General features: G+C 59.3%; 55 protein-coding genes, 1 tRNA gene and 2 pseudogenes (1 of these 58 cut by a window edge). 23 read left to right on the top strand and 35 right to left on the bottom strand.

The genetic code is table 11. The features are described 5' to 3' along the window. Both gcvT and AMS69_RS15325 read right to left on the bottom strand, forming a co-directional pair. On the bottom strand, positions 1-189 hold the start of the coding sequence (gcvT, locus tag AMS69_RS15330) for a glycine cleavage system aminomethyltransferase GcvT (protein ID WP_053968953.1). 903 nt of this gene lie to the left of the window's left edge; 189 of the gene's 1092 nt are visible here — the first part of the coding sequence; the start codon lies at positions 187-189; its stop codon lies beyond the left edge, outside the window. A gap of 144 nt (positions 190-333) precedes the next feature. Continuing rightward, positions 334-2130 (bottom strand): sensor histidine kinase, encoded by a 1797-nt coding sequence (locus AMS69_RS15325; RefSeq protein WP_053968952.1) that lies wholly within the window; start codon positions 2128-2130, stop codon positions 334-336. Between the two features lie 162 nt (positions 2131-2292). Between AMS69_RS15325 and AMS69_RS15320 the strand changes: the two genes are divergently transcribed. Both AMS69_RS15320 and AMS69_RS15315 read left to right on the top strand, forming a co-directional pair. Continuing rightward, entirely contained in the window at positions 2293-2739 is a 447-nt protein-coding gene (locus tag AMS69_RS15320) for an NYN domain-containing protein (RefSeq protein ID WP_053968951.1), read from the top strand. Between the two features lie 53 nt (positions 2740-2792). Beyond that, positions 2793-3638: a TatD family hydrolase gene (locus AMS69_RS15315; protein ID WP_053968950.1), complete on the top strand. Its 846-nt coding sequence runs from the start codon at positions 2793-2795 to the stop codon at positions 3636-3638. Between the two features lie 34 nt (positions 3639-3672). Here AMS69_RS15315 and pstB read toward each other — a convergent pair whose 3' ends face one another. The 4 genes from pstB to AMS69_RS15295 form a co-directional block, all read right to left on the bottom strand. Further along, on the bottom strand, positions 3673-4551 hold the full coding sequence (gene pstB / locus AMS69_RS15310) for a phosphate ABC transporter ATP-binding protein PstB (protein WP_053968949.1): 879 nt from the start codon (positions 4549-4551) through the stop codon (positions 3673-3675). Next, entirely contained in the window at positions 4551-6194 is a 1644-nt protein-coding gene (gene pstA / locus AMS69_RS15305; RefSeq protein WP_053968948.1) for a phosphate ABC transporter permease PstA, read from the bottom strand. Before pstA ends, pstB begins: the two co-directional genes overlap by 1 nt. 1 nt (position 6195) lies before the next feature. Then, positions 6196-7206 carry a phosphate ABC transporter permease subunit PstC gene (gene pstC, locus AMS69_RS15300; protein ID WP_053968947.1) on the bottom strand — a complete coding sequence of 337 codons (1011 nt, stop codon included), beginning with the start codon at positions 7204-7206 and terminating at the stop codon, positions 6196-6198. Between the two features lie 83 nt (positions 7207-7289). After that, entirely contained in the window at positions 7290-8315 is a 1026-nt protein-coding gene (locus tag AMS69_RS15295) for a phosphate ABC transporter substrate-binding protein PstS family protein (RefSeq protein ID WP_202904565.1), read from the bottom strand. A 310-nt stretch (positions 8316-8625) separates the two neighbouring features. Between AMS69_RS15295 and AMS69_RS15290 the strand changes: the two genes are divergently transcribed. After that, positions 8626-9624: a phosphate uptake regulator PhoU gene (locus AMS69_RS15290; RefSeq protein WP_053968945.1), complete on the top strand. Its 999-nt coding sequence runs from the start codon at positions 8626-8628 to the stop codon at positions 9622-9624. Between the two features lie 49 nt (positions 9625-9673). Here the strand turns inward: AMS69_RS15290 and AMS69_RS15285 are convergent, their stop codons facing one another. Then, the gene (locus tag AMS69_RS15285) at positions 9674-10045 is read right to left on the bottom strand and encodes a 30S ribosomal protein S8e (protein ID WP_053968944.1); all 372 of its coding nucleotides are present in this window, start codon (positions 10043-10045) and stop codon (positions 9674-9676) included. A gap of 90 nt (positions 10046-10135) precedes the next feature. Between AMS69_RS15285 and AMS69_RS15280 the strand changes: the two genes are divergently transcribed. Continuing rightward, a complete protein-coding gene (locus AMS69_RS15280; protein WP_053968943.1) occupies positions 10136-10576 on the top strand; it encodes a DUF2240 family protein in 441 nt (146 codons plus the stop codon). Then, complete coding sequence (locus AMS69_RS15275) at positions 10576-10920, top strand: hypothetical protein (protein WP_053968942.1); 345 nt, start codon at positions 10576-10578, stop codon at positions 10918-10920. Before AMS69_RS15280 ends, AMS69_RS15275 begins: the two co-directional genes overlap by 1 nt. Positions 10921-10968: 48 nt before the next feature. Here the strand turns inward: AMS69_RS15275 and AMS69_RS15270 are convergent, their stop codons facing one another. Beyond that, positions 10969-11451, bottom strand: coding sequence for a hypothetical protein (locus AMS69_RS15270; protein ID WP_053968941.1), 483 nt, complete (start codon positions 11449-11451; stop codon positions 10969-10971). Positions 11452-11573: 122 nt separating this feature from the next. Between AMS69_RS15270 and pyrF the strand changes: the two genes are divergently transcribed. Further along, positions 11574-12407, top strand: a complete 834-nt coding sequence (pyrF, locus tag AMS69_RS15265; protein ID WP_053968940.1) for an orotidine-5'-phosphate decarboxylase — start codon at positions 11574-11576, stop codon at positions 12405-12407. On the opposite strand, the gene AMS69_RS15260 is transcribed toward pyrF, so the two are convergent. Then, positions 12408-12608, bottom strand: coding sequence for a hypothetical protein (locus tag AMS69_RS15260; RefSeq protein WP_053968939.1), 201 nt, complete (start codon positions 12606-12608; stop codon positions 12408-12410). It lies immediately after the preceding gene. Positions 12609-12691: 83 nt separating this feature from the next. On the opposite strand from AMS69_RS15260, the gene AMS69_RS15255 reads away from it, so the two are divergent. Then, positions 12692-12877 (top strand): hypothetical protein, encoded by a 186-nt coding sequence (locus tag AMS69_RS15255; protein WP_053968938.1) that lies wholly within the window; start codon positions 12692-12694, stop codon positions 12875-12877. Here the strand turns inward: AMS69_RS15255 and trpG are convergent. From trpG to trpD, 4 genes are read right to left on the bottom strand one after another with little or no spacing between them, the layout of a single operon-like run. Continuing rightward, entirely contained in the window at positions 12874-13497 is a 624-nt protein-coding gene (trpG, locus tag AMS69_RS15250) for an anthranilate synthase component II (RefSeq protein WP_053968937.1), read from the bottom strand. The genes AMS69_RS15255 and trpG overlap by 4 nt on opposite strands. Then, entirely contained in the window at positions 13494-15101 is a 1608-nt protein-coding gene (trpE, locus tag AMS69_RS15245) for an anthranilate synthase component I (protein WP_053968936.1), read from the bottom strand. Before trpE ends, trpG begins: the two co-directional genes overlap by 4 nt. Then, complete coding sequence (locus tag AMS69_RS15240; RefSeq protein ID WP_053968935.1) at positions 15098-15742, bottom strand: phosphoribosylanthranilate isomerase; 645 nt, start codon at positions 15740-15742, stop codon at positions 15098-15100. The genes trpE and AMS69_RS15240 overlap by 4 nt, the downstream gene beginning before the upstream one ends. Further along, positions 15739-16734 carry an anthranilate phosphoribosyltransferase gene (trpD, locus tag AMS69_RS15235; protein WP_053968934.1) on the bottom strand — a complete coding sequence of 332 codons (996 nt, stop codon included), beginning with the start codon at positions 16732-16734 and terminating at the stop codon, positions 15739-15741. The genes AMS69_RS15240 and trpD overlap by 4 nt, the downstream gene beginning before the upstream one ends. Before the next feature lie 178 nt (positions 16735-16912). Here trpD and AMS69_RS15230 point away from each other — a divergent pair. The 3 genes from AMS69_RS15230 to AMS69_RS15215 all read left to right on the top strand — a co-directional run bounded on the left by AMS69_RS15230 (position 16913) and on the right by AMS69_RS15215 (position 19532). Continuing rightward, positions 16913-16987, top strand: a tRNA-Val gene (locus AMS69_RS15230). Between the two features lie 373 nt (positions 16988-17360). Beyond that, entirely contained in the window at positions 17361-17825 is a 465-nt protein-coding gene (locus AMS69_RS15225) for a hypothetical protein (protein WP_053968933.1), read from the top strand. 1353 nt (positions 17826-19178) lie between these two features. Next, positions 19179-19532, top strand: a complete 354-nt coding sequence (locus AMS69_RS15215) for a hypothetical protein (protein ID WP_053968931.1) — start codon at positions 19179-19181, stop codon at positions 19530-19532. 8 nt (positions 19533-19540) lie between these two features. Here the strand turns inward: AMS69_RS15215 and AMS69_RS15210 are convergent, their stop codons facing one another. Both AMS69_RS15210 and AMS69_RS15205 read right to left on the bottom strand, forming a co-directional pair. Next, positions 19541-20032, bottom strand: coding sequence for an HTH domain-containing protein (locus tag AMS69_RS15210; protein ID WP_053968930.1), 492 nt, complete (start codon positions 20030-20032; stop codon positions 19541-19543). A 181-nt stretch (positions 20033-20213) separates the two neighbouring features. Then, on the bottom strand, positions 20214-20534 hold the full coding sequence (locus tag AMS69_RS15205; RefSeq protein ID WP_053968929.1) for a lycopene cyclase domain-containing protein: 321 nt from the start codon (positions 20532-20534) through the stop codon (positions 20214-20216). A gap of 108 nt (positions 20535-20642) precedes the next feature. Here AMS69_RS15205 and AMS69_RS15200 point away from each other — a divergent pair, with 108 nt between their 5' ends. Beyond that, positions 20643-21785, top strand: a complete 1143-nt coding sequence (locus tag AMS69_RS15200; RefSeq protein WP_053968928.1) for a CBS domain-containing protein — start codon at positions 20643-20645, stop codon at positions 21783-21785. Positions 21786-21803: 18 nt separating this feature from the next. Here AMS69_RS15200 and AMS69_RS15195 read toward each other — a convergent pair whose 3' ends face one another. Together AMS69_RS15195 and AMS69_RS15190 are read right to left on the bottom strand one after the other, a co-directional pair. Continuing rightward, positions 21804-22817 carry an NADP-dependent oxidoreductase gene (locus tag AMS69_RS15195; RefSeq protein ID WP_053968927.1) on the bottom strand — a complete coding sequence of 338 codons (1014 nt, stop codon included), beginning with the start codon at positions 22815-22817 and terminating at the stop codon, positions 21804-21806. A gap of 185 nt (positions 22818-23002) precedes the next feature. After that, positions 23003-25228, bottom strand: coding sequence for a CDC48 family AAA ATPase (locus AMS69_RS15190; RefSeq protein WP_053968926.1), 2226 nt, complete (start codon positions 25226-25228; stop codon positions 23003-23005). Between the two features lie 200 nt (positions 25229-25428). Between AMS69_RS15190 and AMS69_RS15185 the strand changes: the two genes are divergently transcribed. Together AMS69_RS15185 and larC are read left to right on the top strand one after the other, a co-directional pair. After that, positions 25429-25845, top strand: a complete 417-nt coding sequence (locus AMS69_RS15185) for a universal stress protein (protein WP_053968925.1) — start codon at positions 25429-25431, stop codon at positions 25843-25845. Between the two features lie 46 nt (positions 25846-25891). Beyond that, positions 25892-27217, top strand: a complete 1326-nt coding sequence (larC, locus tag AMS69_RS15180) for a nickel pincer cofactor biosynthesis protein LarC (RefSeq protein ID WP_053968924.1) — start codon at positions 25892-25894, stop codon at positions 27215-27217. A 2-nt stretch (positions 27218-27219) separates the two neighbouring features. On the opposite strand, the gene AMS69_RS15175 is transcribed toward larC, so the two are convergent. Further along, positions 27220-27987, bottom strand: coding sequence for a hypothetical protein (locus tag AMS69_RS15175; protein ID WP_053969139.1), 768 nt, complete (start codon positions 27985-27987; stop codon positions 27220-27222). 162 nt (positions 27988-28149) lie between these two features. Here AMS69_RS15175 and AMS69_RS15170 point away from each other — a divergent pair, with 162 nt between their 5' ends. Next, positions 28150-28980 (top strand): hypothetical protein, encoded by an 831-nt coding sequence (locus tag AMS69_RS15170; RefSeq protein WP_053968923.1) that lies wholly within the window; start codon positions 28150-28152, stop codon positions 28978-28980. 54 nt (positions 28981-29034) lie between these two features. Continuing rightward, positions 29035-29745, top strand: a complete 711-nt coding sequence (gene radB, locus AMS69_RS15165) for a DNA repair and recombination protein RadB (protein WP_053968922.1) — start codon at positions 29035-29037, stop codon at positions 29743-29745. Positions 29746-30050: 305 nt separating this feature from the next. Here the strand turns inward: radB and phoU are convergent, their stop codons facing one another. The 7 genes from phoU to AMS69_RS15130 form a co-directional block, all read right to left on the bottom strand. Beyond that, positions 30051-30731 carry a phosphate signaling complex protein PhoU gene (gene phoU, locus AMS69_RS15160; protein WP_053968921.1) on the bottom strand — a complete coding sequence of 227 codons (681 nt, stop codon included), beginning with the start codon at positions 30729-30731 and terminating at the stop codon, positions 30051-30053. Positions 30732-30855: 124 nt separating this feature from the next. After that, entirely contained in the window at positions 30856-31167 is a 312-nt protein-coding gene (locus AMS69_RS15155; RefSeq protein WP_053968920.1) for a hypothetical protein, read from the bottom strand. A 51-nt stretch (positions 31168-31218) separates the two neighbouring features. After that, positions 31219-32550: a Trk system potassium transporter TrkA gene (gene trkA, locus AMS69_RS15150; RefSeq protein ID WP_053968919.1), complete on the bottom strand. Its 1332-nt coding sequence runs from the start codon at positions 32548-32550 to the stop codon at positions 31219-31221. A gap of 533 nt (positions 32551-33083) precedes the next feature. After that, positions 33084-33644 carry a DUF7344 domain-containing protein gene (locus AMS69_RS15145; RefSeq protein ID WP_053969138.1) on the bottom strand — a complete coding sequence of 187 codons (561 nt, stop codon included), beginning with the start codon at positions 33642-33644 and terminating at the stop codon, positions 33084-33086. Between the two features lie 55 nt (positions 33645-33699). Beyond that, positions 33700-34413: a DUF7344 domain-containing protein gene (locus tag AMS69_RS15140; protein WP_053968918.1), complete on the bottom strand. Its 714-nt coding sequence runs from the start codon at positions 34411-34413 to the stop codon at positions 33700-33702. Between the two features lie 470 nt (positions 34414-34883). Beyond that, positions 34884-36587, bottom strand: coding sequence for a helix-turn-helix transcriptional regulator (locus tag AMS69_RS15135; RefSeq protein ID WP_053968917.1), 1704 nt, complete (start codon positions 36585-36587; stop codon positions 34884-34886). 107 nt (positions 36588-36694) lie between these two features. Continuing rightward, positions 36695-37453 (bottom strand): helix-turn-helix domain-containing protein, encoded by a 759-nt coding sequence (locus tag AMS69_RS15130; RefSeq protein WP_053968916.1) that lies wholly within the window; start codon positions 37451-37453, stop codon positions 36695-36697. Positions 37454-37560: 107 nt separating this feature from the next. Between AMS69_RS15130 and AMS69_RS15125 the strand changes: the two genes are divergently transcribed. Continuing rightward, positions 37561-38214, top strand: coding sequence for a hypothetical protein (locus AMS69_RS15125; protein WP_238378541.1), 654 nt, complete (start codon positions 37561-37563; stop codon positions 38212-38214). A gap of 224 nt (positions 38215-38438) precedes the next feature. Here the strand turns inward: AMS69_RS15125 and AMS69_RS15120 are convergent, their stop codons facing one another. The 6 genes from AMS69_RS15120 to neuB form a co-directional block, all read right to left on the bottom strand. Next, on the bottom strand, positions 38439-39470 hold the full coding sequence (locus AMS69_RS15120) for a GDP-mannose 4,6-dehydratase (protein WP_053968915.1): 1032 nt from the start codon (positions 39468-39470) through the stop codon (positions 38439-38441). Between the two features lie 50 nt (positions 39471-39520). Beyond that, complete coding sequence (locus AMS69_RS15115) at positions 39521-40603, bottom strand: DegT/DnrJ/EryC1/StrS family aminotransferase (protein WP_053968914.1); 1083 nt, start codon at positions 40601-40603, stop codon at positions 39521-39523. Positions 40604-40664: 61 nt separating this feature from the next. Further along, complete coding sequence (locus tag AMS69_RS15110) at positions 40665-41369, bottom strand: acylneuraminate cytidylyltransferase family protein (RefSeq protein ID WP_053968913.1); 705 nt, start codon at positions 41367-41369, stop codon at positions 40665-40667. Beyond that, the gene (locus AMS69_RS15105; protein ID WP_053968912.1) at positions 41366-42145 is read right to left on the bottom strand and encodes a methionyl-tRNA formyltransferase; all 780 of its coding nucleotides are present in this window, start codon (positions 42143-42145) and stop codon (positions 41366-41368) included. The genes AMS69_RS15110 and AMS69_RS15105 overlap by 4 nt, the downstream gene beginning before the upstream one ends. Then, the gene (locus AMS69_RS15100) at positions 42145-42939 is read right to left on the bottom strand and encodes a sugar phosphate isomerase/epimerase family protein (protein ID WP_053968911.1); all 795 of its coding nucleotides are present in this window, start codon (positions 42937-42939) and stop codon (positions 42145-42147) included. The genes AMS69_RS15105 and AMS69_RS15100 overlap by 1 nt, the downstream gene beginning before the upstream one ends. Positions 42940-42974: 35 nt before the next feature. After that, positions 42975-44003: an N-acetylneuraminate synthase gene (neuB, locus tag AMS69_RS15095; RefSeq protein WP_053968910.1), complete on the bottom strand. Its 1029-nt coding sequence runs from the start codon at positions 44001-44003 to the stop codon at positions 42975-42977. 332 nt (positions 44004-44335) lie between these two features. On the opposite strand from neuB, the gene AMS69_RS15090 reads away from it, so the two are divergent. Together AMS69_RS15090 and AMS69_RS15085 are read left to right on the top strand one after the other, a co-directional pair. Then, positions 44336-46126, top strand: coding sequence for an ABC transporter ATP-binding protein (locus AMS69_RS15090; RefSeq protein WP_053968909.1), 1791 nt, complete (start codon positions 44336-44338; stop codon positions 46124-46126). Positions 46127-46670: 544 nt separating this feature from the next. Then, positions 46671-47777: a hypothetical protein gene (locus AMS69_RS15085; RefSeq protein ID WP_053968908.1), complete on the top strand. Its 1107-nt coding sequence runs from the start codon at positions 46671-46673 to the stop codon at positions 47775-47777. Between the two features lie 10 nt (positions 47778-47787). On the opposite strand, the gene AMS69_RS15080 is transcribed toward AMS69_RS15085, so the two are convergent. Beyond that, on the bottom strand, positions 47788-49170 hold the full coding sequence (locus AMS69_RS15080) for a sulfatase (RefSeq protein WP_053968907.1): 1383 nt from the start codon (positions 49168-49170) through the stop codon (positions 47788-47790). A 165-nt stretch (positions 49171-49335) separates the two neighbouring features. Here AMS69_RS15080 and AMS69_RS15075 point away from each other — a divergent pair, with 165 nt between their 5' ends. The 3 genes from AMS69_RS15075 to AMS69_RS15065 are packed head-to-tail and all read left to right on the top strand — an operon-like array spanning position 49336 to position 52979. After that, positions 49336-50505: a glycosyltransferase gene (locus AMS69_RS15075; protein ID WP_053968906.1), complete on the top strand. Its 1170-nt coding sequence runs from the start codon at positions 49336-49338 to the stop codon at positions 50503-50505. Next, positions 50506-51411 carry a polysaccharide deacetylase family protein gene (locus tag AMS69_RS15070; RefSeq protein ID WP_053968905.1) on the top strand — a complete coding sequence of 302 codons (906 nt, stop codon included), beginning with the start codon at positions 50506-50508 and terminating at the stop codon, positions 51409-51411. Positions 51412-51443: 32 nt separating this feature from the next. Next, positions 51444-52979 (top strand): alkaline phosphatase family protein, encoded by a 1536-nt coding sequence (locus tag AMS69_RS15065; RefSeq protein ID WP_053968904.1) that lies wholly within the window; start codon positions 51444-51446, stop codon positions 52977-52979. On the opposite strand, the gene AMS69_RS15060 is transcribed toward AMS69_RS15065, so the two are convergent. Then, complete coding sequence (locus AMS69_RS15060; protein WP_053968903.1) at positions 52976-53158, bottom strand: hypothetical protein; 183 nt, start codon at positions 53156-53158, stop codon at positions 52976-52978. The two genes, AMS69_RS15065 and AMS69_RS15060, sit on opposite strands and share 4 nt — an antisense overlap. A 21-nt stretch (positions 53159-53179) precedes the next feature. Next, positions 53180-54481, bottom strand: coding sequence for an O-antigen ligase family protein (locus AMS69_RS15055; RefSeq protein ID WP_053968902.1), 1302 nt, complete (start codon positions 54479-54481; stop codon positions 53180-53182). A gap of 120 nt (positions 54482-54601) precedes the next feature. On the opposite strand from AMS69_RS15055, the pseudogene AMS69_RS19825 reads away from it, so the two are divergent. Further along, positions 54602-55271: pseudogene (locus tag AMS69_RS19825) on the top strand (IS6 family transposase). 325 nt (positions 55272-55596) lie between these two features. On the opposite strand, the gene AMS69_RS19820 reads toward AMS69_RS19825, so the two are convergent. Continuing rightward, complete coding sequence (locus AMS69_RS19820; RefSeq protein ID WP_077067822.1) at positions 55597-56400, bottom strand: class I SAM-dependent methyltransferase; 804 nt, start codon at positions 56398-56400, stop codon at positions 55597-55599. A gap of 105 nt (positions 56401-56505) precedes the next feature. Between AMS69_RS19820 and AMS69_RS15050 the strand changes: the two are divergent. Then, positions 56506-56983: pseudogene (locus AMS69_RS15050) on the top strand (IS5/IS1182 family transposase); the annotation flags it as partial.

The following is a 56983-nucleotide window of genomic DNA, read 5'->3' as shown; positions in this document are numbered from 1 at the left end:
GGCGTCCGGGCCGGCCACAGTTATCTGTCCCATGTGTGAGACGTCGAACTTCCCGGCCTCGCTCCGAACTGCTTCGTGTTCTGTGCGGATTGACTCGAACTCGACCGGCATCTCCCACCCGCCGAAATCGGTGAACGAAGCGTCGGCTCGCTGGTGAACCGCAGAAAGCGGTGGTGCCCGCAGTGTCATACGCGGACCTCTCGTACCGCGTGGTCTTACCGTTTGGCCCTCACCGTCTTCAGCCCGCTGATAAATGATATACGACGATATCAAATCGGCAATCGCGTCAGGCAAGACGATGGGGCCGGGCGGCAAAGTAAGGAGTCGTCTTGGTTACTCGTTTCGCGCCTGCGGGAACACGAGTTCAACTCGGGTTCCGTCGTCGTGATCTTCGTCCATCGTCACGGACCCGCCGAGGCGTCGGACAAGCCACATGACTGCCCACGGTCCGAGCCCGCGGCTGTGGGCCACTGGCCCCTCGGTCTCCAAAGCCAGGACATCGCGCTCCATATCGGGGATCGCGGAGCCATCGGCCTCAATCTTGACTGTCACCTGTCCCGGCGGTGTCTCTTCGGCGGTAAGGTTAATTGTCGGGTTTGACAGGTCGCTGTATTCCAGCACGTTCTCGACAAGAATCTCCAGTATCAGGTCGATAGCCATCCTGTCACCTTGTACCTCCGCGTCAGTCAGCGCGACCTCACTAGTCACCTCGGGATGTTGTTCCGTGAGGTCATCCCGGACATCAGTGAGCGCCTGCTGAAGGTGAAACGTCCCACCCCGGAGGTCGCGCTCGATGGCTCGGTCGAACGTCCGTGCGCGCTCGGCCAGCGAGTCAAGCTCTTTCGAGGCGCTTTCGATTCTGTTGATATGTCCGCTAGCAGCGTCAACAGTGAAATCAGGCGAGTCGAGTTCTTCCTTGAGAAGTCTCGAATTACCCCGTATCACGGTCAGCTTGTTCCGGATGTTGTGCCGGAGAATCCGACTCATGACCATGAGCCGCTGCTCTCGCTCTTTGTCTTGTGTGATATCGCGAACGATGCCCCGCAGTTTCGGCGTCCCGTCCTGAACAGTTTTTTCGGCCCGGAGCCGGAACCAGCGCTCGGTTTCGGACGCAGTCTGGCGGCGTGCCTCTAGTTCCATCGGTTCGCCAGTCTCACAACAGGTTTCGATGGCGTCGCGGACGGCCGCTCTATCGTCGGGATGGTACTGCTCGATGGCCTCCTCAAGCGTCGGATTGTACGCTGACGTTCCGTAGAGTCGCTTCATTCCGGTCGTTCCCTCTATCGTGCCCGTCTCTAGATCGAGTTCCCACCCGCCAACGTCGGCCAGGGTTTCGGTCCCGACAAGCCACTCTAGGTGTTCCTCCCGCTGTTTCAATCCCGTGGCGTCGTCCAGACCTACGACGACGCGCTCAACAGTCCCGTCCTCATCCAGTATCGGCGCGGCATTGCTCGAAAGCCACCGCTCGCTGCCGTCTGCAAGTTCTATCCAGTGCTCGAATCCGAACACTGGTTCGCCCGATTCGAGCACCTGCGTAACCGGGTGTTCCGAATTGGGGATTGGCGTCCCGTCTTCGTAGTAGATGGTCCACTCTGGTTGGGTGTACCGTCTCTGAGTGATCCTCTCGCGATCGAGACCCAGCAGCTCCTCGGCGCGCTCGTTAGCTAGCGAAATTTTGCCAGACCGTTCTACGACGACAATGCCGACCGGACTGACCTCGAACACCCGTTCGATGAGGGCTTGCTTTTTCTGCCGCTGTTTACGCTGTGTGATATCCTCCGCCAGCCATAGCACGCGCCCCATGTTATCACCGCCGACCGGCGTGACACGAGCCTCGAAGTATCGCTCTCCGTGATCAAGCGATAGCTGGTACTCGATATCCTGCTGGTCACCCGTTTGTAAAACATCCTCAATAATTGCGTAGAACTGGTCAGCCTGTGCCGTAGGGAAAATGTCCCAGAGATCCGTCCCCAGTAGTGTTTCCGGATCTCTGAAAAATAATGCCCCGTTGTGGGCGTTGTGGATGACATCGACAAAGACGCCGCTGGCGTCGATGACCATAGCTGGATCAGAAATTATCTCACAGAGCCCGTTTAGTACGTCTTGGTCGTGAAGCGCTCCATCACTCATATGTCATATCCTACGCATTGTTGCTGCCGGCTCCGGACGGAAATGCGTCCATAATGTGAGGGAGGTAACATCCTAAACTTTGTGCCGTATATTCTATATAGCGGAAAACAGTTTACCGACCGAAGCGGCACGCATAAGCAGGCCGGGCAGGGAAAGAGGCGCATGAAGCTGTTCCGTCGAATATTCAGGGAGAACGACTCATCACAGCGCGTCGGACTATTTGTCGACGGCCCGAACGTGCTCAGGTCCGAGTTCGATGTCGATCTAGATGAAGTTCGGGATATCGCAGCCGAATACGGCCCGCTGGCGGTCACTCGTCTCTACGTCGACCAGAACGCCTCGCCGGGGCTTATTCAGGCCGCTGAGGCCCGCGGCTTCGAGGTTCGGACCACCAGTGGTGACGTCGATGTCCGACTGGCTGTTGACGCGACAGACGCCGCCGTTGCTGGACAGATCGACGTACTGGCCGTTGCCTCGCGGGATACAGATTTCAAGCCGGCGCTGGAGGTGGCTGCACGAGAAGGAGTCCGAACGGTCGCCATCGCGCCGGGAGAGTATGGCCGCTCTGATGCGTTACGCAACGCGGCTGAGGACGCAGTGACGCTCTAAGATTCGAAGCGCATGACGCCAACTGTTTTTTCGGCCAGTGCTAGTGGGCACATATGAATATCGACGACACACCGGTACTGGACAACCACCTCCATCTCGATCCGGTCAACGGTCGGAACGTCGCGGCAGCCGAGGAGTTCGCAGCACAGGGCGGCACACATCTGCTGGTGCTCAACAAGCCGTCCTGGCACCTCGTCGAGACGGCCACCGACGAGGCCATCTTCCGGGAAGTGTTCGACCTGACTGTCGAAGCGGCCGACGACGCGTCGGATGTACTCGACGGCCGGACCTGGCCCGTCCTCGGTGTTCACCCAGCGTTGATTTCGAAGCTCGTCGACGACGGCTACACGCCGCCGGAAGCACGGGACATCATGCAGACCGGCCTCGACGTGGCGGCGGAGTACGTCGCCGAGGGGCGGGCGCTCGGGATAAAGTCCGGCCGCCCCCACTACGACGTGGACGACGCGGTCTGGGAGGCTTCGAACGAAGTGCTGTGCCACGGCTTCGAACGCGCCGCCGACGTGGGCTGTGCGATACAGCTCCACACAGAGGGTGGCGAGGACTTCGAGACGGTCGCAGAGTGGGCGGAGGAACGCGGCCTCGACCGGACGCAGGTCGTGAAACACTACTCCGGGGGCCGACTTCAGGGGCCGGTCAAGTCGGTGCTGGCGGACAAGGATGAACTGGAGGTGGCGGTCGAGACGGACGAGCCGTTCCTGATGGAGACCGACTACATCGACGACCCGGACCGTCCTGGCGCGGTACTTGGACCGAAGACCGTCCCGCGGCGCGTCCGCTGGCTACTCGAAAACGGACACGAGGACGCGGTCAGAACGGCACACGTCGAGACACCAAAGGCGGTGTACGGTATTGACACCGAAGCGACGCTGGAGCAGTAAGAGGCGACAAAAACGGCCGGTCCGCAGACGGCGGCTATCCGAACTTCCCAGTGATGTAGTCCTCGACGCGCTGGCTGTCCGGGTTCTCGAAGATCTTGTCGGTGTCGTCGAACTCGACGAGTTCGCCGCCGGTGAGGAAGACGGCCGTCTTATCGGAGATGCGGGCCGCCTGCTGCATGTTGTGCGTCACGATGACGACCGTGTACTCCTCGGCCAGTTCCTCGATGAGGTCCTCGATCTGTGAGGTGGCGATGGGGTCCAGTGCCGACGCCGGCTCGTCCATCAGGATGACCTCGGGGTCGACGGCGATTGCGCGGGCGATGCACAGTCGCTGCTGTTGCCCCCCAGAGAGGTCGAGGGCCGACTCGTCGAGCCGGTCCTTGACCTCGTCCCACAGCGCCGCTTTCTTCAAAGACTGCTCCACCACATCGTCTATATTGTCGGTCTTGTCCTGAATGCGGAGGCCGTAGGCGACGTTGTCGTAGATGCTCTTTGGGAACGGGTTCGGGTGCTGGAACACCATTCCGATTCGGCGTCGGAGAGCCACCGGATCCACGTCAGTGTCGTAGACGTTTTTCCCCTTGAACGTGAGGTCCCCATCGACGCGGGCGATGTCAATGAGGTCGTTCATGCGGTTGATACACCGCAGGAACGTCGACTTGCCACAGCCGGAGGGGCCGATCATCGCCGTCACCTGATTCTCCGGGATGGCCAGGTCGATGTCCTGGAGCGCCTGAGTCTCGCCGTAGAACACGTCGAGACTGCGGGACTCGATGACAGTCCCCGCCCCGCTTTGTCCAACCGAGCCTCGGTCGGCGTTCTCGTCTAAGCCGCCCTTGCCGGGGTCGGTCGTCACGAGGGAGTCGTCGTCGGTCTCAACGTCGGTGTCGCTGGCCATGTCCTGTGAAGTCATTAGTTTGCCTCCTGTTGATATTTGTTCCGTACGAGAATCGCAACTGAGTTCATCGTCAGCATGACGATGAGCAGCGTCACGACGCCGGCCGCGACGACGCCGTACCGGAATTCGTCGCTCGGTTCGAACGCCCAGGCGAAGATCTGCATCGGCATCGCCGTGAGCTTGCCGAACAGCCCACTCGGCGGGGAGAACTTCGTCGTCGCCGCGCCGACCATGATGAGCGGCGCGGTCTCCCCGATAGCCCGCCCGAGCGCGAGAATTGTCCCGGTCAGAATGCCCGGCAGCGAGCGGGGCAGGACGACGTTCCGAATCGTCTGCCACCGGGTCGCGCCCATCCCGTAGGACGCCTGCCGCAGCGAGTCCGGCACGGACCGAATCGCCTCCTGTGCCGAGATGATGACGATGGGCAGGATGAGCAGGGACAGGGTCATCGCGGCGGTCAGCACCGTCCCGACGCCGAAGCCGGCGTAGGTGAACGGACCGAGCTGGGACTCGATGTTCACGAAGATGCCCAGCCCCAGCAGGCCATACACCACCGACGGGACGCCGGCGAGGTTCGAGATGTTGACCTTGATAATCCGCGTGACGGCGGCCAGCGGGCCGCTACCGGGCGCGTACTCTTCGAGGTAGATGGCCGCGCCGACGCCGAAGACGAAGGTGAACACGCTCACCAGCACGATGAGGAATATCGAGCCGATGATGGCCGGGTACAGTCCTGCCTCCGCCGCGGTCTGGGACGGACCGCTGGTGACGTACTGCCAGTCGAGCCACGGCGTCGGCGGCGTCGCCCCGATGGCCGAGACGACGGCCTCACCGGCAAGGAATCCGAGAGCGATGATTGCGGGGAACGCAAACGCGGGCCACCGGTCCCGGATTCGGGCAGTGTTTGCGACCGCGAACCCGACCGGGAGGCCGAACAGTACGAGGCCGATGAGCCAGACCGACCGCGAGATCGCCGGCACGGTGTCGACGAGCGGGACGGCGGCGATAGCGAGAACGGGGAGGCCGACGCCGATACCGATGCTCCGTCGCCGGGAGAAATCCAACCGCTCCGCCGACAGATACGCGGCGACGGCGGCCGCGGGGACCACGAGCGAGAGGAAGTAGATGCCGGGCGAGCCGAGCAACGCCCCGATTGTTGTCAACACGCTCAGTCCGAGCGTCCCGACCACCGGGCCGACGAGCAACACCACGAGCATCGCCAGACCGACCCAGGTCGCCTTGCGGTCGTACTGGCCGTAGACGTACAGGCCGACGATTGGGCCGACGACGGTGAGGAAGTACGTGAACCATACCCCCGGACTGGCGATAATCGAGAGGATGATGACGCCCGCGCCGGTCAACAGGACGCCGGCCAGCGTCATGCTGAACAGTTCGAACGTCCCCGCGACGACGGCGGGCCGTGTCCGGGCGTAGACGAAGAACGCGAGCAGCGGGACGAGCAGCGTGGCCGTGTACGCGAGGTACCAGCTGGTGCCGGCGCTCTCCAGGCCCAGCGCGTCCCAGAACACGTAGGCGAGCAACACGCCGAGCGCGAGGATACCGACGATAGATGCGGCAAACGAAATGTACTTGAAGACGATGCCTTTGATTCGGCTGACCTCGCCGAACTCGGTCTCGGTCGGTGATGTCGTGGCCATTTTACTCGTAAACCTCCCGGTAGCGACTCGCCACGAGGTCGCTGACAACGTTCATCACCAGCGTGATGACGAACAGCGTGAGCCCGATAGCGAACAGTGACTGGTACGCGGTCGACCCGCCGGAGATATCCCCCTGTGCGATGTTGACCATCGCGACGGTCATTGTCGCAGAGCTCTCGGTAAAGAGCCCGATCACGTCAGCCGGTGCCACGTACGGGATGCCAAAGGCCTGCTGGACGGGCGGTATATCCGGCGGCTGCGACCCCGCGGCCAGTACGACGGCCATTGTCTCGCCGATAGCCCGCGAGATAGCAAGGATGAACGACGAGGCGATACCGGAGACCGCCGCTGGCACCACGATAGTAAGCGAGACGTTAAACTTCGTCGCGCCGAGGCCGTAGCCGGCCTGGCGAAGCGAGTCCGGGACCGAACTCATCGCATCTTCGCTGATAGAGGAGACCATCGGGATAATCATGATGCCGACGACGATAGAGGCTGAGAGCCCGTTGAACAGGCCAAGCTCCTCGAACCCTGTCCCGAACGCGCCGTTGAACCACGTGATCGCGGTGTTCAGCGCGGGCGTGACGTAGACGATGGCGAAGTAGCCGTAGACGACCGTGGGGACGCCGGCGAGTACTTCGAGCATCGGTTTGAGTATCGACCGCGTGCGGTCGCTCGCGTACTCGCTCAGGTATATCGCGGTTAATACGCCGGTCGGGAGCGCGAGCGCGCCCGCGCCGATGGTGATGAGAATTGTCCCGAGGACGAGGGGCAACACGCCGAACGAGACCGGTTCGAGGTTCGGACTGAACGTCGTTCCGGTCAGGAACGCCAGGACTGGCACCTCGGCGAAAAACTCCGCGGCGTCCAGGACGAGTACCCCGATGATACTCACCGTCGTCAGGACGGACAGGACGGCACAGCCCGCCAGCGCGTATTTGTATGCCGACTCACGGACCGACCTGAACCCTCGATCCCCTGCTAGGTCTGGCGTCTGTCCTTCGTTGCTCATCGGTGTTGTTCACTCATTCTATGTATCTCGGGAAAAGTGTGTTATTGTCTCTGTAGTTCTCTATTGTCTATATATCTGACTCGTTACTGGACCTCGTCGATAACTTCGTTGAGGGCGTCGAGTTCCTCCTGCATCGCTTCCTCGGTCCGTGGGACGTAGCCGATCTCCTCGGCGACGAGTTCAGTGTTGGCGCTCTGCTCGATGAAGTACCGAGCGAACTCGGCGACGTGCTCCTCGGCGAGTGCGCCCTTCTGCGGATAGGTGAACAGGGGGCGCGAAAGGGGCTGGTAATCGCCGGCCTTGGCTGTCTCCAGCGACGGCTCGACACAGCCGTCGCCGTTGTCAATGCTGAGTGCCGTGACTGCGTCCGTGTTGCTCTGGTAGTAAGCGAAGCCGAAGTAGCCGATGGCGTACTGGTCCTGCTGGACGCCCTGCAGGATGAGATTATCCTGTTCGGTCGCTTCGTAGTTGCTGGTGTGGTCTGCTTCCTCGCCGAGAATCGCCTCGTTGAAGTAATCGAACGTCCCGGACGTGTCGGCGGCACCGAACCGGTTGATCGGCTCGTCGGGCCAGTCCGAATTCACGTCTGCCCAGGTCGACGCACCGTCTGCGCGCCACATCTGTCTGAGCTGTTCCGGCGTCACGCAGTCAACCCAGTCGTTCTCCGTGTTGACGATAACGGTCACCGCGTCCGTGGCGACCTGAATCTCGTGGAACTCAATGTCGTTATCGGCACAGAGCTGCTCCTCTTCGCTAGAAATCGGCCGTGAGGCGTTGTTGAACTCAGCGTTTCCGACACAGAAGTGGTTGCTGAAGCCGCCACCGGACCCTGTAGAGGAGAGACTGATGTTGACTTGGCCGTGTTGCTTCTGGAATTCGTTTGCGACGGCCGTCGCGAGGGGGAACACCGTGCTGCTCCCTGTAATCGTAATTTCACCGGACAGCTGTCCGCTGCCGCTACTGTCGGTGCTGCCACCGTTGTTACCGGAGCTTCCGTCACTGCCATCGGAGGACTGTTCGGTACAGCCGGCCAGTGCCAGCGCTCCGATTGCACCGGAACTCGTCAAAAAACGACGACGGGAGAACCCACCGCTCGGTGAATCTGTCATCATCCAGTTTCAGATGAAGAGCGGATAAGTACCCTACTATTAGCCCTATATCCGGATATAAACGCTATATACTTCTATATAGTATTATGTGGTCCTACCAACCTATCCCGTGAAACCGACTCAGCGGTTGTCTGAACCCGATTTCGGCCTGATTCGGAACGGAATCCACGACAGGCCTGTTGTTGGCAGACCACTTGGAATAGTGCATTCACAGTGTGTTGTGATTCCATGACAATATCAGACAGAGTTCCAGCCGGCGATATATAGTCAAAGCACATTTTATAAATCCCTGGCGCGTATTTGTAGTACTATGGAGACGCGCAAAGTACAGTTGACGGGTGGGTCCACGTATACCGTCTCATTACCGAAGGAGTGGGCGACAGAGAACGGTGTCGAGAGCGGCAGTATCGTCGAGTTTTATGCCGAAGACGACCTGCTACTGGTTTCGCCACAGCACGGCAACGACCACGTCGAGGGAACGCTGGACGTGACCGGCCTCGAAAACAGGCACGAACTCACGCGAGCAGTGATGACGATGTACGTCAGCGGCTTCGACATCATCCGACTGGAAGCCGCCCGGATCACGGCCGAACAGCGACGCATCATCCGCGATGCGACGCAAGGACTGGTCGGCTTAGAGATGATCGAGGAAACGGCTGACCGTGTTGTTCTGCAGGACCTGCTTGACTCTTCGGAACTCTCTGTTCTCAACGCCATCACACGTATGCGACTCGTGTCGCTAACGATGCTCTCCGATGCCGTCGAGGCGCTCATCGAAGACGACAACGATCTCGCAGAAGACGTAATGCAACGCGACGACGACGTGGACCGGCTCTGGTACATGGTCTCGCGCGTGTTCCGAACCGTCCTCCGCAATCCGACGGCTGCCAACGAGATTGGCTTCCCTCGCGAGACCGTGTTCGATTACCAGTCCAGCGCCCGGCAACTCGAACGTATCGCCGACCACGCGACCAAGATCGCCGGCCTCTCACAGGAGATCGACGAAATCACCGGCGAAACCGCCGACCTTCTCGACCAGCTGGAGACCGAAGCCATTGCCGTCCCCGAAACCGCGATGGATGCGCTGTTAGCTGACGACAACGACGAGGCCGTCGAACTGGCAAACGAGGCTCGGTCCCGCATTCCCGAAGTCGATGAAACCGCCCGCGAGGTCGACGGCAAAGTCAGGGAGCTGGATCCACAGAGCGCACAACTACTTGGCCGCGTGGTGGACTCGCTGTCCCGGACTGCAGACTACGGCGGCAATATCGCCGAAAGCGCACTCCAGAAGGCCGCGCCACGGCCGTAGCAGTCGCTCCGGATCTGTGGCCAGCTGAAAACGCTGATTGCGTGCCGGATTACTCGACAAGCACGGCGTTGACCTGCCCGTGCTGCCCGGGACGGGAAGTCACGCGGGCACGTCCCTCGGAGGTTTCGAGGATTGCGCCTTTCGTGATGATGTTTCGGCGGGCGTAGTTCGGGTTCGACGGGTTCTCCACGACGTTCTCGATGGTCGCCTCGATGGTTTCCGCGCCGTCAGCGATGCTCGCAACGTCGGTCTTGACCGCACGGACCTTCTGGGTGTTGCCGCGGGAGTCGACGGTCTTCAGTCGCTGCTCGCCGACCTGCGTCTCGACGGTGTCCTTGCCGAGCTCGTGTTTCTTCTTCTTGTGGTTCGGTCGTCGGCGTCCGCCTGTCCGCTTGCGAGGGGAGCGTCCCTGGTCTTTCATAGGGGAAGGAAGACCCAGCGGCTACTTGAACCGTTCGATGCCGACTCGCCATCGTAATCATTACCCCCGTGCCGAGCGGTTGCTTTGACGATGAGTCTGAAGACGGCCGTCGCCGCGCCGTTCCGCCAGCGTGGAACCGACCGGATGGCGGAAAGCGAGTTCGTCGTCGCGCTCTCGCTGGACCGGAACTGGTTCTCGCCCGATCAGGCCAAGACACTGGTCGATGTGGCCGCAAGCGAAGGGTTAGTCGAACGGGACGACGACGACCTCGTCGTCGGCTTCGACGCCACGCACACCGATATCCCGGATGGGTTCACGCCGGGCGAGGAAATCCTCCAGTCGCGGTCGACGTTCGAGCGAGTGCTCGACGCTGTCGTCGAGGCCGGTATGGAGAAACAAACCGCCGTCGCCGGCATCAACGCACTTCAGTCCGACATCGGCGTTACGCTTGAGGCTGCGGCTGTCGTGTATGCGCGAAGTGAGGGTGTCGACGTCGAAGCCGTCGCGGCGGACGTTCGGGAGGAACTCTGATGGTCAAAGACAGAATCACTGACGGCCGGCGGATCGGACAGTTGCTCGCCTCGGAGTTGACCGGCCTCCAGCGCGGCCCGCTCGCGGACGTTTCCGTCGTTGATGCGGACAGAGACGTGGAACCGACGCCAGACGGGGCGTTCGCTTACCGCGTGACGACCGACGACACCGAAGTGGCGGTTGTTGAGGTGACGCCGGAGACGGCCCGACTGGTCCTGAACGCGGAGCCCGCAATCGTCCCAGAGCGGGCCGATGTCACGACCGACGGGAGAACCGTTGTTGTTCACAGCGGCGCGGCGGTAAAATCTGCGGTCGACGTGCTGGAGCAGACTCTCTCGGGGTAGCACGGTCTTTCGAGGGGCGAAAACGGTTGGACAGCGGCTGAACTGCAATCAGTGGCGGCTCGGTTCAGCGATAGCTGCGGACGTCCATGCGACGAACCCGGTGAGGATGAGTACGGAGCCGAGTATGGCCGTCACGGCTGCGATAGCAAGCACCAGCGTCGGGAGGCCAAGCGGCGTCCCGACGGCGATGACAATCGGTGTCACTGTGATACAGAGCGAGCCCAGCGCGACGGCCCGGCGCTGTGTCGGCGTCAGTTCGATGCCGAGGTGTAACAGCGACCCGGGTTCCGGGTCGGGGGCGGCGAGACCGAGACACAGCATCGGGACGCCGATAAACACCAGCGTCGCGGCGACGGCGTACGACCAGAACAGCCACTGTTCGGACGCGGGCGCGAGCGATAGAAGCGCGCCGAGGGCTACGAGCACGACACCGCCGACGAGTCCGAACTGCCGCAGCCGTGGGTCATCCAGGGCTTCGCTCAGGTCTGGGAGGGTCTCGGCCACGTGACCGACATCCACGAAACGATCCATACGCGGGCTTTTACCTCCGGTGTAAAATAGACAGGGGGGATGAATATCAAATCTGATTCCACTGAAGCCGGGGACGACGCGAGAAGGAAACGCTTGTATCGCTGCCAACCGCCGCGGTATCTATGCACTTCTTCGACCGCCTCGCGGACCGCATCGCGACCGCCGACAGCGTGGTATCGGTCGGCCTCGACCCGGACCCTGACCGCCTCCCAGACAGCGTGCTGGACGCTGACCTCCCGCGCTGGCAGTTCAACCGCCGAATCATCGACGCGACCCACGAGCACGCCGCATGCTACAAGCCAAACGCCGCCTTCTACGAGGACCCCGACGGCTGGCGCGCCCTCGAAGAAACAATCGCCTACGCCCACGGGAAGGACGTGCCCGTGTTGCTGGACGCAAAGCGGGGCGACATCGGCAACACTGCACGGCAGTACGCCCAGATTCTCGACGACGAGGCAGGCCCCGCCGCCGACGCCATCACGGTCAACCCCTTTCTCGGTCGGGACTCCTTAGAGCCGTTCCTCCAGCGCGCTGACAAGGGCGTGTTCGTTCTCGGGCGCACATCGAACCCCGGCGGCGAGGACTTACAGGACCTCGAACTGGCCTCCGGCGAGAAACTGTACGAGCGGGTCGTCCACCTCGCGGACCTCTGGAACGGGAACGGCAACGTCGGCTTAGTCGTCGGTGCAACGAATCCCGACGAACTCGAAGAAATCCGCGAACTGGTCCCGGACATCCCGTTTCTCGTCCCCGGTGTGGGCGCACAGGGCGGGGACGCCGAGGCGGCCGTCGAACACGGCCTCGCGGACGGCGTCGGCCTCGTCAACTCCTCGCGGGGCATCATCTTCGCTGGCGAGGACGCCGACACGCGCCGGGACGACTCAGGTGATGCGTTCTTCAAGGCCGCCGGACAGTCCGCCAAACAACTCAAACAGCGTCTGAACCAGTTCCGATAGTCAGAACCGATACGTGTCGACGCCGTCGGGCATGTCCTCCGACGGGACGCGGTCGCTCGGCCGGCCGACCTCCGACCCACACTCGACGCACATCCCGGTGTCATCGTCCCAGTGACGGTCACAGACGAGCCGCCCGCACCTGTCGCAGGTGTGGTCCACGTCCGGGCGCTCACAGAGTTCGCACAGTCCGGCGACGCTCATGTCATCGCGTAGCACATCTGGCCGTTTGAATCTTTGGCGATGCGGCCACGAAGTATTTCCCCGTGGGCATTCCTATCTGTACTATGTTGCCACTCCTCCAGCTCGGGGCACTCTCGCCGCCAGCGATACTCGTCGGCTTGCTGGCTATCGCTGTGGTGCTACTGGTCGGTCGGCTCGTGATGAAGGTGGCGTGGCGGCTCGTCATCATCGCTATCATCGCCGTCGCCGTCCTCTGGATACTCGGAATGCTGGGCTTTCAGGTCATCTAGAGACCGGCGAGGAAGTTCCTGATGACGTCGTGGCCGACCGCGGTCAGGACCGACTCCGGATGGAACTGGACGGCCTCGATGGGGTACTCCCGGTGGCGGACGCCCATCACCAGCTCTGTCCCGTCTTCGGTCTCCGTCGTCGCACTGACGACGAACGCCTCGGGAACATCGGCCGCGATGAGCGAGTGATAGCGCCCGCCCTGAAAGCCCTGTTCGAGGCCCGCGAAGACGCCCTTCCCGTCGTGGTCGATAGGAAACGCCTTGCCGTGGATGGGTTCCGGCGCGCGCCCGATGCTGCCGCCGTAGGCGTACACCGCCGATTCGAGGCCGAGACAGACCCCGAGCGTCGGCACGTCAGGACTGACTTCCCTGAGGACTTCCAGTGTCACCCCGACATCCCGTTCGTTCTTCGGGTGGCCCGGACCCGGCGAAAGGATGATCGCGTCAGGGTCGAATGCCTCGACCTCAGCGAGCGTCGCGGTGTTGCGGACGACTTCGGTCTCTGCGTGTTCGGAGACGTACTCGACGAGGTTGTAGGTAAAGGAGTCGAAGTTGTCCACGAACAGCACCCGAAGGTCGTCCCTGACGGCGTCCTCGGCGGCCGGCTGTGACGCGCTCATCGGGTCACCTCCTCCGGGGTGTCGTCGCTCCCAGCGTGGACAGGGTCCCCCTCGATTTCCTCCAGGGCCGTCAACACGCCGTCCATCTTCTGTTCGGTCTCGACGTACTCGCTTTCGGGGTCCGAATCCGCGACGATTCCGGCCCCGGCCTGGACCGTGATGCGGTCCCGGTCGCCCTCGTCTTCGACCGTCGCCGAGCGGATGACGATAGCGAAGTCGGTGTCGCCATCCCAGTCGAAGTAGCCGACGCCGCCGCCGTAGGGGCCACGCGGCGAGCGTTCGAGTTCGTCGATGATCTCCATGGCGCGAATCTTCGGCGCACCGGAGAGGGTTCCCGCCGGGAAGGTCGCCCGAGCGGCGTCGAAGGCGTCCTTCTCTTCGGCGAGTCGGCCCGTCACCGTCGACTCGATGTGCTGGACGTGGCTGTACTTGAGGACGTTCATGAACTCGGGGACGCGGACGCTCCCGGCCTCGGCGACCCGGCGCACGTCGTTGCGCGCGAGGTCCACGAGCATCGTATGTTCGGCCCGCTCTTTTCCGTCGGCGAGCATCTCGCCGGCGAGGCGGCGGTCCTCGACGGGGGAGTTCCCCCGTGGACACGTCCCCGCGATGGGGTTCGAGACGACGTGGTCACCGGCGACCGAAACGAGCGTCTCCGGGCTCGCGCCGACGATGGTCAGGTCGTCGTAGCCCAGCAGGTACATGTACGGCGAGGGGTTCACCGCCCGGAGCGCCTCGTAGAAGCCCAGCGAGTCGACCTCGCCGTACAGCTCGCGGGTCCGGGAGATGACGCCCTGGTAAATGTCCCCCGAGAGGACGTACTCCTTGGCGCGCTCGACGGCAGCCTCGTACTCGTCCTGTGGCCCGGCAACCTCATCCTCGCGGCGGAAGCCGCCAGTCTCCAGCGGGGCGAGGTCCGAGAGGATATTCTCGACCCGTTCGGCCTCGGCGGCCAGTTCGTCGTAGCGCTCGCCGGCGTCCTCGCCTTGCCTGACTACGGGCGTGAACACGAGCGAGACAGTATCCTCGACGTGGTCGAACCGGACCGTCGACGTGGTGAGGACGAACTGGGCGTCGGGGAACCGCGAGTCCGGGCGGTCGAGGCCCACCTCGTCGAGCCAGAGGTCGTAGACAGCGTCGTACGAGAGGAAGCCGACGAGACCGCCTTCGAGGTGCTGGCGGTCCATCTCCGGGAAGTTCCGCAGCGCCACGTCGGGCATCGCCGCCCGGAGGTCATCAACCACGTCGCCGCCATCCGTCGTCACAAGGTCGGCGTAGCGCTCGTCGAACGCCTCGATGTCGCTCTCGTCGCCGGTCACCGTGACCACGGCGCGCGGGTCGTAGCCGACAAAGGAGAATCGGGCGTGGCGGTCGTCGGTCTCCGGTGCGAACGCGCCGTCGGGGTCGCTGGAGGCGACTTTCTCGGCGCTTTCAAGCAGGAACGTGTAGTCGTTTGCCGCCACGTCGCTCGTGCGACCGGTCAGCGCCGCGTACGCGGTCAGTGGCTCCACATCAACATTCAGTTCGGCAGCGGTGCGGACGACAACCGGGCGGTCGGCCTTGGCGTACTCGACGAACGCCTCGCGTGAGATATCGAGGGTCATACCGCGCCCCCCGCCGCCCGCGTGGCGTTCCGGACAAACCGCCCGACTGCGTCGTGGTCCTTCCGGCCGCCCGACTGCTCGACGCCGCTTGCCACGTCGACGGCGAACGGCCCGACCGTCTCGACGGCCTCGGCGACGTTCTCGGGGGTCAGCCCCCCGGCCAGTACCACGGGCACGTCCAGCGAGTCGACAACCGCGCGCGTGCGCTCCCAGTCGTGTGTCTCGCCCGTGCCGCCGCCGCCGTCGGCGTCGACTGAGTCCACGAGCAGGGCGTCGGCGTGGGTGGCATAGTCCTCGATGGCTGGCGCGTTCGCCTCAACGACGGCGACGATATCCTGGGTAATTCGGCTGTCGAGGGCTCCGAGCTCTGCCGGCGAGAGTCCGTCGTGGACCTGTACTGCGTCGGGTTCGATCCTGTCGACGCGCCTGACGGCCTCCTGAACCGTCGTCGGCATCGTCACCAGCACGCTCGTCACGAACGGCGGGACGCCGTCGACGAGCCGCATGGCGGTCTCCTCGTCGACCTCGCGGGGCGTGTCGACCGGGACGCCGTGGATGACGCCGACCGCATCAGCACCGGCCGTAACGACGGCATTGCGGTCCGCGCTGTCCGTCACGCCACAGATCTTCACGCGCGTCATGCCCCGATCAGATCGTCGAGTTTGTCGGCCGCCGCGCCCGATTCGATGGCCTGCCGGGCCTGTTCGACCCCCTCCTCGTGCGTGTCGGCGACGCCGGCGACGTAGATGGCTGCGCCAGCGTTAGCGAGGATGATGTCCCGCTTCGCGCCGGTGACCTCGCCCGAGACGATGCCGCGGAGGTCGGCCGCGTTCTCCGCGGGTTCGCCGCCTGCGATGTCCTCGATGTCGTGTGTCTCAAGCCCCATGTCTTCCGGGGTGATGGTGTACTCCGCGATCCGGTCGCCGGTGACCTCCGCGACAACCGTCTCGCCGTGGACCGCGATCTCGTCGAGGCCGTCGCCGTGGACGACCAGCGCCCGCTCGACATCCAGTCGGGCCAGCGCCTCGGCCATCACGGGCACGAGGTCCGGATCGTAGACGCCAAGGACCTGTGCGTCGGCGTCGGCAGGGTTCGTCAGCGGGCCGAGGATATTGAACACGGTCCGCATCCCGAGTTCCTGACGCGGGCCGATGACGGCCTTCATCGCCGGGTGGAACACGGGTGCGAGCATGAAGCCGATCCCGTCTCGCTCAATCGTCTCCTCGACGTCCGGCGGTTCGGCCTCGATGTCGACGCCGACCTCTTCGAGTACGTCGGCGCTCCCAGAAGATGAAGAGACAGAGTAGTTGCCGTGTTTGGCGACAGGGACGCCGGCCCCGGCCGCGACGATGGCACTCGTTGTCGAGACGTTGATCGTGTTGTAGTCGTCGCCACCGGTCCCGCAGGTGTCGACAAGCCCCTCGCGGTCGGGCCGGATGGTCCGTGCGGCGTCGCGCATCCCCTCTGCGAAGCCGGCGATCTCGGCCTCAGTCTCCCCCTTTGCCCGCAGTGCCGTCAGAAGCGCCCCGATCTGTGCCTCAGTCGCATCCTCGAAGACAGTCGTCGCAACGGTCCGAGCCTCGTCCTGTGTCAGGTCTTCACCGTCGGTGACGCGTTCAATATACTCTTTCATTGTATTCACCAATGGACTATTTCGTGTTGTGATGTACAAATCCGTACATTGACTTAAGCCTATCGGGACCTTTGCCCGGTGACGGATATGTGTGGACAATCAACAGACAACGTAGCGATACGGAATTCGAAACCTTCAATTACACCCGCCGGAAACAATGTGGTGTACCTCGCAGTGAGGGTTCGTGGTCTAGGTCGGTTATGACACCTCCTTGACATGGAGGAGGCCGGCGGTTCAAATCCGCCCGAACCCACTAAATTACTTGTTGGGGCCTAATTCACCAACAGCGGGCCTGCATTTATTAATTGTATCAGAAATAAGCGTATTTAATCAGGTACGTAAGCTCTCTTCATCATGCCGCCCATGACTTTCGAACTACTAACGGACAGCATTGATAAGCCGAAGTGCAAAAGCACCTCAATGCTCATAATTACTACTGAGAGAGTTGCTTTCACCAGCCATGAGTTGAATTACCTGCTAAAACGAAACGTGCGAAAGAAGCAATTGAATCAGTAAGAACGCCAGCGGATCCACAAGGAATATACCTACTTGCACGGAAGGCGGAATCGCTAACTTGGCTGATGAATTCGGATACTAAACACTATTTATTTCAGTAACTCTATAAAATGAGTACACCAGCAGGATTTCAATTCAGTGGCCGAACTCTCGTTATATTTGGAGTGGTATCGTTTATTATAGCTGGTCTACTCCTTTTCGTTGCCCCCGATACGGGAACCCAAGTTCTCGTCACGGAGGTGGATGAATCGGATATCTCTCCCGATGAGGAGGTGCTCAGGTACAGTAACCTTTCAGAGGAGGGTCAAGAGTTGTTTGACCAAGGACTTCGTGCTGATGAATTTATCCGGGTGAATCAGTCACCACCAGATTTCGAGTATCCAACTGGAGACACATCGGCCACTGCCCTTGTGGAAAAAAACGGGACGGTATACAGTATAATCACCGCCTCAAGATGCAAGACATGTGGCTTCGTGGATACACTCGGCATCGGGGCTGGGCTCGCTGGGATTATCCTGTTGCTGCGCGGAGTGTCTCGCTTGATGCACGGGGAAACCGACGTTACAGAGGACTGATAATCAGTAGAATGTCTCTTTGAGGGTCTGTTCCCAACTCGGCTGTAGGTCTCGTCTACAACTAATTCTGATTAACACCAGAGCTTTCGTGGCCTGCAAGTTGTAGTTACTGTACTGACCGTCTCCGTGGAAGTGGGTGCGAATTTTATTATATGCTTAGTAGTAATTATAATAAGGGACTTTGAGAACTATAGATTTCCAGACTCATTGTCAAAGTATCTTGATGCTCTCCTGTCGCGGCGGTCGTCTTCGGTGGTTCTGTCGTAATGCTTCTTAAGAACTTTCACTGATACGTCGAACCGCTGTGATACATCGTCATACCCCCAATCTTTCTCGCGTAGATGGTCAGTGATAGAACCTCGCCTCACAGGGTGTGGAGACATGCTTGATGGACACCTCGATGCCGAATCGTATTGGGCTGCCTCAATCCTCAATGTCACGGTCATGAGGACAATCATTCGTGTAGTAACAGGGACGGGTCATAGCATAGGCCATCGCCTGAAACGAATTCACGTGGTATCTACCATTTTGATTGGAAAGGAGAGGGTTCCGTCCGTATTCGTCTTGAACATCAACCCGTCGCGCCTCAATGTGGTCGTCTGATACATCGCAATAGTCAGCTCGAATGTACGGCTTCCGCTCTCCGGCCCCTGCGTTCTTGAGGCGCGTTCCTGTTTCTGGTTCAATCATCACGTCGCGCGCTCTCCGTCAGAGAGGCCAGGAACTTCGAGGGCTTTAGACAGGTCCTGTTCAACCACATTGAGCTTATGAAGCCACCGTAGGAATGCTCGGATAGTTGAAGCGTGGTTTTAGATGGTAGTCAATGAGCGACCCTCTTTGAGATGGACCCAGAATGACTGTAGCTCAAGCCTATCTAGGTTCCGCAGGTCCTCAATGCCGTTACGCTCACACCACCCCTGAAGTCTCGAAGATGGACCAGTTGTTGCGTAAGGTTTTCTCTGTAACTTCTCCTTCCCGGTGGTCTTGATACAATTCAATCAAACGCTCTGGAGTGTAATTTTTCAGCCATAGCGTACCCCTGAATCGTTGGTCTATGGCCCGGTCACGTAGCTCCACAATGCGGCTGCGAGCGGAGCGAGTGAGGAGGCCCAGAGCGTTCAAAATCGAACCCATTTCTACCGTCGCCACCGACGAGCGAAGCGAGTCTGCAGCGATTACTAGCGCCGATCCGCCGAGTCTGTGCAAGCGAACTCGTCTCGACGTGGACCACAATCCGCCGAAGTTACCCCCTGCTGTCGCCGAGACAGCGGTTCCGACAGAGCGGGGCTGAGACCGACGGGCCGACAGAATCGTCCCATAGTTTCTTGCCCTAACCGCGTTAGAGTCATCTATATGAGAGATCAGGTCCAGTCGGCGGACGCGTTCGAACAGTTCGTGCTGCTGGCCGTTGCGGAACTCGAAACCGCCGGTGAGACGCCAGTCCACTCCTATCACGTGACACAGACAATGAAAGCGCACCTCGCAGATATCGACCGACAGCCATTCGGCGGCGTCGAGCGACAGAAGGTCATCTCGGTGCTGGGCCAGCTCGCCGATAAGGGGCTGCTGAGCAACGAAAAGACGGAGTCACCGACGGGGAAAGGACGGCCGGGGTACGAACTGGCTGGAGACCCGGACGAAGTACTCGAAGCGCTATCGACGACAGACGAGTTCGACTCGTATATCGAAACGGTGCGGTCCTCGTAGGTTCCACGTTAGACGACGCTCACGTCGCCACCCTCCTGGTCGAGCGCGGGTGGCTGGCCCACTTCGAGACGGTCAAGACGGTCCATAATCGTGTGGACGATATCGTCTTTCGTACAGGGTGCGACGTGGACGAGTTCGTTGCCGTCGTATTCAGCCAGCCCCATGACTGGCAATGCCATGGCGTCGTATGCCGACTCCGCTGCTTCTGAATCAACGGTTGTGTCCTGATAGAACGAGTCCAGGGAGACATTGTGACTCAGTGCCCACTGCTTGAACTCGGCGACCCGGTTCAGGATGTACTTGCCTTCCGCCGTCCGTGCGGCGGCCGACTGCGGTGCGATCTGTTTGCCCCAGACGATGACGTTGAACCCGTCGATGTGGTCGTTCTCGTCGAGGGTCTGGAGGCGGTCGATGACCGCTTCCTGTCGCTCGTGTGCGCCGTCGGGCAACATCGACCGGACATATAGCTCGATGTGAGGTGTCGGATTAGTATCACTCATGGCTATCGGACAGCACTCCCGGCTGACACATATAGATACTGTGAGAGATGTCTGCATAGTGCAGATAGACTCTTCAGGCCCGTATACATCTGAAATTGGCAGTATCTGTAATCGAGTATGCTTCCAGTTGTAACGCGGATTCGAAAGTAGCTAACAGCTGAAAACGATATCGGATTCCTTACTATTCGCTGTTCGACCCGGACGAAAGACCGTGGAGGTTTTCGTGGATGCCGAGAATAAGCGCCGGAACGACAATCATGAAAATATGCTCCTCGATTGGGATTCCGAGCAGGTCGACACCGGTCCGGAGTTTAATTTCGAAGACACCGACAGTGAGCGTGTACCAGTCCCAGACATAGGCGATCGGATAGAGCACGACGATGGTCTTGGCCGCCATCCGGAGGGCGTTCGCGCGCCAGAGCAACACGAGGGCGATACTCCCCCAGATTACCTCCGTAACTAGATACGTGTAGGGGCCGAAGACGCCGATGTCAGGCAGCATACAGCCACCTTAGATCCAAGGGCGTAAAGCTTAGTCCGTCTCTCGGTTTCCGGGGACTAAACCAACCTTGATAACCCCACACGTCGAATCTACGAATTGTGAAGAACGATGGATATTGCTGATATCGCCACCAGAGAATTTGTCGAGGTTGACGCCAACAAGCGCTTGGGGAAAGTCCGGTCTATCTTCGAACGCGAGAACCCCAAGGGTATCATCGTCACGGAAGACGATGACTACGCTGGCGTTATCACGCAGAAACAGCTGGTCCAGTCCCACGTCGAGGACAACGCGAAAGCGGGGGCGATGACGCGCTCGGCGCCGAAAGTCGAGCGCACCGACGACGTGCGCGAAGTCGCGCGCGTCCTCGTCGAGGGTGGTGTCAAGCTCGCGCCGGTGTTCGAGGCGGGCGAGCTCTGGGGTATCGTCACCGAGGACGATATCCTCGACGCGGTTCTCGACAACCTCGACGCGCTAAGCGTCGAGGACATCTACACACGAGATGTCATCACGGTCTCGGAAGACACCAACGTCGGGCAGGTCGTCAACCTCCTCCGGAAACACGGCATCTCCCGGCTTCCGGTACTCGGTGACGACGACGGCCTGTCCGGGATGGTCACGCGCCACGACATCGTCGACGTGGTCGTCCGGGACATGAACAAGACGACGCGGGGCGACCGCTCCGGCGAGATAGAGCGCGTGCTCGACATGCCGGTCTACGACGTGATGAGCAGCCCGGTTGAGACGGCGAAGCTCGGCGACTCCGTCGAGGACGCCGTCGCGCGGATGCTGGAAAACGACTTCGCCGGCCTCGTCGTCACGCCGGAAGAGGACGACACCCACGTCGCCGGCATCCTCACGAAGACCGACGTGCTCCGCGCGCTGACCTACACCGAGGAGGAGCACATGGACGTCCAGATCACGAACATCAAACTGCTCGACACCATCTCCCGTGCGGACATCCGGGCCGACATCGAGCAAGTCGCGGACAAGTACGGGGCAATGCAGGTCCAGCACGCCCACGTCCGGTTCCACGAGCACAAGGAGAAGCTCCGTGGCACGCCGCTCATCCAGTGTCAGATCCGCCTGCGGACCAACAAAGGTCAGGCAGCCGGCTCCGGCGAAGGCTACGGCGCTGAAACCGCGTTCAACGTCGCACTCGACAAGCTAGAGCGCAACGTGCTCGAACTGAAAGGTGTTCAGGCCGACGAGGAGTACCGCGGCCAGCTCCTCCGCAAACTCGGCGAACTGTAACCGGGGATTCGTTCTTTTCTATCGCTCGGCGACCTGCACGAGCTGCTTGCCGATGTTCTCGCCTTCGAACAGCCCGAGGAACGCGTCGGGCGCGTTCTCGATGCCCTCGGTGACGGTTTCTCGGTAGGAGATGTCGCCCGAGGCAACCCACTGGCCGAGTTGCTTCGTCGCTTCCTCAAACCGCGGCTCGAAGTCGGAGACGAGGAGGCCTTCGACGGTTGCCCGGGACTGGATGACCTGGGTCAGCTTGCGCGGCCCCATCGGAATCTCCTCGCTGTTGTACAGCGATATCTGCCCGCAGACGGCGACGCGCGCGTCGGTGTTGAGTCGAGTGAACACCGCATCAGTAATCGGTCCGCCGACGTTGTCGAAGTACGCGTCGACGCCGTCCGGCGCGGCCTCGTCCAGCGCGGCCCGGTAGTCGTCGGTCGTCTTGTAGTTGATGCCCGCGTCGAAGCCGAGGTCGTCTTCGAGGAACGAGACCTTCTCGTCGGAGCCGGCGAAACCGACGACGCGTGCCCCCTGGAGCTTGGCGAGCTGGCCTGCAACGGAGCCGACGGCCCCAGCGGCCCCGGTGACGACGAACGTGTCGCCGGCGGAGGGCTGCGCGACGTCCCGTGTGCCGAAGTACGCTGTCAGGCCCGGCATCCCTAAGACACCGAGCGCCGTCGAGATGGGTGCAAGTTCCGGATTGACTTCTGTAAGCACCGGTCCGGGCGCTGTGGCGTACTCCGCCCACTCTAGCTCGCCGGTGACGACATCGCCCTCGTCAAAGCGTGCACCGTTGGATTCGACGACCTCACCGACGACTGCACCCTTGAGCGGGTCCCCCACGTCCCACGGCTCCTCGTACGATTCGCTGTCTCGCATCCGGTCGCGCATATACGGGTCGACTGAGAGGTACAGCGTCTTGATGAGTACCTCGCCAGGTCCCGGGTCCGGAATTTCTTCCTCTGAAAGCTCGAACGTATCGTGGTCGGGGGTCCCTTCGGGGCGCTTCGCCAGCCGGTAAACGCGGTTAGTGTTCGACATCACCCGCTATACACTTGGGACCCGAAAGGGGGCTTCGAAAGGAGAAACAAACACCGGTTGTATAGTTTATCTAATAATTATACACGGATATTGGGCAACCACGGAAGCTGCATCGCTGATCGGGAGCGGTGAAGCGGAAAACGCGTTCGAACCGCAGCGAGAAGCAGGTATCGAGGGCGCCGGCGTTACTGGAAGCCGATTCGGCCGCCGGATCCGGCCTGACGCTGTGGGCTGGAACCCCCTCTGAACTCCTCTTCCATCTGCTCGTAGTACTCGCGGATGTCGTCGGTGATGGTCGGGCGCACGCTGTCCATGGCCTGCCGGAAGTGGCGCATCTCGACCTCGTCGGCGTCGTCGTCCTCGCGGAGCGCCTCAATGGCGGCCTCGCGGGCGATGGATTCCAGGTCCGAGCCGACGAACCCGTCGCTGACTTCGGCCAGTTCGCGCAGGCTCACGTCGGGCGACAGCGGCGTGTCGTCCGTGTGAATCTTCAGGATTTGCTCGCGGCCCTCGATGTCGGGCTCGCCGATCATCACCAGCCGGTCGAACCGGCCCGAGCGGATGAGCGCCGGGTCAATCATGTCCGGGCGGTTGGTCGCGCCGATGACCATCACGTCCTCCATCTCCTCCAGCCCGTCGAGTTCGGTCAGGAGCTGATTGACGACGCGCTCGGAGACGTTCGACCCCATCTCCCCGCCCCGTCCCGGTGCCAGCGAGTCGAGTTCGTCGAAGAAGATGATGGTCGGGGCGACCTGTCGGGCCTTCCGGAACGTCTGCCGGATGGCCTTCTCGCTCTCGCCGACCCACTTGCTGAGCAGTTGCGGGCCACGGACCGAGATGAAGTTCGCGTCCGTCTCGTTGGCGACGGCCTTCGCCATGAGCGTCTTCCCGGTGCCGGGCGGGCCGTACAGCAACACCCCGGAGGGCGGCGTCACGCCCATGCGCTCGAACTTCTCCGGGGAGTTCATCGGCCACTCGACGGCCTCCTGAACCTGCTCTTTGGGCTCGCTGAGGCCGCCGACGCTGTCCCAGGACACCTTCGGGAGTTCGACCAGCACCTCCCGCATCGCCGATGGACTCACCTCGTTGAGCGCCCCTTTGAAGTCGTCGCGCTTGATGATCATCCGGTCGATGAGGCTCGGCGGGATGTCCTCCTCGTCGAGGTCGATTTCGGGGAGGTACCGGCGCAGCGCCTTCATCGCGGCCTCCTTGGTCAGGCTCTCGATGTCTGCCCCGACGAAGCCGTGCGTGTCCGTCGCCAGCTTGGCGAGGTTCACGTCGTCCGAGAGGGGCATGCCGCGGGTGTGGATCTGGAGGATTTCCTCGCGGCCGACCTCGTCGGGCACGCCGATTTCGATTTCGCGGTCGAACCGGCCCGGGCGACGCAGCGCCGGGTCCACGCTGTCGACGCGGTTGGTCGCGGCGATGACGATGACTTGCCCTCGCGATTCGAGGCCATCCATCATCGTCAGCAACTGGGCGACGACCCGGCGCTCGACCTCGCCGGTCACGTCCTCACGCTTGGGGGCGATGGAGTCCAGTTCGTCGATGAAGATTATCGAGGGCGACTCTTCGCTGGCGTCCTCGAATATCTCGCGTAACTGCTGTTCGGACTCGCCGTAGTACTTCGAGATGATCTCAGGGCCGGCGATAGAGAAGAAGCTAGCTGAGGTTTCGTTGGCGACGGCCTTCGCCAGCAGCGTCTTCCCGGTGCCGGGCGGCCCGTGAAGCAGGACCCCCTGTGGCGGCTCGATGCCGAGCTTCTTGAAGATCTGAGGGTGTTTCATCGGCAGTTCGACCATCTCGCGGACCCGCTGAATCTCGTTTTGCAGTCCGCCGATGTCCTCGTAGGTGATGCCGCCGCCGGTCTTCTCGAAGCCGGAGATGGGTTCCTCGCGGAGTTCCACCTCGGTGTCTTCGGTGATGAGACAGACGCCTTCTGGCTCGGTCTCGACGGCAATCAGCGGGATTGCCTGGCCGGGCGAGCGCATGAACGGGTGGTTCGTCGAGGACATCACCGGGACGATGTCGCGCTCGACGACCGGCCGCTTGAGGATCTGCCGTTTGACCATGCCGGCAGCGTCGGAGCCGAACTGGACCGACGCCTCTTCCGGCGGCGCGAGGACGAGCTTGTCGGCCTTCTCCGCCTCGGCCTTGCGGATGGTGACGCGCTCGCCAATGCCCACGTCGGCATTCTGGCGCGTGAAGCCGTCGATGCGGACGGTGTCGGTGTTCCAGTCCTGCCGGTCGGCGCGCCACACCTTTGCCGCGGTCGTATCGCTCCCTTCGATCTCGATGATGTCGCCGGGGGAAAGCTTGAGATGCAGCAGCGTGTCGGGGTCGAGTCGGGCGATGCCGCGCCCCGAGTCGTTCGGGTACGCCTTCGCCACTTCCAATTGGACTTCGTTCATAGTAGAGCCTGCTTACAACGAACTCGGGTAGCCCCGGAGATATGCTTTATGCTACCGGCGGCCAAGACGCAGGGCGACGGGTTTATATGATACCTAATAACACACCGCACAGCACACCCTAATAGCCTCCGTTCTGGGAAGCAGTGACACAGGCTGCCGCCATCGCCGCGTTTCATAAGGCTGGACGCGATAGCGCCGATATGGTATTTCTCGTTCCCTTCGATGGGTCACCGCTTGCAGATGCTGCACTCGACCGCGCCGTCACCTACGCTGGGGCGCTTAACGAGGACGTCGTCGCCGTCGCGTTCATCCCCACTGGGGCCGACTACGCCGAGCGCCGCCGGCGCGTCGACCCCAGTGAAGACTTCGCCGCCGAAACCGCCGCGGACGACCTCCGACGCAAGATCGAGGAGGCGACCGACGACTCCGAACTCCGCTACGACGACGTGAGCGCCCACTCCACCAGTGAACTGTCGACGACGATCAGACAAACTGCCCGCGATGTCGACGCCAGCGTCGTGTTCCTCGGTAGCGACGACACCGAAGACATCGTCGTCCCCATCGGCGAAGTCACAGACGGCGAGTCCTACGACATCCACATCGTCCGACGGACGTGAGGCTGTAGCGAGAGGGCTTTTACCGGCCCAGCCAGACTCTTCGGGTATGCGAACACTCGCTTTCGATGGCCGGATGGGTGCCGCCGGCGACATGCTGCTTGGGGCACTACTGGCCGCCGGGGCCGACCGCGAGGCGCTGTCGCCGGTTGAGGACGCGCTGGACATCGAATACGCCGTCTCCACGGTGGACCGCTCAGGGATTGCTGCAACGCGCGTCGAAGTACTGCTGTCTGACGCCGACGATGTCGACGATTCTCACGACGACGCTCACGGCACTCACTCGCATGCTCACTCCCACGACCATGACGAGGGACACGACCACGCTGGGGACGACGAATATTCACATACTCACGGCGACCACGACCACACCCACGCTGAGGGCCACGGCCCGAGCCGAACGTACGCCGAGGTCGTCGAACTCGTCGGGGAGATGGACCTGCCGGCGACAGTGCGAACGGACGCGCTGGCGATATTCGAGATACTCGGCGAGGCCGAGGCGTCGGTCCACGGGACTGACCTTGATGACACGCACTTCCACGAGGTCGGGGCCGACGACGCCATCGCCGATATCGTCGGCGTCTGCCTCCTGCTGGACGACCTCGACATCGAGCGGGTCGTAACGACGCCGCTGGCGACTGGCGGCGGAACCGTCGAGATGAGCCACGGCACTTACCCGGTCCCGACCCCGGCGGTGGTCGCGGTCGCCGAGCGGGCCGACTGGTCGCTGCAGGGAGGCCCCATCGACAGGGAACTCCTGACGCCGACCGGCGCAGCGATTCTCGCCCACATTGCTGACGGGACCGAGTCGCTGCCGCCGCTCGATGTCGACGCGTCAGGCTACGGTGCTGGCGGCTGGGACCTCGACAGCCGCCCCAACGTCTTGCGGGCCATGGTCGGCGACGGCGCGGGGCGACTCCGCCGCGACGAAATCACGGTCCTCGAAACGAACGTCGACGACGCCCCGCCCGAGGTGCTTGGCGACCTCCAGCGCTCGCTCCCGGATGTCGGCGCACGCGACGTGTCGATAGTGCCGACGACGATGAAGAAGTCACGGCCCGGCCACATCGTCAAGGTCATCTGCAGACCGGAGGACGCCGAGCGGGTCGCGCGCCGTCTCGCCGAGGCAACCGGGACGCTCGGTGTGCGCGAGTCCGGGGCCGGCCACCGTTGGGTCGCCGACCGGGAGTACGAGACGGTTTTCCTCTCTATCGACGGCGAGGAGTTCGATGTCACGGTCAAGGTCGCAAGCGACACCGACGGCGCGGTGTTCGACGTGAGCGCAGAGTACGACGACGCCGCGGCCGTCGCGGACACGACCGGACTCCCCGTCCGTGAGGTTATGCAGCGAGCCGAGCAGCTGGTCCGAGAGTAGCACTACTCGTCGTCGGGGTCACCCTCGTCGTCAGTCGAACTGTCGCTATCGTGTTCGGCCAGTGCCTCCTCGACGGTGAGCGAACCGGTTGCGACCTGCCGGGCGAGGGCCTCGCTGATCGCCCGGTTCGTCTCGCTTGCCTCCCGCGAGCGGTCCTTGATCTTCTGGAGTTCGCCGGCCGTGGGCTCGATAGTCCGGCTCTCGATTTCCTCGCCGTCGAGCCGGGCGATGTTGACCGCTGCCAGCACGTCGCCCATTCCGCGTGCGCCAGAACCGAGATACGGCGTCGTCCCCGTTTCGTCGACCAGTTCCACCGGCACGGACTGAATCTCGTCGATGATGCGCGCACCGACGAGCCGTGCCCCATCGCCAATGCGAACGACCGGGTCGACCGCGTCCTCGACTTCCTCGCTGATGATGTCGGTAATTTCCGCCGCAGGCACCTGGAACGCCGCGACGACCATATCGCCGTGAAGAATCGCGACACCCGGTCGTTCACCGGGGTCGATACCGATGACGGTGCGACCGTCACCACCCCGGAGTGTCGAAATGACCGCTTCAACGGCTCGTCGCGGTGTGTCCGGGTCCGCCTGCACAAGGTCGACGCCGTCAGGTATCTCGACCGATTCTCCGGCCGCGATGACCGCGACCTCCGCCTCCTCGGGCCATTGGTCGCCTGGTTCGATAGTTGTAAACGCCACACCACGGTCGCGCAGCTCGTTGACGACACCGTGGTACACTTCGAAGTCCGCTGTGGCGACGACAATCACGGGCCGATTTCGGTCGCCGATCACTTACACATGTGGGAGTCCGAGGACGAATTAAACGTTCCAGATAGATACCAGAAAGGCAAGAATAGATCTAGATGGGGGTAGTGACTATTCCTGTTACATATAATAGATTTTTTGTGACAGGTGCGGTAACGTTCGGTGATGGGACAGGGGGCCAGCACTGCCGACAACGACACGGAATCCGACCCGCTGTTCGGTGGGGTCAGCGGCGCGTATCTGGGCTTGATACTGGCACCACCAGTAGTACTGCTTCTGGAGCAACTCGGCGTCACGGAGTCGTGGGCGCTGTATCTGGCACTGATCGGGACGCTCGCCGCTGTGGCTACTGGGACGGCCTGGGTCCTGTCCGACCGACCAGCCGTGGCCACCGCGCTCGGCGCGACTCGCGCACGCTGGCTCCCGATGGCAATCGCGGTCGGGTACGCCGCCGCCGGCTTTGCGTCGCTTGCGACGACCGGCGTCGTCGGCGTGCTGGCGTTCTTTTTCGGCCTGCTGGCGTTCCTACTAGGGATGGCCACTGCGGTCATGGCCCAGACGCGGTACACCGCTGCGGTCACTGCGAACACGGACGAGCTGACCCGCTGGCGAGCGAGCTGGCCCGAGTCTGCACAGCGCCGCCGGTTGCACGTCGGCGGAGCCATCGCTGGCGTCGCGACCATCGGCTTCGCCGTCGGTGCGGTGTTCGATATCGCCCTGCTCCAGTACACCAGTCAGGTGCTGTTCCCGTCCGGCTTCGTTCTCCTCTCGACGGGCGGAACCCGAACCGCCGTGGCGACCGAGCGCGGTCTGGAAATCAGACTCCCTGTCGCCAGACGGTTCTACGCCTGGGAAGAACTGGACTCCTACGACCTCGACGCGGAGTCGCTCGTCATCACCCGCAGATGGGGGACAGCCCTCCGGTTCGCAACGGCCGACATCGACGACGTGTCTCTCGTCGAATGGACGCTGGCCGAACGGCTTCCGGACGACTGACAGCAGTGTCGTCAGGTACCAGTGTTTTTATCCGAACCTGCCCAACCCCTGCCCGTGAGCGAGTACGTCCCGACCGGGTGTGACGCTATCGACGACCTCCTGGGTGGTGGGTTAGAGCGCGGCGCGGTCACGCAGGTGTACGGCCCGCCGGCGGCCGGCAAGACCAACTTCGCCCTGTCGGCGGTGATGGAAGTCGCCGCCGCCGGCGACGCCGCGCTGTACATCGACACCGAGGGGCTCTCGGCCGACCGGATGGAGCAGGTCGCCAGCGGCCGCGCTCGCGGGACCGCCCAGACCGTCGACGACCTCGCCGGGCGACTCATTATTACGGAGGCGCTGGACTACGACGAGCAGGCCGAGGCCGTTCAGGACGCCGCCGAGTTCGCCGCCGAGGTCGAACTCATCGTCCTCGATAGTGCGACCGGGTTCTATCGACTCCGCCGCGACGACGAGGACGGCGGCGAGACGCTCCGGGACGTGGCCCGCCAGATTACTCACCTGCTCTCGCTGGCCCGCAAGCACGACATCGCCGTCCTGTACACGAATCAAGTGTTCACCGACCCCGACAGCGACCGCTCGACTGCGCTCGGCGGCCACACCCTGAACCACTGGTCGGGCGCAATCGTCCGTCTGGACCGGTTCCGCGGTGGCAACCGACGGGCGACGCTGGAGAAACACCGCGCCAAACCGGCCGGCGACACGGCTCAGTTCCGCATCACCGACTCGGGACTTGTGGGCGACGGCACGCCCGAAACGCCGCAGTAAGCCAGTCAATAATAAAGATAGCTGTCAGGCGCGCGCCGTCGCGGCGACGGCCGCGTCGCAAGCGCGAGGGACGAGTCGCACAGGCGAGCGGAGCGAGCCGAGCAACGCAGTCGGCTGGGGAGGCGTGTGGCTGTCGCGGTTCTGTGGCTGTCGTGATTAACGCATACCGCGCGAGCGGAGCGAGCGCGGTTTCGCTCCGAGCGCGGCCCTGGCCGCGTCTCGGAGGTCGTTTTTAACGTAGATTTTTGCAAAGGGGGTTCCCACAGCGCCGCAGGCGCGAGGAAACCCCCTGCAGTAAAAAGGTACTAGTAAATGAGGTCGTCGTCGTTCTCGACCATGTACAGCGTCCGCGCGGCGATGTTGACGGCATGGTCACCGACGCGCTCGATGTCACGAATTGTCAGCAGGAGCCGGGACACGTCGGCCATTAACTGCTCGATTTCGGCCTCGCTGGAATCGGTGTCTATCTCCCGCTCGATGAGGTCGCGCACGACCGTCTCCGAGGCGGCCTCACAGCGTTCGTCCACCTCGTCGTCAACGTCGGCGATGGCGTAGCACTGGTCGGCGTTCTCGTCGCCGTAGGCTTCCATCGCGTTTTCGACCATCTCGATGGTTACGTCGGCAACGTCCTGGATGTCGACCTCGGGGTATACGTCGCGTTCGGCCTCCAGCGAGTACTCGCCGAGGTTCGTGGCGAGGTCACCGATCCGTTCGAGGTCGGTGATGATCTTGAACGACGCGGCGATAAAGCGGAGATCGGACGCGACCGGCTGTTGCAGCGCCAGCAGATCGATACAGTCCTGTTCGAGGTCGAGATACAGCTGATTGATCTCGTGGTCGCCCTCGATAACTTCTCGGGCCATCTCTTCGTCCTTCTGTTCGAGCGCATCCAAGCCGAGCCGGAGCCGCTCGAGGACGATCTCTGACATATAAAGGACATCCTCACGGAGCGAGTTCAGTCCCTCCTGATAGGAATCGCGTGGCATAATCCCGAATGTGCTAGTGGTATGCATCAGCCTTTCCCTTCTCCCAATATCTCCCGATACCGACCGGCGTGACAGCCGCGGCGGACTCCTATACGGAGACAGGCACACTCGACAGCAAAAACGGCTACTGGGGCACTGCCTCGGTGTCGTTACGGGGATGCACGTCCAGCGTCGTTTCGTCACCAACTGCCGTTCCGCCCTCGACGCGCTCGACGCGAAGTACCACGTCCTGTGGCGTTGCGCAACCACAGCTCACGAACTCGTCCCACTCCTCGCCGACGGCTACCGGGCCGCTGTGGGCGCGTCGAAGGTACTGCTGATAGGTGTCCCCGCAGAGTTCGTCAGCTATCCACTCGGTATCGACGCCGGACCATGGGTCTCCATCGCTGGGGCTAGGGGCAAACGAGAGCACGATACGGTCTGCAACGGAAGCCATACATTAACTGCGGCGGCAAACAGGCTTAGTCCCTTGGGCGCAGCGGTGTTACTATAGCTTGTCGTTGACCGCTTCCAGACAGTCGGCGTCCACGAACACCACGACGTGGTCGCCGGGTTCGATGACAGTGTCACCACGGGGGATGACCAGTTCGCCGCCGCGGCTGATAGCGCCGATGACCACGCCGGTCGGCAGTTCCTGTACCGACTCCTGAATCGGCCGCCCCGCCAGAACGCTGTCGGCAGAGACCTCGATTTCCAACACTTCGGCGCGGTCAGATTCGATGATGGCAACCTTCGTCGCGTCGTACTCGCGGGTGAATCGCGTAATCTCCTCGGCGGTCGTCTCTCGGGGGTTGACGGCCACGTCGACGCCGACAGCCTCGAACAGGTCGACGTACTCGCCGGAGTTGACGACGGCAACGGTTCGCTCCGCACCGAGTCGCTTGGCCAGCAGCGTCACCAGAAGGTTCTTCTCGTCGCTATCGAGCGTCGCAACCACGGCGTCGGCGTCTTCGACGTGTTCTCGTTCTAGAAATTCGCTGTCGGTCGCGTCGCTTTCCAGTACGGTGGTTCCCTGAAGGTCTTCCGCGAGCTCGCGGGCCCTGTCGTGGTTCTTTTCGATAAGCCGGGGTTTGATCCCTCTGTCCTGGAGCAGTCGCGCAGTGTGATAGCCGACATCGCTCCCGCCGACGACGAGGACGTTCTGGGTCGATTTTGACTCCGGTGCGATTTCAGTCGCGAACAGGCGAACGCTTTCACAGCTGCCGATGACGACGATCTCGTCACCTGCTTTGATTACTGTCTCCCCGCGCGGAATGATGACTTCGTCATCGCGCAAGACGGCAGCGAAGGTTAGTGACTCGTAGCGGTCGGCCTCAGCGACGGTCAGATTCGTGATTGGACTTGATTCGCGCACCTCGAACTCACCCATCTGGACCTGTCCGTCAACGAATGTTTCCACGTCGCGCGAACCGGGAAGCCCGATTACTCGGGCGATATTCTCCGCGGTGAGCAGGTTCGTCGCAACCATGTGGTCCACGCCAAAGGCACCCTCAGATTTCTCCCAGGTCCGGAGGAACTTCGCGCTCTTGACGCGGGAAATGGTGAACGGGTCAGCCGCCGTTACCGCCGTCCCGCAGGTGACGATGTTCGTCTCGTCGTCGTCGGTACTGGCGATGAGAACGTCGGCTTTCTCGATACCGGCCTCCGAGAGGGTGTCGAGTTCCGCACCGTCTCCTTCGACGCCCAGCACGTCGGCCTCGTACATCAGGCTTTCAACGCGGTCTGGGTCGATATCTACGACGGCGACTTCGTGGCTTTCAGCGAGGCTCTCAGCAATGTTCGAACCGACCTCGCCAGCGCCGACGATTACGATATACACGGCTGCGCCTCCGCCTGATTCATATGCATCAGCTTTCCACCGATGGGTGAAGTGTATTTTCATCCAGCCAGCGGCTCGGTCCCATCGGGGCGGACAGGGAACCGGTCGTGTATAACTGCCGGTCCGGCGGTCAAGACGCACCTGTGGCTTACTTACGGCTCATCACGAAGCGGGACATTCAACCAAGGACAGAGGGCTGACCGACGTTGGAACCGCTCGACCGCATCGAACGATTCTTTCGTCTCTTCGATCGCTTTTCGCATACTGGCATAGTCGGTCATACACGCTTTCTCTGCCGCCCACCGTTTGATTATATGCTTCTTTACGCCCGCTATTCACCCGGTAGACGCGTACTTCTGCCGCTCAGTTCAGGGAACCGCCGTCAAGGATTGCGCCACAATACGACACCGGTCTCTGTCTGTGGCACTGTCCAACACGCAACAGCCGCCCGGCGGAACGTTCACTACGGTAGCAGGTGACTACTATTTCACCACTGGCCGGTGTCTGTGCTACGTCCGACCACACGGACGCGCTCAGTCACTACTTCTGAACGAAGACGTGGACCCAAGGATGAGAACGAGAAGGTGACCCCCGACGAGTCCGAAAAGCAGTACGATTCTGGCTGTCGGTGGACTCGCGACTGCGGCCGCGCCTATCGCCACTGTCAGAATACTCGCGATGGGCTCGGCTCGAATACTCTCGGCTGCCTGTTCCTCGGGCGTGTGGGCCGCTTCGAACTGGTCCCTGATAGCGTCGAACCTGGGGCCCTGACGGACACGTTTTCGGTCTTGCTCGTATTCTACCAGCCCGGCAGCGTCGAGTTTGGGCAGGTGAGTCTGACAGAGTGAGATGTACACACTGTCGTAGAGTTCGTCACTATCGGTCTCTGCATCGGCGACGGCCCGTGCCACCTGTTCGCCCAGCGTACTGACAGAGAGCGCTGTCCCGTGTTCAGCAAGGCAGTACAAGCATGCGCGGCGGCGCTCGTTGCCGAGACTATCGAATAGGGTCGCGCCATCGAGGTCGTTTTGCGCTGGCGGCGTAGTCCTTTTCCCGGTATCAACGACGGCGTCGGGACCTACTGCTGGTCGCATATGTTGGTCACCCCCGAGTGTCCCGCTGTGTGCACGCATCTGTCCAGTACATAGCTTACATCTCCGTATCGAGAGCGGCCCGTAGACGGTCTGAAAGCGACCGCGACCCCGACAGCGAGAGCCGATGGCCCACTGCCAGTGCTACAAATACCACGCTCACGACGAGTGCGACTGCGACGCCTGACACTGTAGTCCCGCTGAGTACGAGTCCACCGACTGCAACCAGTGTGGCACACGCAGTCCCGAGATACCGACCTGCCCACCGCTCATCGGCAGGCGTGTGGGCACCGGTCCGGTCGTGGTCAGTTACAGGCCCGGCCGACAGCGTCGACTCCGCAGTCGGCGTCGACAGGAGTGATGGTTCCGCAGCGAGATATTTATCGAAGGAGCTCGCGAGCGCTGTCGCTTCGACGAGTCCCCGGTCCTGATTGTAGTTGATGACGCCCGCGTCGTCCATCTTCGGGAGGTGGGACTGATACAGCGCGATGTAGACGCGCTGGCGCTGTTTCGAGCGAAGCGAGTCGATGGTTGTGTCGTGTTCCAGCGCCGCGATGTGCTCTGCGATGTCGCTCATATCGGCCGGCTCATCGCCGGGGTACTCGTGGAGGTACTTGAGGACCAGGCGGCGACGACGACACTGGAGGACGTGGAAGAGGTCGTCGCGGGTGAGGGCGTCGTCAGATGAGGAGCCTCCAGACGGAGACTCGTCTGTCGGGGACTCTTCTGCCTCGGCTGCCGTGGGTTCGGAAGTCGTTTCAGCTATCGACATGTGCCCGTTCCTTTTCCAGCAGCCGTCATATACCGGGCCGACTGTTCCGTCGGTTGCGACTGTTTCACCGATTTAGCAGGTCGGTAACGACGGACTTACTCTTGATGCGGGACAGTAAAAGCGGCTCATCAAGGCCCAAAAAACCCATATTCTTGGGTTCGGCCTATGTCTTCGTTCCGGTACTGTTTCACGCACCATACCGGATCGTTCCACCGGTTCGACGGCAACTAGTATGCGAAAAGTCACGCTCGTGTCCTGTGGAAGGTCCTGACTCACAGACCGGTTCGACTGTTTTCCGGACGTAGAAGGCACACAAGCCGGGAGTACGGTGACTTTTGCAGCTACCGGCCTGTGTCGTGAACCGATTCCTGACCGGCGTGGCGGCGGCGGACAGGTACGCTTGGCGAAAATTCATCCGTCTCTGTGCAGTGATGCCACTACCGACCAAGCTATCCGGTCCGTGAGTCAGCTTATCCGCCGGGTGTCGGCGGCTTGATATCGCCTGCGTGGGGCGAGTTCGCCGCTGGGGGCTTTGCCCGCTCCAGACAGATGAGGTTCTCCCTGCCGAGACGTATCTTTACGACCTCGTCTTCGTCCACCATCCGCGAAAGGAGGCGGCTAACCTTCGCTTTCGACCAGTCCGTCGCCTCAACGATGTCGGTCTGGTGCAGACGACCGTTCTCGGCTTGCAGCATCAGCTTCACGAGGTGCGCGTCGGGGGTGAGTTCCCGGTCAGCTTGCTCGAAGGCCTCTGCTGCAGTGTCCACGTCGATATCTGCGCTGTCAGCTTCGACTACCCTGTCTGTGGCGTCGATTTCACGGTTAATTTCGAGTATCTCCCGATCCAGTTCGAGGTAGCGATAGATGAACAGTCTGGCCGCCGTTGAGAGCCGTATAACCCAGCCGCGCCTGATTGCTGCGACTGTCAGCCCAATCCCTATCAGGAACCCCAGTAGCGAACTCGTCACCCAGGCTGGCGTCAGAACGCTGTTCGGGTTCGTCCCCCAGGTGACTTCCTGTGGGTCAGTCAGGAAGTCACCGTCCGAATCGGACGCGAGTGGGTCCGTTCCAAGTTCGGAAACCTCGCGCCCGTCGCTGAGGCCATCGCCATCCGTATCGACGGTGGTCGGGGACGTGCCGGCTGCCAGTTCTCTTCCGTCGTCGAGGCCGTCACTATCTGTATCACTCTCGGTGGGTTCGGTCCCCGATTCGAGTTCTGTCCCATCTGCCACCCCATCACCGTCAGTGTCTGCGACTGTTGGGTCCATGCCCAGAGCTAGCTCCCTGCCATCAGCGACCCCATCAGCGTCGGTGTCGGCCTGTACCGGGTTCGTGCCGACCGTCAGCTCTCGGCCGTCGACGACGCCGTCGTTGTCCGTGTCCGCGTCGGTTGGGTCGGTCTTGCCTGACGCCTCTCGCTGGTCGGACAGCCCATCGCCGTCAGTATCCGCGACGGTCGGATTCGTCCCGAGCGACAGCTCACGTTCGTCTGATAGGCCGTCGCCATCGGTATCGTCCTGTCTCGGATCGGTGCCCTGTTGGATCTCAGTCCTGTCGGTGACACCGTCTTCATCAGTGTCTGCGTCCGTGGGGGCCGTCCCGTGCTGGTGGACCTCTGTCCCGTCCAGCAGCCCGTCGCCGTCAGTGTCGGCGTCAGTGAGGTTCGTCCCCTGGACCACTTCGTGGCTGTTGTTGAGCCCGTCGTCGTCAATATCACCGGCACGCTGAATCGGCTGCAGAGACACCGGCTGCCGATCTATCGCGGTGTCGGTGCGCGTGTTGTAGAGAGAGACTGAGAGCTCATCGAGTCCCGTTATCCCGGGAGTCGTGAGCGTCGCAGTTCCGTTCGGGCCGACCGACGTACAGTTCAGTGACCCGTTTGCGCGCGCACAGACCGAGAGGTTCTCCTGTGGCGAGCTAAGAGCCACTGCGATCTGATACCCGCCGGGCCGCGCGCCGTCTATCCGTTCCCAGACGAACGCCGTTCCGTTCGGCCCGTCTGCAACAGCCTGTGTGGGACCAACCGACTGTATCGCTGGCGCTGTTTCGTTGCCCGTCGCTGTGTAGTCAGCATACTGCCCGGCGTCCGCTGCAGCAGCGACACCCACGGAGACAGACGCGACTGCCAAGAGGAGGAATAAAGCGCACATCCCGCTCACGATCCGGTGTCTCATACGGTACAGGTGTCACAGCTGAACAATATCCTTTTTGGCACATACTACCCTTGTCACGTATAGCCACACCTGAAAATTCAGCGACCATTATTTCACGCCCAAGCTACCTACTCATCAGAGAGTCCGAGCTCCGACCCGACAACCTGGTCCATCCCACGCCGAATCCGCTGTGACATCGCCGACGGTGAAATGCCGAGTTTGTCCGCCAACTCTGCCTGTGAGATGCCACGGGGAACGTCGAAGTACCCCTCTCTGTGTGCCGTCTCGAGTGCGACTTGCTGGTCTGCGGTGAGCCCGCACGCACCGGCGTTGACTTCTCCGGAGGTCCAGTACAGTCGATCAAGTCGAAACGTGATATTCCGATCAGAGCATTCGGCTCGGAACTGCGACAGTGCCGCCCGCGACCGAAACTGGGCGTGTACCAGCCACTGTCCACTTGTCCCTTTGATGTCAAGCGCCCGACCACCGGCACGGACGAGCGAGGGCGTGATCCGGACGGCGCTGTCGGCCACCTCGACACGATAGACGCGGCTTGTCTCCGTCCAATCTAACACGAGATGATCACACACTGTGCTATCCCTCTCCAGTGCTGTTTCGAACTGGTCTAGGGTTTCTCCCGCGGCCTCTATCACCAGCAAACTCGACGTGCCGTCGTCGACCATCTGCTCCGGACGGACTGTCACGTCTGGACTACTTTCGATTGTATCCGTCAGTATCAGTTCTGGATGGCTCAGACACAGATCGACACCGAGGCTCTTCTCCTGTGATGTCCCAGTCGCCTCCGATGGGCTCGCCGGCCCGTACCCAGCGCCATCGACTGGCTGGTCCGCCTCGGCTGCTGATCTCTGGTCGCCGGTGTTGCGCATACGGACACCAGACGGATCTCGCACAAGGCTATTGTCACTATATTAATAGCACCCTTTGATCGAGAGCCTATATTGATAATCATAGTGGGGATCTGCTCTGTTCCTACTTGGACGTTGCTCAAGATGTCGCCGCGTACACGACCAGTGATTCAACCGAACAGACTGTCTTCATCGAAGCGGAACTCAACACACACAGACAGCAGTCCAACCGTCGGTTCGGCGGCACACAGGTCCGGCGCGGACAGACAGTCACGCTCCCAGCCAAAGACTACACGTTCAATGGCCGTATTGAACAGGTCGGTAGTGGTCTCCAGCAAACGACTACCGATGTGGTACTCGAAACAACCGTCGATGCAGAAACGGCTGACTGCATCGCTGCCGGCGACATCACTACCGTCGCCGGATACGATGCAACCGAAGTGAGAGCGGTCACCACGTACGCGACACAGAACCCCGACCGCAAACGCGTGCTTGTGGGTCTTTCACTGGCTACTCTGGAAAACAGCGGTCAACAGCAGTTCAGCAACGCCATTGTCCAGCGCGGGAACAATATCACCATTTCGACTGAAAGCTATGAACTCTCCGGGGCGATCAAGCGTGTTGGCGAACCTGATCCACGCGGAGCGCTTACTAACCACGAGCAACCGTTCGAGATAGACATCGACCTTCCGGAACCAGACGAACCAGCGTTCAAAACCCACACGGTGAGACAAGAAGACGGAGGTCGACTACAGATTAGTAGGTATATGATCCTGCCGTGACGAGAGGTCTACATCGACATCTCCTGAAGACGCACAGTGACCCTCGTCCGCCGAAAGTGCGCATAGCCAGTCGATTTGGAGACGTGTCTCCGCCGTTCGTTGCTCGTCCCCATCCCGACAGTAAGTGTACAGGCATCGCCACAGGATGTGTCCCAGTTGGTACCAGTATACTCTCATCGAATTCTGACGCAGCAATTGGAACAGGTTATTTTTCGGTTCAGAGCTTATTCTTCAGTCCAGAGCTGGTCTTTCAGGGACCGCTCCCACACCCATTCGCCGTTTTGCTGGTACCAATCGATAGTTCGCCGTATCCCTTCACGAATGTCGACCTGAGGTTCGTAGTCGATCAGGTCCGATGCCTTTGAATAATCACAGTGTAGCTGCTGTACGTCCAGCGGTCGGAACCGGGACTGTTCGACCTCGATGCTCACTTCGGCGTACCCCATCTCTTCGGCGATTATGTGCGCAAGCTCCTCAACGGTGTAGTCCTTACCGTAGCCGAGATTCACAACTTCGCCTTCCGCGTCGGGACAATTAATAAGCTTCGAGGCGCCGCGGACCGCGTCTTCGACGTACGTGAGGTCGCGACTCGCCTCAATATTCCCCAGCGACAGCTGATTATCCGTCGATAGCTGTGCGATCAATTCGGGGACGATGTAGGGGTGGGTCTCTCGCGGCCCGTAGCAGTTAAACTGACGGAGGATGACGACCGGGACATCCTGTTCGTGGAAGAGCGTGAAACAGAGGCGATCGGCTGCGAGTTTACTGACCGCGTACGTCGACTGCGGATACGTACGATGGGACTCGCTCATCGGGACCTCTTGGGCGGTCCCGTACACTTCCGACGACGAGTATATAAGGATGCGCTCCACGTCAGCGTCCCGGCACGCGAGGAGCAGTTTGAGTGTCCCGTTTGCGTTGACCGAGAAGAAATCCGTGGGTCGATCGTAACAACTCGGGATGTATGGTTCTGCAGCGAGGTGGAACACGTAGTCGATTTCCTTCGACTCCAGCAGATCTGCCAGGTCCGACCGCAGGATATCACCACTAACGAGGTCGATGTGGTCTGCCAGGTCGGCCCGTTCCCCTTCGATTCGATTGACGATATCCTGTAAGTTATCGAGGGAACCCGTTACGAAGTTGTCCAAGACAGTGACGTGGTTATCGTTCTCGAGCAGTCGCCTGACGAGAGCGGAACCAATGAAGCCGGCGCCCCCAGTAACCAGCACCCGCTCATTTTGGAGTTCGGTAACCATACGGGTTAGTTTTTTTCGGGGACTATAACCTTCTCGCCTCGGTGCCGAAATTAGAGGGCATTGCGGATAACGTCACATATCTCCATTATAATCTGGTGATTAAGATTCGGAGCGGACGGCAGATTCAGACCACGCTCATGGAGTCGTTCCGTCACAGGACAATCGCTTCCACTCCCGGCGTAGGGCGGTTGCTCGTGGAGTGGGTAGAAAAATGGCCGCGTCTCTACGTCGGCATCAGCGAGTGCGTTCCGAACCCGCTCGAACTGTCCGGTCGTTCGAAACACCGGGGCGACCATCCAGTGGGCTGACTCCCCCCAACCGGGTGTCGCTTGGAAGCGAACGTCCTGCGTCGTCAACTCGCGGCGATATGTCTCAGCGACGCGGCGTTTGTTTTCAAGGATCGCGTCGGCACGCTCAACCTGCCCAACGCCGATTGCGGCCTGTATATTCGTCAGTCGATAATTGTACCCGATCACTGAGTGGTAGTACTTTCTGTCTCTCGACATACCGTCCCGCCGGAGCAGCCGTATTCGCTCTGCAAGTTCGTCGTCGTCCGTCGTTATCATCCCACCCTGACCGGTGGTGAGGATCTTGTTCCCGTAAAAGCTGAAACAGCCGACGTCGCCGAGGCTCCCCACACGTCGACCACGATACGTCGCTCCGTGTGCCTCGGCAGCGTCCTCGAGGACCAAGAGATCATGCTTGTCGGCGAGCCGTTGAATCGGCGTCATCTCGCAGGGCTGTCCGTAGAGATGGACCGGCATCACCGCCTTGGTGTCTTCGGTGAGACGCTCACGGACGCTAGCGGGGTCGAGTGTGTATGTATCCGGATCAACGTCGGCGAACACCGGCGTTGCACCGACGTAGGACACGACGTTTGCACAGGCGATCCACGTCAGGTCCGGGACGATTACCTCATCTCCCTCGCCGATCCCGGCAGCCAAAAGTGAAAGGTGGAGTGCAGCGGTCCCGGTCGAGGTAGCGAAAGCGTGTTCGGTTCCGATCCAAGCCCCGAACACATCTTCGAACTCCGTGACGTACTCGCCCTTTGGGGAAATCCATCCACGTTCAAGTGCGTCAACCACCCGAGAACGTTCGGCGTCTCCAAATGTCGGTTCCGCAAGCGGAATCATTTATAAGTAGTAGAGTACCAGTGAAGGTGATCGTATATTCTTAAACTATACGCGTTACATTTCATTTCTCTGCAAGAGTCCTGACTATCTCTAGGTCTATCGGTTCGTCAATATCAATTGACCGGTCTCTTGGCATTTCGAATGGAACCGTAGCGTCGGTATAGAATGATTCGTGTTTAATAAAAGCCTTCCTCCGTGCGGCAAAGATGGCTCCGTTCGGGCAATGCAAAGCTGGAAGGTCTTGGCTACGCGGAATGTCGTCAGTCCAAAGGACGTCCCTATCGAAGTACGTATGTAGGTACCCGTCATCGTCGGGTGCTACTGCCCAGAATGGTGGTTGCTCAAACTCAGTCACGGAGATGACCGATTTCGCAGTCTCGTCGTTCTGCAGTTTCCGTACTGCCTGGTCGATGTCATCTACTCGACGGAGTGGAGAAGTAACTTGCAACTTTACAATCACGGTCGGCAGTTCGTGTTGTTTTTCAATCCAGTCGAGCGCGTGTTGGATGACCGGTGGCCCCGGTGTCTCATCCGTTGCTAGTCTGGCCGGTCTTATAAAAGGGACTTCCCCGCCGTACTCGCGTGCTACTGAGGCTATTTCCTCGTCGTCAGTCGAGACAATCACTCTATCTATTGTTGTCGCTTCGTTCGCCTGCTCCACCGTGTGGGCGATGAGGGGCTTTCCAGCTACTTCCCTGATATTCTTTTTCGGTATCCGCTTTGACCCTCCGCGCGCCGGAATTACGGCGAATACGTCACACGTCATTGCTTGATACCGTGTTGACGTCGGAGACGACAGTACTCAGCCATCGACGTTATCTCGAATTCCTGACCGCAGAACTCGGCTACTGCGGGTCGAAACGGTGGGTAGTACATCGCCCGGATGAATCGGTCGATTTCACCGTCGGACCACTGATGGTTGATAACTCCGTCATTCGGAAGGTCGCCTCGCCCGTGATACGTGCCGGCTCCCGTCTGTGGTCGACCGCTGTACTCCTCTTCCACGATCAATTCGAGTACCGGCAGGAAGTTGCTCATTCCAGCGTGGATGAGCCGGTGGTAGAGCGAATAAGCGGTATCAGTAGGACCGATAGAGACCTCTTCCTGCTTGAGTATCGGACCAGTGTCGATCTTGTCTGTCATGTAGTGGTACGTGTAGCCGGTACGCGATTCACCTTCGACCATCGCCCACGGCACCGACAGCACACCGGCGTACTGCGGGAGCAACGACGGATGGAGATTCACACCACCGTACTGTGGAATATCGAGGATATGGCTCGGGATCTTGTCTCGATAGTAGAGGGAAAAAATGAGGTCTGGATTGAACTCCTCGATCCACGACTCTGTATTGGGGTCGGAAATATCGTCGGTCTTATACGATATATCCTTCTTTTCGAGAAACTCCAGTAGTTCTTCGTTCCGTTCGATATCGTAGGTCAGGACGCGAAGTTGCTCTTTTTCGAAGCCACTATTCAACAACTGCCTAATCGCTAGAATCCCAGATCGATAGAACGTCGCCAATAGAATTTTTGTGTCAATCATCACCGTTCACTCTTAGCGCCTAAGCGTACCAACAGTTGTTTTAAGTCTCTTGCGTTCCCATGGTGTGATTCGACTACGCGAGTCAGCCCTGACATCGACGACACAGGTATGTCGTCGGCTGGATTGACCGCTTCGTGTTGGTCAGCACGTCCGTTATTTGTATGCAGATGGAGACAATCGAGACAGTCCGCTACTTCTTGTACGAATTTTGACTTATCGTAGTCAAAGGTATGTGAGGACACGTTCAGATGGCCAGTATCGAGTAAAACGCCACAGTCAGATGGGTTTACCTCCTCGAATAAACGACTGAATTCGTCAGGTCGACAAAACATGAGGAGGGGATCTCCCCCAACCACGTTCTCCGTGGTGACGACGTTGTTCTCTATCGAAATCGACACGTCGGTTGACGTCGCATGGTCAATTACAGACTGCAGTGACGAAAGAAACCGTTCGAAGCACGCTTCGTAGTCGGGTGGCGACCGCTTAGGGAATGTCAGGGACAGATCCGGGTCGACTCTGAACCCGCCGTGGAACGTGTACCGCGGTATATCGTGCTTCTCACAGAAGTTGATCGCGTCCTTGACATAGTCGACGCTTTGTCGTCGCAGGGATTCGTCCGGCGAGGCGAGGTTAAGTATGAACTCATCCTGAACGGGGAGAAAGTAATTGTGGGCAACAAAATTGAACGAATACTCCTTGACTAGCGCCGAGACATCTACATCCTTTTCGCTGCAGTAGCCGAGTTCGACGTTTTCGATGTCGGCCCGGGAGTACGCCTTTAGTGTCTCCTCCATCCCGGTATCTGGAAGACACTGCGTTGATGCACATATCATGCGATGTGGTCCCACGTAATCGGTGAGTGTTTGGGGATCTCTTGTGTAGTAGACTTACCGACGACATCGTCGTAATTCCACGGACTTATCCCTTCGTCTGGGCGGACGATCAATAAGTCGTCGGGAGAGATAGCCGCACCAGATTCGATATCGTGACTGGCGTGTAAGCTCCGGCGCATGGAGTGTTTGTTGTTCCGTTCCACTTTAGAGATCAACCGGCGTGTACTTCCGATTGCCTTCTCGGCGAATCGCACGTTGTCCACCATCTGCGAGAGTTCCTCGGGTTCTAACGACGCGTAGTGGTCTGGCCCCTCCATCCCCCGGTTTAGAGTGAAGTGCTTTTCAATCACAGAGGCTCCGTATCCCATCGCCAAGACTGGAGCCACGACCCCCCTCGTATGATCCGAAAACCCGACCTGCCCGGGGAACGCCGTTGCGAGAGTCTCGATAAATCGCATATTGAGCTGGGTGGCCTTGGCTGGATACGATGAAACGCAGTGCAAGAGAGTGACGTCCTCGCAATTTCGAGACCGGAGGAACTCGACTGCGCGTTCGATTTCACCAAGGTTTGCCATCCCCGTGGAGAGGATGACGGGCTTTCCTGTTTCTGCAATCGCACTCAAGAGGGGTTTGTTCACGATATCGGCTGAGGCGACTTTGTACCGATCAACGCCGGAGGATTCAAGAATTTCGACGCTCCCCGGGTCGTACGGCGTAGACATGAATTCGATTCCAGCTTCCTGGCAATATTCCATCAGGACGTCGTGATCTTCCTCTCGCAATTTTACATTTTCCAGCATTTCGTACTGATTTGTGCTGGCATCCCGTTCCTTCTGATAGTCGGCCTGCTCCGTCTGAGCCGTCGCGACTTCTTTCGGCTGGAAGGTCTGAAATTTGACCGCGTCAGCACCGGCGGCAGCGGCTGCGTCCACAAGGCCTTTGGCTATCTCGATATCGCCGTTGTGGTTCACACCTGCCTCCGCGATAACTTTGCAGTGGGGTTCCAAACCAGTATCTGCGGTCATGAATGAGTACAACTCACCATCGGATAAGAATATATCGACGTATGGCGAACACTGGCTCCCTCTGTAGTGTGTGAACGTCGGTAGATCTGTGATCGAACGGGTCGACGCCAGCGATAGTCGAATGAACATCACGGCCAAACACATTCTATTCTGATCGAATCACGTACACTGATACTCATCAAGTACCACACCCGGCTATGATCGTATCTACCGATGTGCCTACGGACTATACCCACGCCAAGGTGCCGTATCCCCGGAGCGACGGCTAGCGGATCGGATCGTTTTTATTGGTGGAGGGTCCACCGCCGATCGAACTCTGCTTTCCCAAACAAATGAACAACGAAGCCTCGCAGCGGGAGAAATTAGCTGCGCTCGAACACGTCGCTCGTCATCGTCCACTGACGACACTCGCCATTCTTGGGATGAGTCTGGTTGCCGCCGTGCTGGAGGGTATTGGTCTCAGTTTCATTCTTCCCATCATCGATATCACTCGGGGGGAAGCGTCTTCGTCCGACCAGAGCCAATTCATTGAGGCGTTCGTTACGCTCTACGACGTTCTAGGAATTCCATTCACACTCGAGTACATCATCGTCGGTGTCATCACCGTGATGGGTGTTCGGTACGGGTCCAGTTTCGTCGTCGACTGGTTGAAGGCCTATCTCCGAACAGATTACGTCCGTCATCTGCAGACGACGGCCTTCGACCGGGCACTGGATACCGAGATTGCGTACTTCGATGAAAAGGGGTCCGACGACATTCTCAATACGATAGTGACGCAAGCCGAGTATGCCGGTCAAATGATCCAGTGGCTCGTCGAAATCCTCAAACAAGCGTTCATGAGTTTGATCTACGTGGCGATAGTGGTCTATTTGGCACCGAAGTTCCTGATCGTTGCAGCCGTTTTCCTCGGTGGCCTCTTCTATTTCGCGCGGAAAATGGTCGAGTCCGGCTACTCCGTCGGTGATCGAGTCGCCGACGCGAATCACGAGATACAGACGGTCGTTCAGGCCGGGACGCAGGGCATCCGCGACGTGAAACTCTTTGCGCTCTCAGACGAACTAATGGACGACTTCCTTGAATCGGTTCAGAAGTATACCGCGTCGACGATCCAGTTGTATCGGAACCGGTCTGCAATTGATCACTTCTATCAGTTCACCATAGCCGTCACAATCTTCACTTCGCTATACGCGTTCCTCGAATATTCTAATCTTTCTTTCGGCGGACTGGGACTGCTCTTGTTCGCGGTTTTCCGACTCGCACCTCGGGTTAGTACAATCAACAACCAGTTCTACCAGATCGAAGGACACCTGCCACACCTCATCCGGACCCAGACGTTCATCGACGAACTAGCGGACCGGAAGGAACCGGGTTCCGACGGGGACCCGTGCCCAGACCAACTCGAACGCGTTTCCTTTCGCGATGTCACCTTCGCATATCAAGATGAAACCGTACTGGACGATATTTCCTTCGTGATCGAGCAAGGCGAATTCGTCGCGTTCGCCGGTGGTTCCGGGGCCGGGAAGTCGACCATCGTCTCGCTTCTCGCCCGTTTTTACGATCCCGACACGGGGACTATCACGACCAACGACGTACCAATCGAGACCTACGAACTCGATGAATGGCGCCAGCGACTCTCGGTCGTCCGCCAGCAACCGTACATTTTCAACGATACGCTCTGGAAAAATGTGACCGTCGCTGATAGGGATGCGACTAAGGAGGAGGTCGAAGCGGCCTGTCGAGCGGCGCAGGTGACTGAGTTCCTCGACGAACTACCGAACGGATTCGACACCGTGCTTGGTGACGACGGGGTCCGACTCTCGGGTGGCCAGCGACAGCGGATTTCCATCGCGAGAGCGGTGCTCAAGGACGCGGAAATTCTGGTTCTCGACGAGGCGACGAGTGACTTGGACTCTCACCTCGAAGAGGAAATACACGAACGCATCGAGCGTCGCGATGACGTCATGCTCGTCGTCATCGCGCACCGCCTCTCTACGATCACGGATGCGGACCGGATTTACGTTGTAGACGATGGCGGGATCCGGGAAGTAGGTCCCCACGACGAGTTGCTTGAGCGGGATGGAATGTACGCCTCGATGTATCGAACGCAGATCCGATCACCCTGATTCACCCCGTTAAGAAACCGCACTGTCTATATTCCAAGCGTTTTTAAATTCTACCGACCTGATCCTTCTCATGCTCTCGAAGTGGAAAATCTATCAGACTCTCTCTAAGGCCGGTCTCGGATCGGCCGCAATCCGGCTAGAGAACCACTTTACCCAGAAGTACGACTTTTCGGATCTGACGGACGAAAGTTTAAAATCGTATTCGGAGCCTACAGATGACGGGTATGTCCTCATTCCTCTCACGCGCGGGCAAGACGGACTGAATTCCTTCCGGTATTGTATTCTCGCACACGCCTTTCGGACGCGGGGCTACACTCCAATTATTCCCCTTTGCCACGCCGATCTCGATCTTTGCCAACGGAAGACATGCGAGAAGGATGGGAAGGCAGTCTGTGACGTGTGTAACTACGCCGGGCGGTCGCTCCTTTCAGCGTTCGGACTTGAGGGCATTCCCATCGAGTCACTGCTCGGTGAAACATACAGTCCACCGGAGGTAGATACAACGCTCCAAACTTATCGCGGAATTTCCGTCGCTGATTACGCGATGTCATCCACTCGCCGCTTCCTCTTGCGGCACTCGATCGACTTCGAGGACAACTACCATCGTGAAACGTACCTCAGGTTCCTCCGAAGTGCGGTCATCCTCGTCGACATGTGTGAGGCGCTGTTCGAGCAATATCCGTTCGACGCTGTTCTCGCACACGACGACCGCTACATTCACGGCGGGATCCATCTCGCAGTCGCGCAGAAACACGGCGTAACGTCGTACAGTCATGCCCTCGGTCGCCGCGAGGGGACTATCCTGTTCGGTGACGCAGGAAACCGCTCCTCATTACCATTCTTTACTGACCATGATACGCTCCAGACGGAGTTAGCGGAACCTCTCTCTGATAGCGAGGAGCGCCGAGTCAAAGAAATCATGGCTGCCAGAACCGAAGGTTCTGACGTCAGGATCAACTACTCCGCTCGAACCAACAACTCGTTCGACTCGTCTGCTGACTGTACGGTCGGCATATTCACGAACCTGATCTGGGACGCTTCTCTCGAAGTCGAGGAACTCGTTTTCCCGGACGTACTCGATTGGATAGATGACACAGTCGAATACGTATCGAGGGTCGACGACGTGCAGTTCGTCTTGAAGACCCATCCCGCCGAGGCGAAGTTCGGTACGGACGAGTCAGTTGAAGGACGAATCCGTGACGGACACGACCCACTCCCCGACAATCTTGAAATCCTATCACCGGATACCGACATCGATACGTACGCACTCATTCGTGATCTGGACGCAGGGATCGTATACAACTCTACAGTTGGCCTTGAGATGGCGTACGAAGGTGTCCCAACTATCGTGGCCGGGGACACCCATTACCGCGACCTCGGTTTCACATTCGATCCAGAAACGCAGGACGAGTACTTCGGATTGTTACGCAACGTTCGCGATGTAGAGATGGACGAGGAAATGGTCGCACGCGCGAAGCGGTACGTACACGTCTACTTCGAACGGAAGCACATCGGCTTTCCGTTCTTCAGGACGCGGTCCGCGGGCGACAACGAGTATTTCAAAGTGGAACACGACGAGGTCAAGCCAGGGAACGAGAACTTCGATTTCATCGTTCGGAAAATCCTCGCCGACGAACCGGTGCTACGGTAGACGCCGCCGCTCACATCTTGTATCCAAGCGCCTCTAGCTGTTCCGTTTCTATTCCGTTCTGGAACTCGTTCGACTGGTCGGACCGCAACTGGCGACACTCCTCGTACCATAAGTCGAGTTCCGCCCGCAATTCGCTAGCGGTTTCGGTGTCCTCACTGATCCTGTTCTCCGTCTCGCGTGGGTCTTCGTCGACGTGATAGAGCATCTCGTCGTCGACAAGGAACCTGTATCCGACCATCTCTCGCAGATGGTTTTTGAGGTTCTCGAAGGACCAGTCTGGTGGATCGATAGAGATTAGCTTCCTGTCGGTAGAACGGACGCTGGTGAAGGCTGGCCCGCGCCGTCGACTCTGGGTTCTACTGAACACGAACTCGTGTCCAGACACAACTCCCGGCTCCCAGACAACCGATCCTTGTCCGCTGAGGAATTCGGGATCGGCGTCTGCTGCTCGAAGAAGCGTATATGGAACGTCGATCAGAGACACGATCTCGTCGTGAATACCACCATCCGTCGACGAGGTTTTGAGAACGAACGGAACGTGGGTCTGTTCGTCATGCGGGATAGTGTTGTGTCCTCGCGCCGGATTCCGGAACAGTACGCGCTCACCGAACGCCTCGCCGTGGTCACCGACGACTGCGATGATCGAATCGTCGGCCCGTCGGTTCGATTGCAGGTAGGAGCGAAACTCCCCCAGCATGTCGTCCCAATAGTTGATGCAATCGTCGTAGAGATTTTCCAGCCTTCGAAACTCATGGGGCGCACTCGCCTGGTTCACTGTGTCCTGATCCCTGCCGAACGAATCGTCGCCGTCGAACTCTCCGGAGAACTGCGAGAACCCGTCCGGTGGGTCGTAGGGGGAGTGAGGGTCGATCGACCATATGAGGACGAACGTATCCTCGTGCTCGTGTTCTCCAAACCATTCGAAGAGATAACTGTTCAGGTCCTCGGCCCTCGGATACGCGAGTATATCCTGGTCGGTGTCGAGAAGTTCTCGGTCGGCCGTCGTCGTGGTCCGTCGCTCGAGTACTTCGGGGTGTTTGTACACCTCGATTATGTCGTCGAACCCGCGGTCGAAGCCTGTCGCGGACGAGACGTTGCCCATCGAGGTGACGCAGAGCGTCTTGAAGCCAGCTGAGGCGAACGCTTCCGAAAGCAGCGGGATCCCGTCCGGTATGCTGTCAGAACGTGTTTCGACACCGTGTGCCGGCGGATAACGGCCCGTCAAAAGAGACGAAGCGACCGGCCGAGTCCACGTGGACGGGCTGAAACACTGAGTAAACAGCCGCCCTTCTTCGGCGAGATTATCAAGGTTCGGAGTCGTGGCGCGATCGTATCCGTAGGCGGAGACGTGATCCGCCCGCAACGAATCGACGACGGACAGAATGACGTCCATTGCTTGCTCTGATAACTTTCACAAACGCACTTAACCGAATCGTTTGAGCGAGTCACGCTTCGGCGCCGGCCTGTGTCTGTTACTGTTTTCATCGATGCTATGCCGACTCTGCGTCCGTTGGACCAGTAGATTCACAATAGCCGCTAGCCTACGAGTCGCTCACAAATGGCTTCTATCGGCGTTATCTATCCTCGGCTCACTGCCTTCGGTGGTGCGGAAGCAGTCTGTCTTACCATCGTTGACGCCCTCCGTACCGAACACGACGTGGAGCTGATCACTGCAACTCCTCCTCGAACGCGGGAACTGAGTACGGAACTGGTCGGGACCGAGTTTACCCTCAACTACCGGGAACTAGACGTCGACGTGACCGTCCCTGGTCGCGTCACAAATCTACTCGGGACCGTGAGCGGAAATAACTTCGACCTAGTGACGAAGTCCCTGTTCATCCGTCGCGTCCGTGCAATTGCACCGGAGTACGACCTCCTTGTGAGCGTCCGCGACGACGTTTCGCTCCCGCAGCCGACGCTCCAGTACGTTCACACGCCGCGGTTAGCGTTGCTCGCCGCGGGTCGTCGGGTATCGCACCCTGACCGGAGTGAAAAAAGTACCGTCAGGCGCATCTACAACCATATTTGTACCACTCTCGCCGGACATAACCCACCGTCCGTTCATAACGACGTGTTGCTGACGAACTCTGACTGGACCCGATCGCTCACCAGAGAGTTCTACGGTCCCGACGTCGATATTCGGACGGTGTACCCACCCGTCACTCTCTCCGAGTTCAATCCCGTTCAGTGGGACCGACGAGAGAACGGTTTCGTAACGATCGGCCGCGTCTGTCCATCGAAACGAACGCTTCGGACAATCAAAATCGTGTCTGAACTCCGCGACCGCGGATTCGACACCCACTTGCACGTCATCGGGACAGTCGGCGATTCCCCGTACGCCGACAGTGTCTATGACGTGGCGGCTGAACGGGACTTCGTCAGCCTCGAAGGCGAGGTAAAGCGAGCGACGCTTGTCGAACTTCTGACGACCCATCGGTATGGTATTCACGGAAAGGAGCGAGAACCGTTCGGCATGAGCGTCGTCGAAATGGTCGGCGCAGGCATGATTCCGTTTGTTCCGTCTGGGGCGGGGCCTGCCGAGATTCTGGACGGTGAGGATGCACTGATCTACGACTCCCTCGAGGATGCCGTAACGCTCGCCGAAGCCGTCCTCGAGAACCCCGACGTTCAGGCATCCCTCCGCTCGTCGTTGCCCGACCCGAACAAGAACTACGGGCCAGACCGATTCAAAACGAGCGTCGCCGAAGCTGTGGAGGAACTGGTTTGAATGTCGGGTTCGCTGGTCATCTCACTGGACACTGAACTCCAGTGGGGGTTTCACGGCATCGATGCTGAGAAGGAGTTTTCCACCGGCGGACGGGAGGGACGCTCGAACGTCGATACACTACTTGACCTGTTCGACGCCTTTGATGCACCGGTGACGTGGGCAGTCGTTGGGCACCTGTTCTTAGACACCTGTGACGGACGGCACGCGGATATCGAGCCGCCCCGAAGATACTGGTTCGACACCGATCCGGGAACGTCACAGTCCGCCGATCCCCTGCGGTACGGACGCGACATTGTCGAGAATATCGTTTCCGCCCCAGTCGATCACGAGATCGGGTCCCACACGTTTTCACACGTCCTCTGTCACCAGCATGGGTGCACCGAGGCGGTGCTCGAAACCGAACTAAAGCGATGCCGCGAACTCGCGTCGTCGTTCGGCGTCAACCTCCGCTCGCTTGTGTTCCCGCAGAACCAGATCGATATGCTTGGGACCGTGGCCGACGCCGGTTTCACTGCCTTCCGCGGACTGTCCCCGGAACGTCGGTTGCGGGATGAAGCGATTGCAGGGCGCTACCGACGTTTCGCTCGTTACCTCGCCAGACGACCGGCACCGACCGTCCAGCCCGTCCGAGATCCGTCCGGGTTATGGGAACTTCCAGCTTCCCAGTATTTCCCGTATGTCTCGCCGGGACCTCTCGAGGATTCTCCCATCCGGCTCGCCCGGGCACTCCGTGGGCTCGAATGCGCCCACGACCGGGACGAGGTGATCCACCTCTGGGCTCATCCACATAACTTCACGCCCACACTGCTCAAAGACCTACGCCGTGTTCTGGAGTACGCGGAGCGTATTGATGTCCCTGTCCGTCCGATGGCTGACGCCGTCGCCGTGCACGCAGATCGGTCGTAGGGTTGATAATCCCTTCTCAAGAATTCACGGTAATGAGCCAGCGACAGACAGTCGTCATCGGTCTCGACGGTGCGCACTTCGAATTGCTCCGTCCGTGGATCGAAGAGGGTAAGCTTCCCAACATCGCTTCCATTATCGACGACGGTACCACTGCAGACCTGTGCTCCGTTCTCCCGCCGGTCACATCTCCGAATTGGAAGGCGTATCTCACCGGGAAGAACCCAGGTAAGTTCGGGATTTTCTGGTGGGAGAACATCGACACCGACAACCGACGCGTCTACTACCCGTCCCATCGTAAGAACGAACAGATCGAGTACTGGGAACACATCGCGGAGGACGCGTCAGTCGGCGTCGTCAACGTCCCAACGACGTACCCACCGAAGTCCGTCGACAATGCGTGCGTGGTGGCAGGTGCGCCGGATGGCGAGAACGCCGGTTTCTCGACACCGGAATCTCTAGAAGCAGAGCTTGTGGACAAATTCGACTACACCGTCACCACCAAGAATCGAATGGAGACGAAGCCGGATGCAACCGTTGAGGAGATTCTCGAGCGCATCGATAGCCGCTTCAAGGTTGCGAAACACCTTCTCGAAACGTCCGATCTCGATTTCCTACAGGTGACAACGTTCTACATCAACACGCTCCACCACTTTCTGTGGGACGACGAGGCGACTCTAGAGGCTTGGCGGGCGATCGACGCGCACATCGGCGACCTCCGTTCGGGGGATCGGAACGTGGTACTGATGAGCGACCATGGATCGACGGAGATCGAGACAGTATTCAATATTAACGCCTGGCTTGAGCAGGAAGGGTACCTCACACTTAAGCGAGATGTCTCCGATTTCATGTATCGGCTTGGGTTGACGACGAACCGGATCGAGCAGTTCGTCGACGCGCTCGGGCTTCGGAGTCTCGCGTTCAAACTCGCCCCGGAGCGACTCAAACAAAAAGTTCCGGACGAGCAGGGCGAAGTCCACAAGGGTGCAAAGACCGACCGGGTGAACTGGGATGAAAGCGTCGCCTTAGCGAGCGGGCAAGGCCCCGTGTATCTCTTGCTTGACTCGTCGACCTCGGAGTACGATCGTGTTCGGTCACGTATCGTCGAACAGCTCACTGCCGTGCGTGGCCCGAACGGCGAAAGGGTGTGCAACGACGTTCTGGTCAAAGAGGAGTACTACTCGGGGCTGTATGAGAAAGAGGCACCAGACATCATCATCGACCAACGTGAAGGCGTTCATATCCGCGGTGGGATCGGTAACGATGATATATTTACCGACCCGGAAAGTGAGGGATGGCGCGCAGAGAACAAACGCCGCGGCCTGTTCGCAGCATGCGGTCCCGACTTCACCTCGGAAGCTGTGGATCCGATGTCGATTCTCGACCTTGCACCGACGCTGTTACATCTATACGGAAAGGATATCCCGACGTCGATGGACGGAACGGTTAGATCTGATGTGTTCGCTGCAGACAGCCCCATCGCAGACACCCCTATCGAGTATCGTGACTCAAATGAACGTGATGCAGAAATCCGGCGAATTCGACGAATCGCTCGCTCGCTTGACTACTAGAGGTATCCAAGATCTTCTAGCCTACCCTCGAGATCGTCATCCTCGGCTTCAGTACCTTCCAACTCGCTGATGACGATCTGGAGAATGGTGGAAGCGTATTCTTCGCCGGAGTCAAACCCGTATCTATCGGCACGCGCGAAAAGTTTCTCCCTAAGATCCGAATCGATATCAATCTCCATATTTATGCAATATCACCGCCACTAATAAATATTGTTTTGATCGTCCCCTCCGCTTCGTCTGACGTGTCTTTGGTCGTCGGACTGGTACTGCGGAGCGGTTACACTGGCCCGCTGCTGCAAGTCAATAAATGCCAAAGCGATCCCAACCCACATCCATCCAGCCTTCCCAAATCCAACGAGGAAGTTCGCTTCGACGACGACGGCTGTCATCGAAGTTAGAAGCGCGAGCGCGAGCAGCCTGTGTTCGATTAACTTTGAACCCGACACCAGTCTCAGAAGGAATCCACAAGTAGTAGTAATAACACCGGTAATAAATGCTATCGCCGGGATCCCCGCACCAACCCCGATTATAAGGAATGCATTATGTGGGAGGCGATTCCGGAAGAAGTGTTGCCGAATATTCCCCCATCCGACCCCAGTTAAGATGTTTTCTGATATCAGCCTATACGAGACTTTGAGCTGGGTGAGGCGGTGAGTGAGCGATCCACCCCCGCTCTCAAGGCCGGTAAATAGGTGAAAGACGAAAGCAATGGTCAGCGGAAGCAAGACGATTCCAGCGAGTCGAAGCAGCGCTATCGGTGTTCGAACTGAGCTATTTCTCAGCGGATACAGGTAGAATGCTACGTATACCATCGCTAACAGCGCTCCCCATGTACTACGCGACTGCAGAATAAACACAATATAAAACAGAATCACTGCTACGCCCACGAAAGGAAGATATTGCCCGCTTCGTTTCGATCTGAAAACAACGTATGGTAACGAACCAAGGGAGAACATTCCAATCTCGCCGTGTGACAACTCTATCCCCGAAGTACGCGTAAACGGGATAATATAGGAAGCAATCGACCGCGACGGCAGGAACTCGCCGCCGAAGAAAACCCCCGTAAGCGAACTTACGATGCCAATAACACTAATGGCCAGACTAGAGAGAAAAACTGTCGATAGAACAGTATGCAGCCGCTTCCAAGAGTCAACGTACAGGAGCAGCGAGACAACCAGCATGAGGTACCCTACCTGTGTTATGATCCGGCGATATGAGCCACCGTTGATGGCTTGGGCGAGAACATTATACAGTAGAAATGTGACAAATAGGATGACCACCAAGTAAAGCAACGAGAGCCGCGAAATTTCCGCCCGCAGCAGTTGTCGAATTGTGAGGACTGTGATTGCCGTTAGAATAAGAAGATTTGTGGGGCTGACAAATACTATACCAGTCGGAATCGCGTACCCAGCGAATGGGAGAGAGAAAACCATACACAGCACTAGAAGATCTACTGCATCGAGATCTTCAGTAGATAACCCAGTTTTTTTCAACGCTTCCATCGTTGTGGTCTTATTTTTTTTGAGTCAGAGGGTCACATGAACGTTTTGATATCACTGACAAATCGGCACTGTCTAGTTGAGCGAGTTTAAAAAGCGAGGAGGTCGTAGCGAGAAGTGTTCATGCCATTCGCAGACCTCCTCAGAGAAACCTAAATAAGGACAGCCAAGACGGTTAGGAGAATGAGCGCACCCCGCAGCCGTTCAGCGGTTTGGGGTGCGTCTCCATACTTCGGGGCTGTCGATCAGGGAGACGGCCGCTATCTTAGACCTGCTAGGTATCGATCGTTCTCACAGCGCGGTCTGGAATTGGGTTCATACACTGTCTGAGGAACAGAGCGACCCGCCGACGGCACAGCCGTCGCGGGGCAAGGTCGACTAGAAACAAATTGAGGTTGACGGCGAAAGGAAAGGGTTGTACGCCGCTGTCGACACCGAATCAAAACTGTTACTCGAAGTTGACGTGTCCAGCCGCGCGTGACTGACCCCGCGGCGGCGTTCCTGCACGGTCAGAAACATGATGTCACCGATTCAGTGTTTCTCATCAATGCTGGCGGCTATCTGACCGCTCTCTCACGTCACGATTCAAGCGGTTGGTTCGACTGTCGAATCCGGAACCACATCGAAATGATTCCAAACTGTAACCATGCGAATCAACCGCTTTCACTCCTTCTGAAGGGGCAGTCAACCCAGCGCGAAACAGTAGTTACAACCCTTCAGACACCACTACAACCACGAACGACCGAACCAAGCGCTCGATGGGGAAACGCCGGCTGAGAGAATCCAGAACTAGACAGTGCCACCTGTTTGAGAGCTGTATCATTTGTTGAGTTCTATAGAAACATCGAATAAGATTGTACGTAATTCAACTGAAATCGAGGTAGAGAACTGTTGAAAACGCACCGTTTATTGTTAATATAGCTGGCAATTTCGAATTGTGCTCGGCCATCATGGTCTTTTATTCCGGCAAAGAAAGTATAGATATTGGAATGTCATCAAATGTATTGTCAGTAAATAAAACGACGGTAACTTTCGTTCTCAAACAATTTCACTCACGCTGAGCGTGAAACGGTCGAAGTCAGCATAGACAGATATGCAAACTGGCTTAATTTGCTTAACTAAACGTGGTCGTCCAGTGGCAAGTCTTTTGATTGAAGTACTATGAACCAACGGGTATGCATACGCATACCAATTAATTTTTTAATGTTCTGCGGCTGTTTCCCTAAATACTCAATAAGAGGGCGGCGCAAAGATCTGAGCGATGCTGAGTCGTGGAGTTGAGGATATATTTCTAATTTGAGACCCGACATATGCGCGAATAATTCGTATTCTTCCACTGAATAGATCAATTCGTTTTGTTCCGGCGTCTCCGCCTGCCGTTCCTCACGAGGAATGTTGTTATCCAGCGTGATTGACCACGGTCCTAGTAATCGGTTTGGACTCAAGGGGGGGTAAAGCGTTGGTTCACGTTGAAGCAGGACATAACCATCATCTTTCACGACTCGCGATACCTCGTGAAGTAACTCGATTGGGTGGTACGTGTGATGAAATGCTGAATCAAACACCACTATATCAAATTCGTTGTCTCCAAATGCTTCTAAATTTAGGAAATCGCCGATATAAAAATCGATTAAATCAAGATCTGCGTTGACGTACTCAAGTACCGGTGGTGCCACAGAGCGTAGCCAACTTTCAGACAGTTCAACAGCACAAACACGGTCTACTTTATCCATTTGAGATAAGTAACCAGATAGCCAACAATGTCCAGCGCCAAGTTCGAGGATATCGCCTTCAATTGGGCCAACCCAGTGTTCAAAATATTCTAAGGTGCGATAAGATTTATTCTTATCAACCCACTCTTTGACTTCTTCGAGGTCTTCTTTATCAGCAGATTCCCACGCCGCCTCTTCGTTTTTAGACAATTCTGTCTTAGAGAGATAAGATATATTGGCTCTGGTGAATCGCTGGACAGCGTCGGCTTCGACCGTTAGAACTAGTGGAATGAAGCGGGAAACCGCCGATGCTCTATGTCGAAGATCTCCCGCTTCACAAACAAAGCGGTCCAGTTAGCTAAAAATGCTGTTGGTGAGCGAGGCGAAGTCGCCGCCCCCGAAGGGGGTGGCGGCTTCGCCGAGTATGCGGTGGTGTCGCTGCACTGTCTGCGGGTTTACCTGGAGAAATCCTACCGAGAAGCACTCGATTTGCTGAGTGAGATGCCACAAATACTCGGGGAGATCGGCCTCAAACCGGCCGATCTCCCCGACCACTCCACGCTAGTCAAGTGGTTTGATAGAATCAAGACAGCGCTCTGGCGAGTGCTGCTGCGCCTGTCGGCGCAGGAGCACGAGCCATCCGGTCACGCCGCCATTGACGCGACATTCTTCGACCGCGAAAACGCTAGCAAACATTACTGCCGTCGGACGAATTACCGAGTACAGACGCTCAAAGCGACAGCTCTCGTCGACACAAAAAGCCAAGCTATTCTGGACGTTCACTGTACGACCG

Origin of the sequence: Haloarcula rubripromontorii (genome assembly GCF_001280425.1) — an archaeon.
GTDB classification, from domain to species: domain Archaea; phylum Halobacteriota; class Halobacteria; order Halobacteriales; family Haloarculaceae; genus Haloarcula; species Haloarcula rubripromontorii.
Note: the sequence above shows the minus strand (reverse complement) of the source record. Positions and strands in the feature narration are given on the sequence as shown.

Coding starts and splice junctions, on each gene's coding strand:
- AMS69_RS15195 (WP_053968927.1), bottom strand. CDS start 22,817: ATGTCGAACACTAACCGCGTTTACCGGCTGGCGAAGCGCCCCGAAGGG.
- phoU (WP_053968921.1), bottom strand. CDS start 30,731: ATGCCACGCGATTCCTATCAGGAGGGACTGAACTCGCTCCGTGAGGAT.
- AMS69_RS15295 (WP_202904565.1), bottom strand. CDS start 8,315: ATGACAGATTCACCGAGCGGTGGGTTCTCCCGTCGTCGTTTTTTGACG.
- AMS69_RS15290 (WP_053968945.1), top strand. CDS start 8,626: ATGGAGACGCGCAAAGTACAGTTGACGGGTGGGTCCACGTATACCGTC.
- AMS69_RS15215 (WP_053968931.1), top strand. CDS start 19,179: ATGAGAGATCAGGTCCAGTCGGCGGACGCGTTCGAACAGTTCGTGCTG.
- AMS69_RS15325 (WP_053968952.1), bottom strand. CDS start 2,130: ATGAGTGATGGAGCGCTTCACGACCAAGACGTACTAAACGGGCTCTGT.
- AMS69_RS15080 (WP_053968907.1), bottom strand. CDS start 49,170: ATGGACGTCATTCTGTCCGTCGTCGATTCGTTGCGGGCGGATCACGTC.
- AMS69_RS15185 (WP_053968925.1), top strand. CDS start 25,429: ATGGTATTTCTCGTTCCCTTCGATGGGTCACCGCTTGCAGATGCTGCA.
- AMS69_RS15320 (WP_053968951.1), top strand. CDS start 2,293: ATGAAGCTGTTCCGTCGAATATTCAGGGAGAACGACTCATCACAGCGC.
- AMS69_RS15090 (WP_053968909.1), top strand. CDS start 44,336: ATGAACAACGAAGCCTCGCAGCGGGAGAAATTAGCTGCGCTCGAACAC.
- AMS69_RS15065 (WP_053968904.1), top strand. CDS start 51,444: ATGAGCCAGCGACAGACAGTCGTCATCGGTCTCGACGGTGCGCACTTC.
- AMS69_RS15070 (WP_053968905.1), top strand. CDS start 50,506: ATGTCGGGTTCGCTGGTCATCTCACTGGACACTGAACTCCAGTGGGGG.
- AMS69_RS15135 (WP_053968917.1), bottom strand. CDS start 36,587: ATGAGACACCGGATCGTGAGCGGGATGTGCGCTTTATTCCTCCTCTTG.
- AMS69_RS15105 (WP_053968912.1), bottom strand. CDS start 42,145: ATGATTGACACAAAAATTCTATTGGCGACGTTCTATCGATCTGGGATT.
- AMS69_RS15155 (WP_053968920.1), bottom strand. CDS start 31,167: ATGGCTTCCGTTGCAGACCGTATCGTGCTCTCGTTTGCCCCTAGCCCC.
- AMS69_RS15210 (WP_053968930.1), bottom strand. CDS start 20,032: ATGAGTGATACTAATCCGACACCTCACATCGAGCTATATGTCCGGTCG.
- AMS69_RS15315 (WP_053968950.1), top strand. CDS start 2,793: ATGAATATCGACGACACACCGGTACTGGACAACCACCTCCATCTCGAT.
- AMS69_RS15085 (WP_053968908.1), top strand. CDS start 46,671: ATGTCATCCACTCGCCGCTTCCTCTTGCGGCACTCGATCGACTTCGAG.
- AMS69_RS15130 (WP_053968916.1), bottom strand. CDS start 37,453: ATGCGCAACACCGGCGACCAGAGATCAGCAGCCGAGGCGGACCAGCCA.
- AMS69_RS15190 (WP_053968926.1), bottom strand. CDS start 25,228: ATGAACGAAGTCCAATTGGAAGTGGCGAAGGCGTACCCGAACGACTCG.
- trpD (WP_053968934.1), bottom strand. CDS start 16,734: ATGAAAGAGTATATTGAACGCGTCACCGACGGTGAAGACCTGACACAG.
- AMS69_RS15240 (WP_053968935.1), bottom strand. CDS start 15,742: ATGACGCGCGTGAAGATCTGTGGCGTGACGGACAGCGCGGACCGCAAT.
- AMS69_RS15225 (WP_053968933.1), top strand. CDS start 17,361: ATGAGTACACCAGCAGGATTTCAATTCAGTGGCCGAACTCTCGTTATA.
- trpE (WP_053968936.1), bottom strand. CDS start 15,101: ATGACCCTCGATATCTCACGCGAGGCGTTCGTCGAGTACGCCAAGGCC.
- AMS69_RS15260 (WP_053968939.1), bottom strand. CDS start 12,608: ATGAGCGTCGCCGGACTGTGCGAACTCTGTGAGCGCCCGGACGTGGAC.
- AMS69_RS15100 (WP_053968911.1), bottom strand. CDS start 42,939: ATGGAGGAGACACTAAAGGCGTACTCCCGGGCCGACATCGAAAACGTC.
- AMS69_RS15075 (WP_053968906.1), top strand. CDS start 49,336: ATGGCTTCTATCGGCGTTATCTATCCTCGGCTCACTGCCTTCGGTGGT.
- pstC (WP_053968947.1), bottom strand. CDS start 7,206: ATGAGCAACGAAGGACAGACGCCAGACCTAGCAGGGGATCGAGGGTTC.
- neuB (WP_053968910.1), bottom strand. CDS start 44,003: ATGACCGCAGATACTGGTTTGGAACCCCACTGCAAAGTTATCGCGGAG.
- AMS69_RS15120 (WP_053968915.1), bottom strand. CDS start 39,470: ATGGTTACCGAACTCCAAAATGAGCGGGTGCTGGTTACTGGGGGCGCC.
- trpG (WP_053968937.1), bottom strand. CDS start 13,497: ATGAGCGCGTCACAGCCGGCCGCCGAGGACGCCGTCAGGGACGACCTT.
- AMS69_RS15275 (WP_053968942.1), top strand. CDS start 10,576: ATGGTCAAAGACAGAATCACTGACGGCCGGCGGATCGGACAGTTGCTC.
- AMS69_RS15110 (WP_053968913.1), bottom strand. CDS start 41,369: ATGACGTGTGACGTATTCGCCGTAATTCCGGCGCGCGGAGGGTCAAAG.
- AMS69_RS15145 (WP_053969138.1), bottom strand. CDS start 33,644: ATGCGACCAGCAGTAGGTCCCGACGCCGTCGTTGATACCGGGAAAAGG.
- AMS69_RS15115 (WP_053968914.1), bottom strand. CDS start 40,603: ATGATTCCGCTTGCGGAACCGACATTTGGAGACGCCGAACGTTCTCGG.
- larC (WP_053968924.1), top strand. CDS start 25,892: ATGCGAACACTCGCTTTCGATGGCCGGATGGGTGCCGCCGGCGACATG.
- AMS69_RS15200 (WP_053968928.1), top strand. CDS start 20,643: ATGGATATTGCTGATATCGCCACCAGAGAATTTGTCGAGGTTGACGCC.
- AMS69_RS15285 (WP_053968944.1), bottom strand. CDS start 10,045: ATGAAAGACCAGGGACGCTCCCCTCGCAAGCGGACAGGCGGACGCCGA.
- AMS69_RS15060 (WP_053968903.1), bottom strand. CDS start 53,158: ATGGAGATTGATATCGATTCGGATCTTAGGGAGAAACTTTTCGCGCGT.
- pstA (WP_053968948.1), bottom strand. CDS start 6,194: ATGGCCACGACATCACCGACCGAGACCGAGTTCGGCGAGGTCAGCCGA.
- pstB (WP_053968949.1), bottom strand. CDS start 4,551: ATGACTTCACAGGACATGGCCAGCGACACCGACGTTGAGACCGACGAC.
- AMS69_RS15170 (WP_053968923.1), top strand. CDS start 28,150: ATGGGACAGGGGGCCAGCACTGCCGACAACGACACGGAATCCGACCCG.
- AMS69_RS15255 (WP_053968938.1), top strand. CDS start 12,692: ATGTTGCCACTCCTCCAGCTCGGGGCACTCTCGCCGCCAGCGATACTC.
- pyrF (WP_053968940.1), top strand. CDS start 11,574: ATGCACTTCTTCGACCGCCTCGCGGACCGCATCGCGACCGCCGACAGC.
- AMS69_RS15280 (WP_053968943.1), top strand. CDS start 10,136: ATGAGTCTGAAGACGGCCGTCGCCGCGCCGTTCCGCCAGCGTGGAACC.
- AMS69_RS15270 (WP_053968941.1), bottom strand. CDS start 11,451: ATGGATCGTTTCGTGGATGTCGGTCACGTGGCCGAGACCCTCCCAGAC.
- AMS69_RS15205 (WP_053968929.1), bottom strand. CDS start 20,534: ATGCTGCCTGACATCGGCGTCTTCGGCCCCTACACGTATCTAGTTACG.
- AMS69_RS15055 (WP_053968902.1), bottom strand. CDS start 54,481: ATGGAAGCGTTGAAAAAAACTGGGTTATCTACTGAAGATCTCGATGCA.
- AMS69_RS15140 (WP_053968918.1), bottom strand. CDS start 34,413: ATGTCGATAGCTGAAACGACTTCCGAACCCACGGCAGCCGAGGCAGAA.